Genomic DNA, 55,604 nt, shown 5'->3' with positions numbered 1-55,604 from the left:
CATTATTTCCCAACTTTCTAGTTATAGCATGTTTGAAGCGGAGAACGAATATCCCCAAAAGTTAATGATAGCAAAATTTCATATACTTCGTGCCAATGAGCGTCTAATTAATGCCCTGACCAGAAGCCATTATATTGACTTTCGAGAGGCTATTCGGGAGTACATAACCACTATCATTCTGAGTGACAAGCAAGAGACTGCTACCCAGCGTTTTTTAGAGGAGAACTTTCAGATTCCTCAGAAATACGCCTTGGAAATCTTCCTATCTAGTGTTGAGGGGATTATTTCTCTTTGGATAGCCGGCGGAGCTCAGGAAGAACCTGAAGAAATCACGGATATAATTTTGACTACTTATAACTATGATTATTTGAGATAAGGGCTCTAGCTTGAAGCATAACCTAGACAAAAGTCGTTTTTTCCACTAAGAAAGGCCGGACATATTGCTCGGCCTTCTTTTTATTTTAGATTAGTTTTTCTTTGTTTTCTTCAAAAGGAAGAAGACTCCTGCTAGGATAATCAAGCCTGCAAGGCCCATGATGGTGACTTGCTCACCTGTTGATGGCAGGTCTTTTTTCTTAGTCTTGACGGACTGCTCATTTCGATACTGTACTTGGTAAACAGAGAAATGATTGGTTGTGAAGCTGATGGTCTGGTTTTGATTAACCGTTACATCAAATTTCTCAACCTGCTTGCCATTTTCATCCAGAGCATAGACGACATCTACTGGCAGGTCTTTGCGGACTGGGATTGTCACAAGGGTTGGACTGACCTGATGTACCGGCTGACCATTTGGATTGGTCAAGCGAATGTCATAGGTATCTGTCGGCTGAGTCTTGCTTTCCAGTTTTTTCACTGACAACTGAAGACCTGCCTTGACCAAGTCAGCATTTTTCAAGCGAATGCCAGTTGCGACATCTACCAAGCTATCATCTTCTACATTGACTTCCGTCCGTGTATCAGAACTGCTAGAAGTTGCTGAAGAGGAAGAACTTGACGAACTTTGAGATGACGAAGAGCTGCTAAAATCTTTGCTGGAGCTGGAAGGAGTTGTTTTTGTTGCTTCCTTGATTTTAGCTTCCATTTCTGCTTCTAGCTCTTTCATTTCCTTAAAAACTTGCGCTGCTCGAGCCTGTGTTTCTTCTGTAACTTTGGCTGAAGAGTCTGGCAGAGCTGCATTGGCTGCATCCAGAGCATTTTGCTCCTCAATAAAGCGCGCTTCCAAAGCCTTCCACTTGTCTTGGACAGAAGTGCCGAAGAGGTCCTGATGCTTGGCCGCCATATCGTAGATATGAGATGCTACCCAGTACCAAGAGTCTGGACTGTAGCCAGTTGTGTTGACCTTATAAGCATCGTAAGTATCTGTAATATTACCATTATAAGGCAGGTAAGGTGAGAAGCGCGGACTGCCTACTGCTAGCCACATAGTGCCACCGCCCATATTGGCTGGAACACCGTCTTTGAGCTGGAAGATATGAGCTTCCATGACATTTGGATTGCCCAACGGATATTTGTAAACAGGGTCTGTCGTCCCGCGTTGTGGCAGCCCCTTACCATCTAGCTCCATTTGGTCCAGTGGCTTAAACTGAGTGCCCTCAAAGCGATTGCGCTGCATAGCCATGACATCTGCTACACTAATCTTTCTGTCTGTGGAGTGCATGAGATCAAAGTAAGAGTCATTATAAGACACGGTCGCATTTGGATCTAGACTGGTGATACCTGCCCAGGCACGTGAACGATCTGCCTCTGCCATCGGTGGATTATAGGACTGAGAAATATGGAATTTGCCGTCAATTTCTTTATAAGAATTAGCTTGCTTGGCTACATCCTGAACACCTTTTGAGGCAATGACATTTTCTGTATCATCAAAGTCAACACTACCCAAGAAGAAAGTATTAGGAAAGACAGCATACTTGTCATCTGGGAATTTAATAGCAACATATTGGTGGCCAGATAGGATTTCCATATACCAGACACCAGTCTTATCAGCAATGGTAATAATATTCCCCTCTGCTGCTCCCTGCTCTCTGACAATCTGCGCCATCAGCTCCACACCCTGACGGGCTGTCTGAACGTGGGGCAGAACGACAGTTGTCAGGATAGACTCAGCCAAGCCATTTTCTACATAAGGGTCCACCTTTTGAATGGCATCATTGGCCTTGGCAGAAACTGTCGCAGAAATCGAAACACCGTATTCATTGAAGCCAACCTCGTCAAAAATACCTTGGGATGGAGTCACATCTGAGACCGAAGTATACTTGTAACTTTCTGCCGGCAGGGTCCATTCAAAGTTGTTGGTTTCATCGACCAGCTTGGCACCACTGGCATTGGTCTTTCTCGGATGAACCAGAAAGACCTTATTGTGATTGGGCTCCAAGTCCTCTGTCCGACCGTAAAGCGTTGTGCCGTCTGCCGTCAGGTCTTTCCCGACAATAAATCCTGTGCATGCTTCGACCACTTGGAAAGGAAAGAGGAAAATGGTCGAAAGAGCTAACAAGGAACGAAACAATATTTTTTTCATAAAAATATCTCCTTTGTTTTTTGTAAAAAATTACAAAATTAAATACTATATTCAGTATAGCCTTTTACTCCAGGTTTTGCAAGCGATTTCAAGCTCTTGTTTGATATATTCCCTGAAAATTATTTAAATTTCTAAATCTGTCTTTTTCTCCTTCAGGACCAGTCGGTAAACTTCTATAAAGGTCGCAACGAGAAAGGCAAACAAGAAACCGACAACGATGTTAATCCGATGCTCTGTTTCAAAGAATGGAGAGTTCCAAATAAAGTGATTGGCAACTGTTGACACGACGCACCAGAGACCAAAGAGACGGTATTTTTTGTAAGCCGTGGAGAACAGAAGATAAACCCCAACGGTCACCACTGCTGTATAGAGAGTGTGCGAAGCCAATCCGCCAGCAATTCGGCCAACTGCTTCTAAGGAACCACTATATTGTTCTCCGAAAGTCACTCTGGATACATAGGCAATATCCTCTATGACTTGAAAGCCAAAGCCCGAACTCAGCCCAGCGATTAAGACTGACTGAATATCCTTGCGTCCCAAAATGTAGAGAGCGGCAAAGGCTGTCAGAGACTTGAAAAATTCCTCTGCAAAAGGAGCTGTCAGTGCATTGGTCCAATCATTGAAAACAGCAGGATCCTTTATAAAGTTAGAGTTAATAATATCAATCAAACTATTGCCTGCAAAACTGAGCCAGCCAGAGATAAAGGCACCTCCAAAGAGGGCTGTTCCTAGAACGATCGTCTCTACAGATAACTTCTTGGCGAGTTTTTTAATCAAGAAATAGAAAGGCAGGAAAAAGGCAGCTAAAACAGCTAAGTTCAGAATCAAGTCGCGGCCAGCTTCCAAGGTGACTTCCTTTTCCGCCATGGAGCCTAGCTCAAACTGCAAGCCGATACCAGCTAGGACTAAGTAGATATAGAGAGCAATTCTTCTTGTTTTATTCATGACTGTCTGCTCCTTTTCTATTTTTTCCTTTGACGAGATAAATCGCTATTCCAATGACAGTCAGCACAAAGATACCTCCTGCAATAGCAATATCGTAGTCAAAATCTTCCAGACGAATGGTCTCCTCTGTGTCAGAGTCCTCTAACTCCTCAATCTCTTCTAAAGCACTTGTACCATATTCAGCCACGACTTTATCTTCAGCAATCTTCTGAATTTCCTTGAGGCGCTTAAAGACTGAATCCGCTTGCTCCATAGAATCTTTTGTTGCTTTCAGACTGGCTTGTTCTGGCTGTTCAGACAGACTAATCTGCTCGTTGTCATGAGCTGGCTGTTCCTCCATCCATTGGCTTTCCATACGCTCAATTTCACTGCGAATAGAGCCATCTTCAAATAGTTCTGGGTATTTTGCAACCAAATCATTGATTCGGCTAACAGTCCAATACCATGAATTTTCATTGTAGGCTGTGCTCATTTCTTGATAAGGCTGAGAGGTATTGCTGATATTGCCATAGTAAGGAAGATAGGGCGCATTGCGCGGACTTCCCATGGCTAGCCAAAGAATTCCTCCTCCAGTAGAGGCAGGTAAATTGTCCTTAAGCTGGAAGATGTGAGCCTCCATGACATTTGGATTGGAGATAGGATATTTATAAACTGGATCTACCTTTGTTCTATCTGGAATCCCTTTTCCGTCTAGCTCCATCTGATCTTGCGGTTTGAAGTCTGTTCCTTCCAAGCGATTGCGCTGCAAGTTCATGGCATCACGCAGACTAAGCTTGTCGCTGGTTGAGTGCATGAGTTCAAAGTATTCATCATCATATTGTACATCTGCATTGGGATCCAACGCCTTGATGCCAGACCAAACCCGAGAGCGGTCAGCTTCTGCCAGTGGCGGATTATAGGATTGGGCTACATGGAAGCTGCCATTGATTTCCTTATAGGTGCCAGCATCCTGCGCTATTTTTTCAAGATCAGCTGATAAGATGGTGTTTTCAGTATCATTCTTGTCTACATTGCCTAGGAAAAATGTATTAGGAAAAACAGCGTATTTGTCATCCGGAAACTTGATGGCAGCGTATTGGTGGCCAGAAAGGATTTCCATATACCATACACCCGTCTTGTCAGCAATCGTCACGATATTGCCTTCGGCTGCACCTTTTTCTCTGACAATTTTGGCTAGTAGTTCTACTCCCTCTTTGGCTGTTTTCACATGAGGCAGGACTACAGAAGTTAAAGCTGATTCAGCGATACCGTCCTTGACATAAGGGTCTACTTTTTGAATATCATCATTAGCACTAGCCGAGACCGTCGCAGAGATAGAAACGCCTTCCTCATTAAAACCGGCCTCATCAAAAACGCCTTGCTCTGGTGTCACATCCGGTACCGCCGTATACTTGTAGCTAACAGCCGGCAAATCAAAGCTAAAGCCGTTGGTTTCATCTACAAATTTATCACCAGCCTTATTATACTTGCGCTCCCGTACCACAAAATTCTTGTTGTGGTTGGGTTCCAGGTCCTCTGTTCGACCATAGAGAGTCGAACCATCCGTCGTCAAATCCTTCCCGATAATAAATCCGGTACAGGCTGAGACAGCCTGAAAAGGGAAGAGTGTAAGAAGCATCAAGGCTGGAATAGCCCAACTGAAAAATTTCTTTTTCATCAGTTTCTCCTTTGTATATTAATTGGTAAAATATTTATCGCATATTTAGTATACTATTCTCTTACCATAGTTGCAAGCGTTTCCAAAATTTCTTCTACTGCTTAAAATGAATAAATTCCCCTAGGAAAAAATTACTCTAGCTCTATACCTAGTAGCCCCTCCAAACCTCTTGTATAAATTTCCATAGATGTATATCAAGCTGCATAAAAATTTTTTTGTAAAAGAAAAAAGCCAGATAAAATCTGACTTTAAAGACACGTGGCTGCGGAGGCACAACCCGCAGCCGCGCAAGTGTCGCAGGAAAGAATGGATAGGAGAAAAAGAATGAACTTCTCTCCTATTACCAAACTGGTTGTGCTTCATAGCTTAGATTATTTTACCGTCTTCTCTAGACAAGCAATCTCACCATACGCTGACCCGCTTATCTGGAGCCAGATACATGGCATCACCTTCTTTGATTTCTGGATAGGTTTCATAGAAGGCCTCTACATTTTTGAGTTGCTGGTTGACCCGCAGTTCGGACGGAGCATGGACATCGACTTTCAGGAGAAGCTGATTGAATTGCAGACTTGCCTTGCTTCTCCAGATATTGGCATAGTTTTCAAAGTAATTCTTCAAGTCTGCATCTGGATATTTCTTTTTCACAACTTCGAGAGTAGCTGAAAGTCCACCCGCATCGGCTACATTTTCTGTTACCGTAAGCTTGCCGTTGACCTTGCCGCCGTAGATTTCAATACCATCCCACTGCTTGATAACAGCTTCAATTTTCTTGTCAAAAGCTTTCTTATCTGCTTCTGTCCACCAATTGTTCAAATTCCCCTCTTCATCAAAGTTTGCACCGTTTGAGTCGAAGGCGTGAGTAATCTCATGACCAATAACCATACCGATACCGCCGTAGTTCTTTTCCATCTCTTGCTTAACATCAAAGAATGGATTCTGCAGGATTGCAGCTGGGAAGTTGATACTGTTATTTTCCTGTGAGTAATAAGCATTGATATCATAGGAAGGCATGACCCACTCGTCCTTGTCTACTGGCTCAGAGAAGTGCTCAACATCATATTGATGTTTTGCTTGACTCAAAGCAATTGCATTTTCAAAGAAGGATTTTTTATCATCTACTTTTAAGGCCTTAGTCACTTCGCGAACTTTTTCAGGATAGCCGATATAGAGTTTCATGGTATCCAGCTTCTTGACTGCTTTCTGCTTGGTTTCTTCTGACAGCCATTCGTTTTTCAACATTCGTTCCCGATAAACTTCCTTGATATCCTTGACCATTTGGGTCACTTCTTGCTTGGCTTCCTCACCGAAATATTTGCGTCCGTAGTAAAGACTAAAGACATCTGAAAAAGTTCCTGTTGTCAGATTGTATGCTGCATCTTCTTTTGAAGTTGCTTCCTTAGTACCTTGCAAGGATTTTTGGTACTCTGCAAAAATCAGCCGATAGTCATCGGTTAGAAAACTAGATGCTGATGCTGCCTGCTTCACAAGCATCCAAGATTTGAGCTTGCCAAAGTTCTTGTCATTGACTACTTTGGCAAAATTTTCATAATACTTAGGGTTAGGTACATTGACATCACCAGCTTTCTGGCCCAGATAGTCATTGATAATATCGTGAAACTTAAAGGTATCAGAGTAGGCATTGATGTCTTCTGCTGTCTTAGGATGGTGGAGATTTTTAATTTCCGAAGCTTCTTCATTGCTTTGGGCATACTTGGCCAATTCTCCATCAAATTCTAAGGCTTCTTTGACGATCTTTTCACTGTCTTTTTCACTATAGCCTAGCTTTTGAAAGGCTTCTTTGAACGCTTTTTCCAGCGGATCCATCATCCTTTTCTTAGCACCTTCATCTTCATAGTAGCTCTTATCCGGCAGCATAAGACTTGGACTGGACAGATTCACTTGTTTCTGATTGGTATTTTCTAGGTTAGAACTAATTTCAAAAGTAAACGGCAGAGCTAGACCACGCTTTTCCCAGTCAACAGCCTTGCTAGCTAGGTCCTTTAGATCGGACAAGTCTTCAATTTTCTTGAGATAGGACTTGAGAGGGGCTAGGCCATCCTTTTCCCGCTGCTTGAAGTCCGTCGCTTGCTGGTAGTATTTGATAAACTCAGGCATGCCTTCAATCGTTGACTCTTCTTTACCAGAGACTAGATTTTTGACATCCGCCTTCATCTTGTCCTTGACCTGCTCGTTCAGCTCATAAAACACACCGTTAGACGGCTGATCGCTAGGAATCTCTGCCTTTTCCAGCCATTTTTTATTGATGGCTTGATAGTAATTGGTCCTCACTGTGGCATTCTTATCGATCGGTGTCTCCTGAGGGACAAAGGTCTTATAAGCCCAGTAGCCACCGGCAGCTAAGATTAGGCCGGTCACAGTCAACGTAGAAGTTAGAATGATTTTTGTTCTTTTCTTCATGAGTTCCTCCTTGTATATTAAGTAAAATATAATTGACTTTTTTATTTTACTCATTTACTTTAACATATTCTTTTTTCCTCGTCAACAGAAAACTGAAGGTCTGGAAAAAATTGCCGCAAGAGGAGAAAATATGGTCTTTTAGTCTGCTTTTAAAAGTGATCTGGTCTAGAGTCACGCTTAAAGAAAAACTAAAGTTTCTATCAGCTGTCCTGTTGTTTCCAGCTCTTTTCTCTCCTCCTTGCACTTTCTAGTATAGCCTCCAAACTTCAGATATTTCTAAAGAAATTCTAAAATATTTCTAAAGTTTTTTACTAAAATAAAAAAAGACTGAGACAAAAATGCCTCAGTCTAGCTTTATTATGTTCAAAAAATATTGAATCTGAGACAATTTAAATTGTCTCCCAGACCTTTTAAACCAGAGCCTCAAAATAAGTGAGCCAAGCTAAATTTTAAAAAATCAAGTTCTGTCCTACTGTCTTCTACTGAACCTTTTTAGCCAGCATCGTCGCAAAGCGCAGCTGAATTCGATTGCCGTTTTCATCACGGCGATGGAGGTGACCAGGATTTTCATTGTACTTAACCAGCTCCCAGTCCTTGTAATACTCGGCAAGCTCGCCTTCCTTAAAAGTAAAAGGAAAGGGAACAGAGCATGGGAAGTCTTCTGTATCCATAGCACAGACGATGAGATTGTAGCCACCAAGCGCTGTATGCTCTTGCATATTACGGATAATATCCGGAATCCGCTCCGCCTGCAGGAACATAAGTACAACGGTGGAAACGATCAAATCATAAGTCTGGGTCAGACTAGCTGAGTTGATGTCGTAGCTGCCCACAGGCAGATCTAAATCCTCCTGCTCCACAATGCTACGTAATATCTCCAGTGCCAGCTCATTCTGATCTACAGCCGTCACTTCAAAACCTTGCTTGGCCAGAAAAAGAGCATTACGCCCTTGACCACAGCCTAGATCTAAAGCCCGCCCTGGCTGGACTGTCTGCATGGCTTCCAAAACCTCTGAGTGCACTGGATTGCTGCCGTATTTTTTAGGGAAATAATCCTCAGGCCGGCAGTAAAATTCCAAATACCACTCCACATCATCTGTCAAGGCTTCGACCCGATGCCAAGCTTGGGGATGGGCAAAAGGATTGTCCTGACCAGCCTCAAAGATATGCTCAGCTAGCTCCTTACCTTCCTCTGACATCTCGACAAACTTAAGACGTCCCTTGAGAACAGTAATTTTGCCCCAAGTGCCCTCTTTGGTATTATGCTTTCTCTTTACCGCTTCTGGCATGGTCTCAGCCGTCCACAGCGGCATGCGTTTATAGGCTAGCAGTTCTTCTGTCATAAAAAATCCTTTCTCTGAAAGCCAAGCTCCGAATAATCTAACTGTCTTTATCATACTCGAAAAGTACAGACTTGACAAGTGGCAAATCGAACGGACTTCCCTGCAAAAAGAAAGAACTGGTCAATCAGCCAGTTCTTTCTCACATAGGAAGTTTACTTTCTTTTACTTTTCAGCATCTATCTCTTTACGACTCATCAGTATACCCTTTCTTGTAAAATTGATTTATTCTGTTTTTGTTTCATTAATTCCTTATCCTTACTCTCATCATAAAACTGGTTGAATTCCTCTTTAGAGTTAAAAGGATGTTCCAATCCATCTTTACTGATACTTGCTGGAATCACACCTTCATATAAGTCTGTATTCGAAGGAACTAACAGACTATAAAACTCTAGATAGTCTTTAACGCTCTTATCAAGTATATAAAGTTGAGAGTTCGTTTTTTCCAATAATGCCGCTGCCTTTGGGTCTGTTTGCGCCATCAAGATATTTCGAATCCAACTTGTATCCACAGCTTCATCTAAAGGATATAAAATAGGAAATCTAAAATTCCCCAACTTTTCATCAAATTGTTGCCTATTTAGTTTAAAATTAAAGGTGGGACTTTGGTATTCTGCTTTCTTGTTATCTTCCCATTCAATTTTTCGTGTATCAAGATTGTACCAAAGAGTTTGAAACTTATCATGTTCCCCAGACTCAGAGGCAAGAATAGACAAATAATTATTTCCATCAATGACAGTTAATGTTTCCAGTATTCCTCTAGGTAAATATTTAGAATTATAGTCTGAAACTAATTTATACAAATCTTCTTTATAACCTTCTAACTGTTGATTCTTAATATGGTAAATGGATAAGGTATAATAGTTACCTTCATTTTTTTTATCAAGATAATTCGGTCCTGAAGGAAGCTTCATGTTCTCTCGAACAATATAGTTGGCATTACGCGCACCACGTGTCACTTGCACTGGTTCATCTGCGTTTTTCAGAGTAGCATACTTGCGAACTAAGGCATCTTCCTCTGGATTTTCTGATTTCCAATGAACCACTACCCCTGTACCATTTTCAAGAAAAGAATAATCATCAATTGTAAAAGTCCCTGTATAATAATTTAAGGATTCATAAGTTTCTCTTTCTTCCTTGGCTTTTTGAAGCTGATCTTGTTTTAAATGACACTGCCAAGCAAATATGGCAAGTCCCAAGACCGCTAAAGAAAGAAGACTTAACAATAGTTTTCTTATCATTTTTTTACCTTTCTTCTTGTTGTTTCTATTTTTCTTTTTGTGGATGGGTTTCAACCCACTGCTTGAAATCATTAAAAGATCGAATCTGTGTTTTTTCTCCACTTGTTTCATCTGTGGCATAAAGTTCCATTACATCCTGACCTTCGGGCGCAAACCAATGAATTAAATCATTAAACCATTCCTCCTCATTGTATTGGTCTGGACGGAAATAGATTTTATTCATGTCTCTCATTTTTTTCGCAATTTCAGGATAAATCTTAGCAAAATTAGTACCTGAAACTTCTACATAATCACCTATTTTATACGATGGTATTATGTAGCCAGAAACATACTCCATACCATACTTTAATAGTGCGTTATTAATCTGATCTCCTATTCCACCTCTTACAAGATCCATAGACTTATACATTGTTCCTCTCATATAAGTTCTAGTATCCTTCTGATCTAAAAGTAGATTAATCTCTTTTTCTGACATCTCTTTTTCAATTTTTCCTGACTCCAATGCTAGAATAAAATATTTGATTTTCTCCGGTTTCCCTTTTTCATACGAGTGCATACTAAAAGTTAGAAATTCTTTTCCGTTCCTTGTAAATTGTGCTCGAATTTGCTTAAGCCTATAAGTATTCTCTTGTCCTAACAAATCGTAGACATTGACTTCCTTACTAGTTATTTTAGATGGATCCTGCAAATTATAAATCTTGATTTTGAAATATTCCTCTTTACTAACTTTAGACGACGTTAAGCCATCCTCTTCAGTAAGAATATTATACTTGAAATCTGTTATATAATTCTGTCCATAATTGAAAAAACCATCATTTCTGCTAGTAACCAATACATATTTGTTTTGACTGAACAACTCTATTTGATCAACATTATAGTCTTCTTTATCATACTCTTTTTTTCGCCCACCTACTAAAAAGGCGAAAAGAACTACTAAAGTCAGAAGAAGTCCTCCAAGAAATATGAAAAATTTTTTATTGAGTTTCATTTGCTTACCACCAGTTTTTAATTCATCTAGCCATTTATTTTGATAGTCCTCGGAGTCATTCCACTTTTTTTCATCAATCATTCACCAAAAGTGGTCATCCTCAAACCTCATCCTTTCCATTATAGCATAAATCAAAAGTCAGAGTTGCATACTAAAAAAGACCGGTCACCCAGTCTTTTATCTTGTATGAAAGCTGCTATGTCCTTTTTTTAACCCTAGCATTTTGACTATTTTATGCTGCCAAAAACCTCAATAATTCCTTTGAGAATTCATCTGCATATTGGAAAATGGAACCATGTCCAGCATTTGGATAGATAAGAAGTTTGCTTCCTTCTACCTTTTCATGCATAGCATAAGAATTTTCTGTTGGGACCTGCATATCCTTATCACCATTCACAATTAAGGTTGGTTGAGTGATATATTTCAGATCGTCTTGTGGAGCTTGGCCCCAAGCCTTGATTGCCTTGAGCTGCGTTAAGAAACCAGAAATTTTCATGTCTTTATCCTTAAATTGCTCAGTCCGCGCGCCCATACGATCTAAAACCTTCAAAGCTTCTACTTTATCTTGCTCATCATGATTGTAAAAAATATAGCGTTTTGGGTCAATACGCTCAAGGGCAGCTTTAAACATATATTTGAATGTTTTTCCGGTAACCTTATCCATTTCAAATCCACCTCGAGGACCAGTTCCTGCCAAAATAAGACAATTAACCAAATCAGAATCCATACGAACTATTTCTTGAGCAATCATGCCGCCCATAGATAGTCCTAAAAGGTTGATACGATTGTAACCTAAATCACTTATAATGGCGATGGTTTGCTCTGCCATGCCTTGGATAGTCGTTGCAACTTTTCCCTGACTTGCCCCAACACCTGGTAGGTCTAAGACAAGGACATGATGCTCTTTCGAAATCAAATCTAAAAGTTTTGGATCCCAATTGTCCAAGGTCGCAGCCAAGTGAACTAACATAACAAGTGGAAAGTCAGACTTACCCTTGCTAAGTTCACGATAAGCAATTTGATTGCCGGCAACAGAGATGTATTGATTTTTTGTTGTAATGTAAGACATAAACTTCTTTCTAATTATTCAAAGCTGAGAACTGTTTTCCCACGTGAACGTCCATTCGCAACCTTGTCGAGAGCAGCATTCACCTCATCAAACGAGTAAACTGTATCGATAGATGGTTTGATTTCAAGTTTACTAAAAATATCTACTACTTCTTGTAATTGGGCACCATTACTTTCAACAAAGATAAAATGATAATGAACACCATACTTCTCAGCCATCTTATCAAACTTACGACCAGCAAGTCCTAGCAAGATTTGTTTCCATTTTGGCAAGTTCATGCGTTTAGCAAAAGCACCATTTGGCATCGCTCGAAGAGAAACCAAGTGTCCGCCTTTTTTCATGATAGACATTTGCTTCTCTGTTTCAGCACCACCAAGTGTATCCAAAACATAGTCCACATCGCTGACAGTTTTTGTATAATCCTCCGTCTTGTAATCAATAAAGCGATCTGCCCCCAGTTTCAAGACACGCTCAGCGTTAACGGCAGCACCATTCGTGATGACCTTCAAGCCTTTTGCTTTAGCAATAGGAATCGCCATGCCACCAACACCACCTGTACCTCCAGAGATGAAGATTGTTTTACCAGCTTGAGCTCCCATAAGCTCAAGAGCTTGCATAATAGTCAAAGCCGTCAAAGGCATCGCAGCTGCTTCTATGTCTGTCAAATATTCTGGGGCTTTTGCCAAGGCTTCACTATCTACGGCAACATATTCTGCAAAAGCTCCGATATGATCAAGTGGGAGTCGAGCAAAAACACGGTCGCCAAGCTTGAAGTTGCTGACACGGCTTCCAAGTTCTTCAATAACTCCAACAACTTCATTTCCAGCTGTTTGCGGCAATTTGTAAGGAACAATCATCTTAACTTCTCCTCGGGAAATCATATTGTCCAAAGGATTGACTCCCGCTGCAGTGACCTTAACCAAAACTTGATTATCTGTAATGATAGGCTTTGCTATTTCTGTTATCGTAAGGTTGATGTTCTTTTTGTCATATTTTATATGTAGTGCTGCTTTCATTATAATCTCTTTTCTATCCTTTATCTTCTTTGCATCAAGTGCAAGACTGTATTTTTGTTTTTAAAACTAAGATTTTACAAGTCAGTTTCGAACTTGATTAGCTGTTTTATATAAATTATTGATGACATCATCTAATGTTTGATGGCGCAATGCCTTTTCTAGTTGAGCTTCTGCACTAGCAAAAATCGGCGATACTGCCTCTTGAATATTTTGTCCGACAGGACATTCTTGATTAGCGTTCTGATGCATTTGAAACAAACTAATGTGCTTAACTTCTTGGGTCGCATAATAAATCTCAAGTAAACTCATCTTCTTAGGAATTTTGCCGAGTTGGTAGCCCGATTTACCTTGATGAGAAATAATCAAACCTGCATTTTTCAACAAGGTAATGACTTTTCGGATATAGCTAGAATTAGTTCCTACACTCGTCGCTAAGTTTTGCGAACTCAAAGTCTCCCTACTCTCACTAATCATTGTCAAGATATGCAAAGCCACTGAGAATTTTGTATCCATAGAAACTCCTTTTTTATAAACTTGTATCTGATACAAGAACAAGTATATCATCTGGATGGTTACTTATCAACTATTATGCTCGCTTCTTTTTTTAAAATTAGAAAAGTCATCGAAGACAATCGAATAACTGGAAAACTTGCTCCCTAAAATAAAAAAAGACCAGTCACCCAGTCTTTCATCTTGTATTAAAGTTCTTCATCTGTCTAGCGATGTCGCGGTTTTGCTCGCGGCGTTTGATGGACTCGCGCTTGTCGTAATCGTGCTTCCCTTTGGCTAGCCCCAGGAGGAGCTTGGCATAGCCGTCCTTGAGATAGACCTTGAGCGGCACCAGCGTCATACCAGTTCCCTTGGTCTCCTGCTCCAGCTTTTGGATCTGCTTCTTATGCAGCAGCAGCTTTCTGCGACGTTCAGGCTCTTGGTTCCAGATATTGCCCTCTTCATAAGGCGCGATATGGACATTGCTGAGCCAGGCCTCACCGTTCTTGATCTGAGCAAAGCCGTCTTTGAGATTGATGCGGGCTGCGCGGATGCTCTTGATCTCCGTCCCAGTCAGCACCATGCCGGCCTCGATGGTATCCACGATGGTGTAGTCGTGTCTGGCCTTTTTATTTTGCGCGACGACCTTTCCTTCTCCCTTTGCCATGCTTGGCTCCTTTCTTAACTAGTTCCTTGTAAAATGCCTTCTGGCTCTTACCTTTCTTGGACTTCTTATCTTTCTTATCTCTGTAGCCTTTTTCTTTAGAAGAATGGCTGCGCTTGTCATCCTCACGGCGTCTCTTTCTGCCTGACTTGCCTCTACTACTCTTGCTAGTCTTTTCTACCAGGTCAAATTCACTTGGCAGGTATTCGAAGTCAATCTCTCCCGTAGCCTTATCCGCTCGAACCAGCTTGATGCGAATCTGCTGACCGACCTTGAAGATCACGCCGGACTTTTCTCCTTGTAGGGTCATCGTCCGCTCATTGTAGCTGTAAAACTCTGGCAGGTTGGTGACATGAATCAAGCCTTCGACCGTATTGGGCAGCTCAACAAAGAGTCCAAACTTCACGACGCTTGAAACTACGCCGTCAAATTCTTCCCCAACAAATTCTTCCATGTACTCAGCCTTCTTCATGGCTTCAACTTCACGCTCGGCCTCGATAGCCCGACGCTCTCGGCTGGAAGACTGACTGGCAATCTCTGGAATCACTTGCTCAAAATGCTCTGCTATTTCCTTAGATTTGCCATAATCCCGCACCATCCGGTGAACCAGAAGGTCAGGATAGCGGCGAATGGGACTGGTGAAATGCGTATAAAACTCCGCTGCCAGACCATAGTGACCGTGATTGTGCTCAGAATAGCGAGCCTGCTGCATGGAGCGCAAAAGCATCATGGACAGCACTTCCTCATAAGGCTGGTCTTTGACCGATTCCATAATATCCTGCAGAGCCTGCTGACTCATAGAGCTAGCCGTCCCGTATATCCGAATCCCAAAGCTAGAGGCGTAGTCGATAAACTTCTGCACCTTCTCCGCCTTAGGCTCCTCGTGAATTCGATAGATGAAGGGCAGATTTAGCTTAGCAAAATGCTCAGCCACCGTCTCATTCGCCACCAACATAAAGGACTCAATCATGCGCTCGGCAATTCCCCGCTGACGCAGGACAATGTCCACCGGTCGACCTTCTTTATTGACCCTGATTTTGGCTTCATTGGTGTCAAAGTTGAGCGCTCCGCGCTTGAAGCGCATGCTTTCCAGGATCTCATGCAGACGTACCATACTGTCAATACTAGGTACAATGGCCTTGAACTGCTCAGCCTTTTCCTGGTTCCCTGCGATGATGTCGTTGACATCACTATAGGTCATGCGAAAGGTCGTCTTGATGACTGTCTGGGTAATGCTATGCTTGACCACGCGCCCCTTGGCATCAATCTCCATGATAGCCGACTGGGTAAGCCGATCCACATTGGGATTGAGAGAGCAGATTCCGTTGGACAGGCGCTCTGGCAGCATGGGCACTACGCGGTCGGTCACATAGACAGAGGTTGCCCGATTGAGGGCTTCCTTGTCCAGCTCAGAGCCTTCTTTGACATAGTAGGACACATCTGCGATATGGACACCAAGCTCAAAGTTGCCATTTTTCAAGCGCTTGATATGGACAGCATCATCCAAGTCCTTGGCATCTGCTCCATCGATGGTGAAGGTAATCTCTTCACGCAGGTCCAAACGTCCTTTTAAATCACGCTCAGTCGGTGCATCTGGAACTCGCTCGGCCTCTTCCAAGACCTTTTCTGGAAATTCGGAGACGATGTCCATGGACTCCAGCACTTCCAGTACATCAATACCTGGATCGTTGACATGGCCGACGACATCAACCAGACTAGCCACAAAAAAATCGTGTTTCTTGGTTGGATATTTGTCAATAGCGACCTTGAGTACCTCTGTACCATCCAGAACTAAGGCTGGTTTTTTGACATAAATAGGCTGGCTGATTTTCTGATTTTTCGAGCGGATATAGCCCGCGTACTTGGGCTTTTCCTCATCCAGAACCAGCTGGCCAACTGCTGAAGTCAGGCTGTGCTCCAAAATATCGATAATCTTAGCCTCAGCTGATGTTCCCTTAATCCGGTCTGCCACCTTGGTGATGACTACTTCCACTGTATCGCCATCAATGGCATGATTGACATCATTACGGCCGACAAAGAGGTCATCCTCTTCCTCATTCAAGGTGACAAAGCCAAAGCCATTCTTGTGAGCATGAAAAACACCCTTGAGCGTCAGACGCTCCTGCTTTTTCTTCTCATAAAGCTCAATCCATCCCTCGTTATCAAAGCGAATCTGATGCTTTCTTTCCATCTGGGAGATGGTCCTGACCAAGCTACTAAAGTCCTTGGAAGACTCTTTCCCCAAAGCAGCCGCCAGCTCATCTACGCTGATTGACTCCTTATCATTTAAAATTTCTAATATATCTGTTTTCATTGTTTCTTTCTTATCTGTTTAATTAATAGAATTCCACTAATCAATCACTTTTTTCTGCACTGCATTAAGCCATTCTCGAAATTCCCATCGTAAAGGACTGATGCCAGATAGCTTCTCTCTAATAGCCTCTTGATAACACAAATACCAATCATAATCATCCAAGCGACTCCAAGCTTGCTTGGGCCTTGGAATACCAAGGAGATTTTCTACACTGTCAAATATATAATTATCTATCGGAATATGTAAATACTCAAATACCCCATCAAATGATTGTACTTCCAGTATATATAAATACTTTATTGTCATATTGATCCATTTTTGTGCCTGTCCGTAAGAAAACTCAATTCCATAATTTTGATAAATCATTTTTATTTCATCACTAAGTTTCCGATGCCAACTATCAAAAACACTTTGACTCCTGATATGACTCGAATCTAGCCAATCTATTTCTTCTTTTAATACCTTATTGACTTTCTCTCTCATATCCCATCTATCAGACTGAGGTAAATCATAAAATCTAATTGTTCTCATCATATCGTGATAGGCACTTCTACTGGCAGCTTCTAAAGGATTAGACGTATTCCCAAAATAAGCAAATTTCAAAAAAAGGAGAATGTCTTGATCAACGCTACTCTTTATTATTTTATCAAATTTTTTAGACACTCTTTACTCCCTTTCTTACTGTTCTTTTACACTTATATTCTGAAGCCAATAGGTGTTCAAAATGAACTTAATAAAAAACTAAGTTATCCTGGTATTTAGCTCTCCTAATGCATTAATTTCTGGAGTTCCAAAAAAATAGGCCAAGACGAAGTCAGAGCCCATTTTATTTACTAGATAATACTGCTAATACCAATGCAATCAGTAGCCAGAAGAAAATCATAATTCCCGTCATCCGCTGCATCACAGCTTCAAAACCGCGTGCCTTAGGACGTTCAAACAAGTCGTTGGCACTGGCATCAAAGACGTTGCTGGACTGATTTTTAGTTGGCTGCATGAAAATTGCAATGACAATAATAGCTGATAAAATGACTAAAATGGTTAATAATAGGTTGTACATAAATAAAAACTCCTTAAAATCCTATCTATTTTATCATAAAATCTACTTGGATTCAAGATGTAAAGTAACTTTTCTTTCCTTAGGGCAATACTTTAAGACCTCAATTTTTTCCGGATGCGTTTTAGTATTTTTGCTGGTCAGATAGTTCTGACTGCCGCAGCTGGAACATTTTAAATTTATTTTAACGCGCACTAGATATCCTTCTTTTTAAATAAATTTCGAAAACTAAAGAGATTGGCCAACATACTGATGGCGACTAGCCCTGCTGTTGCATAAAAGACTGAATGATAGCCATAGGCTGCCGCAATGACCGATCCAGACATAGGACCGACCACCCCGCCCAGATAAAAGAATATCTGATTATAGCTGAAAATCCTAGAGATTCCAAATTTGGGTGTTATCTTACTTATCAGAGCATTGACTCCTGGTATCAGCGCACCTGTTCCTAGGCCAAATAAAAAGCGATAAAAGCCCAGCTGCATAGGGGAGCCAGCATTGGCACAGAGCAGATAAATCAGGATTGAATAGAACTGAGCCAGCACTAGAAGCCGGTGATTGCCGATACGGTCTCCTAACCGCCCCAGAATACTGGAGCTCATCATGCTGGAAAGTCCCATGCTAGATACGATGAGACCCGAAACAAAAATCAGATTGTCCTTTTGTCCCAGCTCTCTGACATAGAGGGCAAGGATAGGGCTGATAGATTGAGCTGCAAACTGTATGACAAAGCTGGTCAGAAAGAGATTCATCAGCATCTTAGGATACCTGAGTTGGCGCAGCAATTCCCTAAAGCCTACCTCTTCTTGTCGGGTCACCGGCACAAAATCCTCCCGAATCAAATAAAAGGTCATCAAGGCTGCCACTAGAAAGAAGCCGCCAATCAGGAGAAAGACATTGCGAATACCGAACATCTCCGCAATCAGACCGCCAATAAATGGTCCCATAAGATTACCCGCAACGACACCGGTCGAGAGAGTTCCCAGAGCATAACCCGTTTTTTCCTTGGGAGCCTGACTGGCAATCAGAGCTGTGCTGTTGGGAATATAACCAGCAAAAACCCCATTTAGAAAGCGTAGGAGCAAGAGCCAGAAAATATTGGGTACAAAGGCAATACCGCCCATAGTGAAAACCATGGCAGTAGCTGCACGTACCATCATAGGCTTACGGCCATATCGGTCGGCCAGACTTCCCCATACAGGAGAGAGCAGTGCCGCTGAGATTGCCGAGAGAGAAATCCCTAGCCCAGCGTAATACTCCACCTCATGACCGCTAGCACCTAGCTGCTCCACGAAAAGTGGCATAAAAGGCGTCACCAGAGAAATGCTGGCACCTGTCAGGAAATTCCCAAACCAAGCGATTTTCAGGTTATGTTTCCAGTTTACTTGTGTCGTGATAAATCAACTTCTTTCTAATTTCTGCAAGGCATCGCGAATCTGCTGTCGAGTAGCCTCTAGCGAGCCATTATTATCAATCAACACGTCCGCCCTCTTTCGTTTTTCTTGTAAAGATAACTGAGCTGCTATGCGTTTTTCTGCCTCTTCCTGACTGAGAGCATTTCGAGTCATAAGACGACTGAGCTGAGTTTCCACCGTCACATCCACCAGCCAGATTTGGTTAAACCATTCTTCATATTGTAACTCGAACAGCAAGGGAAGATCCATAAAAAAGACAGCCTCAGTTTCTGCCAGCAAATCTCGCCTGTGAGCCAGTTCCTCGCGGATAATCTGATTTTGTATTTGACTGGATTGGTCCAAGAGTTCGGGATTCCCAAAAATCATAGCTCCCAGCTTAGGCCGGTCCAAGCGCCCATCTTCCTGTAAAATAGCTGGGCCAAAAGTAGATAAAAGAGCTTGATAAAGCCGTTCCCCTGGCTCCTGCAGCTCATGCACTACTTGATCCGCATCAATGACTTTGTAGCCCTGCTGCCGCAAAAACTCTGTCACTGTTGACTTACCCGAAGCAATGCCGCCGGTGATACCAATAATTCTTGCCACTACAGCTACCTCGCTTTCTGGCAATGAGGACAGAGATGTGTACCGCGTCCGCCCAGCTTAATTTTTTCAATCGGGCTGCCGCATCTAGCACAAGGTTGACCAGTCTTTCCATAGACCTGCAGAAAATCCTGCATCGTGCCATCTTCACCCAAAGCATTGCGGTAGGTCCGAATGGTCGATCCTCTCTTTTCAATCCCCAGCTGCAAAACTTCTATAATCTGCTCACGCAACCGCTTCACTTCAGCAGGCTTTAGACTAGCTGCTGGCCTTGCCGGATGAATCCGCGCCCGCCAAAGGGCCTCATCTACATAGATATTGCCCAGCCCAACGACCAAGGTCTGCTCTAGCAAATAGGGTTTGATGGGCTTCTTGGAACGGCTCAAAGCTGCTGCAAAAGGCGACAAAAGAAAGTCCGCCTCTGTCGGCTCAGGACCAAGCTTTCTGGCAGCAAAATAAGCCTCCAGCTGATCCTTTCTCAACAGCTCCATGGTCCCAAACTTGCGGACATCCTCATAAACAAGCGTCCCACCATCTGTCATCTGAAAAAAGACATGAGCATGCTTGCGCTCAGGCACCGCATCAGGATAAAAAAGATACTTGCCTTCCATTCGCAGATGGGAAACCAGCACTCCGCCTGTCAGGTAAAAGAGCAAATACTTGCCCCGACGGCCAATCTTTTCAATGGTCTGACCTGGCAAGTCGTGGACAAAGCTGTCCACTCCCGTACCAATCATCTTAGTATAGCGGACCTGCACCTGATCAATTGTCTTACCAACCACCAGACGCTCCAAACCGCGCCGAACCGTTTCCACTTCAGGTAATTCAGGCATAAAGCTCCTTTCTTATTTTTCCTAATATCAAAGCCCCATAGCAAAGCTGTCCGAAAAATACTCATCCAGCATCAGGCGGTGTTTATCCGATACATTTTCCAGCTCTGCTATTTCTTCTTTAGAAAAAAAGCCTAACCGCAGTGTTTCTTCGTTGTGAAAATTGGAAATATTAACATTCTCCAGTGCCTGCAATTCATACAGAAAGACAACCGTCTGCACTTTATCACCATTAGGATAGGCTTCATCAAAATTAGTGTAAACATTCAGCAAGCGCTTGGCTTCAACAGCAATGCCTGTCTCTTCGTAAAACTCACGCACGGCTGCTTGCAAAGAAGTCTCCCCGAGCTCCATAGCTCCACCAGGAATCGCCCATGTTTTCTTATCACCTCGCAACTGCAGAAGTACACGACCGTCCTCGTCTGCTACAATTCCACCAGCAAAATTCAGAATAACCTTATCATGCCCCACCTTGGAGCGAATATAGGAAATATAGTCCATATCAAAATCCTTTCAATTTCTCTGGGAAGGCAGCATTTTGAAAGAAATAGCGCAGTAGCTGAATATGCGTATCCACATCACTAAAAAGCCAAGCATGGCCTTTGCCAGGATAGTAGGCGCATTCAGACCTAGCATTTTTCTGCGCCAACCTGCAATACCAGTCATGAATGATTTCGGCTTCTTTTCCACCTGAGACAAAGAAAGCAGGATTGGAAAGATTTATATCAACTATAAATCTAATCTCCTTATCCTTCATCAGCAAGAGATAGAATCTCCAAATACATATCCAATCTTTCATTGATATATTTGGCAAATAAAGCCTCCATTGACGATAAACTTCCTTTTGAATGGAAGTCATCAAATGCTTGGTAATAGGACAATCTATCCGTAAATTTTATATCAATCGGTGGATAGCCCGCCTTCATCAACTCCAAATTCACCAAGAGCCTACCTGTTCGGCCATTGCCGTCAATAAACGGATGGATACTCTCAAAGGCAATATGAAACTGAGCTAGCTTGGTCACCATATTTTCCTGACTTACAGCATAGTCCACTAGGAGCTTTTCCATCAATGGAGCAATCATATACGGCTGAGCCGGTTCATTGGCTGCCCCCATGATGCGCACCGGGACTCTCCGATAAATGCCTCGGTCATTTTTTTTATCTGCTAATACTAGATAATGAATATCCTTTATCATCTGTTCTGACAAAGGCTGGTTCTCCTCAACAAGCCTTTGAACATACTGAAAAGCCTCCTGATGACCGATTGCCTCCATATGATCTTTTAAAGGCTTTTGGTCAATAGTCAATCCACGCAGGACCAAATCTGTCTCACGCAAGGTCAGAGTATTGCCCTCAATGGCATTTGAGTTATAAGTATATTCGACTGTGAACTCTTCATTCAGCCGCTCCAACTCTCCATCCGTCAAAGGGCGAAGTTTTGATAACTGCATCATCTTTTCATCAATCAAAGGCAAGAGACTCTCTGCTTTTTTATAACGACCATCCGCTGGTTTTCTGGCATCTGAGGGAATTCTCCACAAACGCCCTTCTTGAACAGCACCCGGAATCTTTCCCTGACTGCACAGAGACCGAACTCGACGATCAGAAATCCCCCAGAGATCAGCTACCTGCCTCACTGTCATATACATGAGCACTCCTCACTTTCTCCCTCTATTATACCATAGTTCGGAACAATACGAGGAATAACGGAACAATATTTACAGATTAACGGAATGATAGCAACTATTAAATAACGCAATATCAACAATTTTCTATCTTGCTGCTAGTTTGTAGTAAAAAGAGATAACAAAATGTTATGCTCTCTTTCACCGCTATTTCAAACATAATTTTTCCAAGCTTGCTTAGAAAACCTCAATACTCCTTCTTATTATAGCCAAAGTCCGCCAAGTCCAGCTTCTTGTCCCGCCAGTTTTTCTTGACTTTGACCCAGGTTTCTAGGAAGACCTTGTCCCCCAGCATGAGCTCAATATCACGCCGAGCCATGGATCCAATTTTCTTCAGCATAGAGCCGCCTTTGCCGATGATAATACCTTTTTGACTATCACGCTCTACCATGATGGTCGCTTGGATATGGACCTTGTCCGTCTCCTCGTCTCGCTTCATACTGTCAACAACCACTGCGACTGAGTGGGGAATTTCCTCCCGTGTCAGCATCAGGACTTTCTCCCGAATCATTTCTGACACCAGAAAGCGCTCTGGATGGTCGGTAATCTGGTCTTCTGGGAAATATTGGAAGCCTTCCTCCAGATTCTCACTGAGGATGTCAATCAGATGGGACACATTGTTGCCCTGCAGGGCTGAAATCGGTACGATTTCTTTGAAGTCCATCTGCTGACGGAAATCATCAATTTGCGCTAAAAGCTGATCCGGATGGACTTTATCAATCTTATTAACTACCAAAATAACTGGAACCTTAGCCGCTTTCAGGCGCTCGATAATCATATCATCACCCTTACCACGCAGCTCATCAGCCGGTACCATGAAGAGGACAGTATCCACCTCACGCAAGGTGCTGTAAGCTGCTTCGACCATGAAATCGCCTAGAGCCGTCTTAGGCTTATGGATTCCCGGTGTGTCAATAAAGACAATCTGCTCCTTATCCGTCGTGTAAATTCCCATAATTTTATTGCGTGTAGTCTGAGCCTTATCGCTCATGATGGCAATCTTTTGCCCCATAACATGATTTAAAAAGGTTGATTTCCCAACATTAGGACGTCCTAAAATAGCTACAAAACCTGATTTAAAAGTCATTATTTTACCTCTATTATTTCCATTAAAACAGCAGAAAATCGGCAGTCTCCCCCGATTTTCAAATCTTTAAAAAATCCAATCCCAAATCTTGGGAACAAAAATAATCAGCCCCGTCACCACAGCAAAGCCAGACACGACCAGAACAGCTCCCGCTGCCATATCCTTGGCATTCTTTGCCCGCATAGAAAAGTGGTAATCGCTGGCCAAATCCACGACATTTTCAATAGCAGAATTGACAATCTCAAAGGCAATGACCAGAAAAATGCTCAAAAAGAGAAAGAGCCATTCTATCGCGGACAAGTCAAAAATCAGTCCCGCAACTATCACTGCCAAAGCCGAAAGGACATGCTTGCGCAGATTGCGCTCCTCTTTAAAGGCTGTAAAAATACCGGTTAAAGCAAATTCCAGACTCGAGACCACATCTCGGTTTTTCCATTTGCGTTTGTTATTTCCTTGTGAGTCCATAAGCAGTTAAAATTTCTTCCTGTAAACCAAACATTTCTGCTTCTTCTTCCGGCGTATAGTGATCATAGCCGTTGATATGCAGAAAACCATGCACTGCCAAAAAGCCCATCTCCCGCTCAAAGCTGTGGCCGTATTCTTCAGCCTGCTCACGCGCCTTATCCACTGAAATGAACAGCTCGCCAATATAGGCGTCAAAATCTTCCAGCATCTCAGCTAGCTCAGGATGGTCCAGCAAATCCTCCTCGTCAACAGCGATGTCCAGCTCAGGCTTATACTCCAAGCTAATCACATCCGTCGGCCGATCCGTATCTCTATATTCCAAGTTGAGTTCATGACTGCGCTCATTACTGACAAAAGTCACAGCCATTTCCTTATTTTCCTTGCCCGTTTTCTGGGCCGCAAACTCCAAAATTTCCTGGGTCTGTTTAAGAATCTCTTCCGAAACCTGACCCGTTTCGTCTACCATTTCGATATACATACCTTACCCGCTTTGCTAGTATTACCTTATTATATCATATTTTGACTCACTTTAGGGAGCCGAGGGCAGGGTTTTGGAAAATAGCAGAGCAGATTTATCAATCTCTCACCGCAAAGACAAAAGCAGCTATTTTTATTTTGTCCCTTCCCGAAACTTTTCCTTTCACTACTTACTATCAGTGACAAAAAGAAAAGGCTGGGAAAACCCAACCTTGTCCTACAAGATGCTAATTGCTGACAAAAACATCACGTTTAAATCAATGAAAGTAAATAAATTGTTTTATTTTATAGTTTTAATATTCTTCTATAAACTTTTTGGGCGAAATTTTTGGGCGAAATTTGGTCGGATATAACGAAATCCCTTGTAAATCAAGGGTTTTTAATCTTATATAATGCTAATTGCCGGGATCGAACCGGCGACCTCATCCTTACCATGGATGCGCTCTGCCAACTGAGCTAAATCAGCGTACCTATCTAATATATCATGTAGATAGGTGCTTGTCAATATCCTTTCTCATTTTTTTGCAAAATAATCTTCCCTAGTCAGATAGTAATGGACCCGCGTCACAATGCGACCTTTCTCATGCTTGTCTAGTGACGCATAAGGCTCTTCGTGGGAATATTTCATGCCAGACTTGACCATAACACGGCCAGAAGCTGGATTGTCCACATCATGCAGCGCCACAAGTTTGTTCATCCCGATTTGCTCAAAAGCAAGCTTGATGACTGCGCGATTGGCCTCTGTCGTATAACCCAGATTCCAGTATTTTTTATTGATTACATAGCCGATAGCCGCTGTTTTCAAGTCCAGCCTGATCTTATGCAAATCAATAGTCCCGATGAATTTGCCACTCTCCTTCACTTCTATCCCCCAGCGCCCCAAAGGATTGGCCAGATAAAAGAGAGCGATATTATTGCGTGTTTCTTCCAGGCTTTTATTTGTCTCAAAGGTATAGCGAGTATTTTCCTCATCTGAAGCGTACTCAAACATCGCAGGGGCATCCTCCAAGATCACCGGGCGCAGAATCAACCGCTCAGTTTCCAGTCTGGCATGATGAGCCAGTTTGACATAGATATTTTCCATCAGGACCTCCTAGATTTTCTTAACAGAATAGCACAATTCACTGATGAAAGCAAACCGCTCCGATTTTTTCTTGATTTTTAAAGCGTTTTCATATACAATAAAAACATCTTAAAAAAGGAGCATATTTTTTATGTTAATCGGTATTCCAAAAGAAATCAAAAACAATGAAAATCGTGTCGCTCTGACACCAGCTGGTGTTCATAGTCTCGTTGGTAAAGGCCATGAAGTTCTGATTGAGACAAATGCAGGACTTGGTTCTGGCTTTGCCGATGCAGACTATGAAAAGCAAGGTGCAAAAATCGTCCCTACTGCTGCAGAAGCGTGGGCAGCTGAGCTAGTGGTCAAGGTCAAAGAACCTCTGGCTGCTGAATATGGATTCCTCCGCGACGACCTCTTGCTCTTTACCTACCTGCACATGGCTGCCGCTCCTGAGCTAGCAGATGCTATGACAAGTGCCAAGACGACTGGTCTGGCCTACGAAACTGTCCGCGATCAAGATGGACAACTGCCACTCTTGGTACCTATGAGTGAGGTAGCTGGTCGGATGGCGGTCCAAATCGGTGCCCACTTCTTGACTAAGCGCGAAGGTGGATCTGGCGTACTCCTCGGTGGTGTACCGGGCGTCCCTAAAGGAAAAGTCACCATTATCGGTGGTGGTGTTGTAGGAACTCATGCCGCTCGTATCGCTCTAGGATTGGGTGCTCAAGTGACTATTCTGGATATCAGCGCTAAGCGTCTGTCTGTCCTAGAAGATGTCTTCGGTCATCAAATCCAGACCCTCATGTCTAATCCTTTCAATATCGAAGCTAGCGTTCGAGAGGCAGATGTCGTGATCGGTGCTGTTCTTATCCCTGGTGCCAAGGCTCCGAAACTGGTAACAGACGACATGGTTAAGCAAATGCGTCCAGGCTCTGTCATTGTAGACGTAGCCGTTGACCAAGGTGGTGTTATTGAAACAGCCGACCGAGTGACGACCCACACCGAGCCTGTCTATGAAAAACACGGTGTCCTCCATTATGCAGTAGCCAATATCCCAGGTGCCGTAGCCCGCACTTCTACCATCGCCCTGACCAATGTCACTCTTCCTTATGTGGAGGCTTTGGCAGGGAAAGGCTTCAAGCAAGCCATTGCAGATGACAAAGGACTGCGCAAAGGTGTCACAACCTACCAAGGTTACATCACCAGCCAACCAGTTGCTGAAGGCCTCAACAAGGACTACACATCTATTGACGAACTCGTTTAGTTAAACATTTCGACTTTAAAATCAATCCCCAAAAAAGAGCAGAAATAAATCTGCTCTTTTCGTATGCTATTCCATTTCTTCTGGCTCAGTTGCTGTCTCTTTAACAGGAGCTGGTTCGTAAGCTCGGATAATCTCCGCCACCACTGGATGACGAACGACATCCTTAGCTGAGAAATGCACAAAGTCAATCTGGGAGATGTTCTTCAATTTCTCCTGAGCGTCAATGAGTCCTGATTTGACATTGCGAGGCAGGTCAACCTGACTGATGTCTCCGTTGACAATCATCTTGGACTGGAAGCCCAGCCGCGTCAGAAACATCTTCATCTGCATAATGGTGGTATTCTGTGCCTCGTCCAGAATTACAAAAGCATCATCCAGCGTCCGCCCCCGCATATAGGCTAAAGGTGCAATCTCAATGATTTCTCGCTCCATAAGGCGCGTTGTCTGGTCCTTGCCCAAAATCTGATACAAGGCATCATAGACCGGACGCAGATAAGGATCCACCTTTTCCTTAAGGTCACCAGGCAGAAAGCCCAAACTCTCACCAGCTTCTACCGCTGGACGTGTCAGAATGATTCGTTTGACCTGTCCACGCTTGAGAGCTGTCACAGCCAAGGTCACCGCCAGAAAAGTCTTCCCTGTTCCAGCTGGCCCGATACCAAAGACAATATCATGATTTTTAACACTGTCCACATAGATTTTCTGACCCAGTGTCTTGACCCGAATCGGCTTGCCATAGCTGTCCTTGATAATCTCTTCTTCGTAAAGAGCTACAAACTTATCAATTTCATCATTTTTGACCATGGTAATGGCTGTCACAACATCGGGTGTCCCGATGGTCATGCCACGATTGACCAAGACCAACAGAGCCTGAATGACCTGTCGAGTCTCCTCGCAGGCAGCCTCCGTACCTAAAATCTGCACAATCTCGGTTCGGGCATGGATGGTTACCTTCAATTCCTGCTCCATTAGGCGCAGATGGCGTTCATTAGAGCCAAAGAGATGAAAGGCATCATCTGGATGGCCCAGTTTCAATTCTACTGAATGTTCCTGCAAACAAAGAACCTCTCTATTTTATTTTTTTGAATGAATTATCTTTATTATATCAAAGCAAGCAGAAAATGACTATCCCTAGCCACTATCCACTTAATGGGCCTGATACTCTTCCCAAATAGCATCAAACTCGCCCAAGTTAAAGGAAAAATTTGCATGCTCCTCCAGAAAACGACTGACCTCATCAAAATCATCCGTATGCTTGGGAAAGGCCGTATCCTGAAAAGCTAAGTCCGCCAAAATAGCCTTGGGCTCCTTGCTCTTAGGATTGCGCTCTGTCATCAGCCAGCTGTAAAAAGATTTTCTCATAGGTTCCTTTCATTTCTTTAAGATTGTATTCTTCCAAGCATCAGCTCTAGATACGTGATTCTTTATCCTCACACCAACTCTGTTCCAGTCGGGTCCTGCTTGATTTTACCAGCTTTCATCAGCCCACCCAGAGCTTTTTTAAACTGGCCTTTGGAAATACCAAAGGTGGCCTTGATGTCGTCTGGTAAAGACTTGTCGTTCAAAGTCATAAAACCACCATTGCTCTCCAGATAGGTCAGAATCATCTGGGCATCGTTTTCCAGCATTTCAAAGGAACGAGGCTTGAGGGAGAGGTTAAGGGTGCGGTCTACTTCACGGAAGCCAATCACCCGTGCATCTAAGACCTGACCGAGACGAGGCTCTGCATAACGCTCACTCGGATGAATGAAACCCAGCATATTATTCTCCGGCAGGTAGACAAAAGTGCCAGAAAGCCTGAGCCGATAAACGATGGCTGGCCAGTTTTGGTTCTGCATGTTATTGTAGGCAGGACGAGCCAGACGCTGGAAATCCTCCTGATAAGCCAACTGGCCCCAGATGCGCCCTTTTTTGTCCACATCCAAACGGATATAAAGGCGGTCGCCCTTTTTTGGCCAGAGTTCCTTGATTTCTGGCAAGATGTCCAGCGATACCACGATTTGCTTATCTGGAAGACCGGTATCGACAAAGACGCCTAGATCCTTACGAACCTCCGTTACTGTTCCCCAGCCAAACTGCTCTTGAGTAGCTGTAACTTCAAGGGTTGTCAGGCGAAGCTTCTGCTTCATATCGCTGTAGGCAAAGCCTTTGACAGACTGACCTAGCTCATGCGCTCCCTCTTCCTTAGAAAGAGCGTAAACCTGACCGTCCTTTTGAACAAAGTAAAAGCGATCATTTTCATCCGTGATGATACCCACGATGAAGCTGGCAAGATTTGTATTCATATAGACCTATTTTCTACCTTGCTTCTTCAAACCGGGCAAGGATTTTTGATGTTAAAACAACTCAGTCAGCCAAAGCCAACTGAGTTTTGATTCTGATAAAAATGTTAAACTTCTAAAAGTTCTTTTTCTTTGTTTGCTGTCATCTCATCAATATGTTTGACAGCATCGTCCGTTACTTTTTGAATATCCTTTTCCAAGGTCTTCAATTCGTCTTCAGTGATTTCTTTAGCTTTTTCCTGCTTCTTAGCTTCGTCCATAGCATCGCGGCGGATGTTACGGATGGCAACTTTAGCATTTTCACCGACCTTTTTCACTTCCTTGGCCAAGTCCCGACGAGTTTCCTCTGTCAGAGCTGGGATTACCAGGCGAATCACAGATCCATCGCTAGCTGGCGTAATCCCAAGATCAGAAGCATTAAGCGCACGCTCAATGTCCTTGATAGAAGACTTGTCAAAAGGTGTCACCAAAAGAACACGCGCTTCCGGAATCGTAATCGAAGCGATTTGGTTGAGCGGAGTTTCTACTCCATAGTACTCAACATAGATGCGGTCCAAAAGGCTGGCATTGGCGCGGCCTGCACGGATGCTGCCAAATTCACGAGCCAGACTTTGGTGCGAGTGGGTCATTCTTTCTTTTGCTTTTTCTACAATTGCATTTGCCATGAGTTTCTAATCTCCGTTCTTATAAATTATTTGATACGGTTGTTCCGATTTGCTCACCGATAACAACGCGTTTGATATTGCCCGGCTCATTCATGTTAAAGACAACCAAGTCAATGTCATTGTCCATAGACAAGGTCGAAGCCGTTGAGTCCATAATCCGCAGTCCCTTGCTGATGACATCTCGGTGAGTCAGCTCATCAAACTTAACGGCGGTCTTGTCTTTCTTAGGATCGGCATTATATACACCGTCCACGCCATTTTTAGCCATGAGAATCGCATCTGCTTCAATCTCTGCTGAACGTAAGGCAGCGGTTGTATCGGTTGAAAAATAAGGAGAACCAATACCTGCACCGAAAATGACGATACGGCCTTTTTCCAGATGACGAAGGGCCCGACCACGGATGTAAGGCTCAGCTACCTGCTGCATAGCAATCGCTGTCTGCACGCGCGTATCTACACCTACCTGCTGGAGCGAATCGGCCATTACCAGCGCATTCATGACAGTGCCCAACATACCAGTATAGTCGGCCTGCACACGGTCCATGCCCGCTTCTGCTGCCGGCTCACCCCGCCAAAGGTTTCCGCCTCCGATAACCAGAGCAATCTGAACTCCCAAATCGTGAACTTCTTTAATTTCTTCCGCCATCTTCTGAACGGTTTGAATATCAATACCAACACCTTTTTCACCGGCAAGAGCTTCACCTGACAACTTAATCAAAATACGCTTATACTTAGGTTCTACCATTTTTTTACTCCTTATTTTATCTGTACTATTTTACCACATTTTGTGATTTTTATATAGTTAAATCACTGAAATTTTTCTTTTTTCCTTTTTGTAAAATAGCAGAGCAGACTAGCTCATTTCACAAAAAACCAGCCCCATCATCAGATAGGACTGGGAATAAATACTTCAATTATCTTTTGCAAAACCTACTCACTACTTGAGCGACTGTTTCTTTTCCCACTTAGCTAAAATTGGCAGAATAACACCCAGACTGATTAAGACGATTGGGGTCAAAATATTAGTCAAGAGAGAGAATTGCCAGCCAGCTGGATCTGTTGCATAGTCTACTTTGGGAACCATCCCTAAGATGCAGGCAAAGGCTGTAAAGAGGAAGCACCAAGCTCCGATGGCAAAGCCAACTTTTGGATTTTTGGTAAATTTGTACTCGGCATCCTTGTACTTCTTCCAGGCCTTGTTCAACATCATGTAGGCAAGGAAAACCCAAAGATACCGCATGGGCATAACGATGGAGTTTAGATTGGTCATCCATTTGACCAGACCGTCAATTTCTTTGATTCCAAAGATAGGCAGAATAATCAAGAAGCTAACCAAAATCCCCGTCAGGATGTAACCGTTAATGAGGACTCCTTTTGATGTCCGCTTGCGCAGCCAGCTTGGGACAAACTCTTCATCAGCATTATTGAGCATGATTTGCAGAGGTGCGTCAATAGAGAAAGCCAGTGCAGCAATCTGTCCAACCATGTTGGTCAGGGCATAAATGACTACTAGTACATTGCCCACTCCCCAGTAGTTGCCCAGCTTTTGGAAGGCTTGGTAAGCGCCGTTTCGCATCAGATCCTCAGGAATATTGCTGCCATCAAAAAGCATACCCATAGCCAGAGAGCCTAGGATAGCAGATGCACCAACCATGACAGCCATGACAATCATTCCCTTTGGAAATTCCTTGGCTGGATTGCGTGTTTGATTAACGTAAGGAGAGATTTTCTCTGCTCCGCCGACCGCAAAGACTAAGAGGGAGATAGTCGTGAAATAAGAAAAATCAAAGTTGGGAATATAAGTGCTGAGCTTATCCATATTGGCCGTCGCAAACTGCATATCAGGTTTGATAAAAGGCGCCCCGACCGCTAAGAGGACAAAGAGGAAGGACATAATCAGCATAGCGCTACCAGCCAGCCCCCCAATCACCTTGAGCGTGGACAGGCCTTTGGTGGACAAGTAGAGAAAGGCGCCGAAAATCAGCAAGCTAAGAATAACAATCCAGTGAATATCAAGACTGCTTAAAAAATCTCCATTCCCCTGAATAACCCAGCCCAGCGGAATCAAAACTCCCTGCGGCTTCTGAGCCAGATAAGGAATATGCACCACCCAGTAAGTCCAGGCCGCAAAATAAGCCAGACGCTTGGTAGAGGTCTTCTCCACCCAGTCGCTGACACCGCCTCCGCTCTCCTTGAAAGTCGAGCCTAGCTGCCCCACGATGAGGGCATAGGGAATAAAGTAAATAGCTAGGATAAGAATCCAAGAAACAATTACCGAAATGCCCTGCTGGGAGTAGTTATTAACCACATTGCCCAGACCCCAGACCATATTAAAAGCAATCAGAGATACCATCAGCCAGGTTAGCTGGTTCTGATCTTTTTTCATGACACCGTCTCCTTTTGTTATAAAATAAATTGATTCCATAATATTATAACATGTTTCTTTGCAATTGTAACCGCTATCATCATTTTTATTTCAAAAAAAGAACTACCCGAAGGCAGTTCAATTAATTCTTAAAGTGAGTTTACGTCAACCTTGATACCAACACCTTGTGTAGTAGTGATAGTCAGGTTGGTTACGTAAGTACCTTTAGCAGTAGCTGGTTTTGCTTTTTGGATTGTGTCGTTGAAAGCTTTGAAGTTTTCAACCAACTTGTCAGCTTCAAATGAAACTTTACCAATGATAGCTTGTACGTTACCTGCACGGTCTGCACGGTAAGTAATCTTACCACCTTTAGACTCTTCAACTGCTTTTGCAACGTCCATTGTTACAGTACCAGTCTTAGGGTTTGGCATCAAGTTACGAGGTCCAAGGACACGTCCAAGGCGACCTACAAGTGCCATCATGTCAGGTGTAGCGATTACTACGTCAAAGTCCAACCAACCGTCGTTGATTTTTGCAACCAGGTCATCTTCACCAACGAAGTCTGCACCAGCAGCTTTCGCTTCTTCTGCTTTAGCACCACGTGCGAAAACAAGAACGCGTGAAGTTTTACCAGTTCCGTTTGGCAATACCATTGCGCCACGGATTTGTTGGTCAGCTTTTTTAACGTCGATGTTCAAGTTGTAAGCAACTTCTACAGTTGCGTCGAATTTTGCAAAGTTAGTTTCTTTTGCAAGTGCTACAGCTTCTTCTACGCTGTATGCTTTTGTGCTGTCGATTTTTTCAAGAGCAGCACGAAGTTGTTTGCTTTTTTTAGCCATTTTATCTTTCTCCTTGTAAGTGGTTCAATCGATTTTCATCTCCCACGTCACTCGTCAATCTGATCAAGTGTAGTGCGGGCAAATGGGATGAGCGTTATTGATTAGTCAACAACAGTGAATCCCATAGAACGAGCAGTACCTTCAATCATACGCATTGCAGACTCGATGTTTGCAGCGTTCAAATCTGGCATCTTAGTTTCAGCAATTTCTTGTACTTGCGCACGAGTAACTGTTGCAACTTTCGTTTTGTTTGGCTCACCAGAACCTTTTTCAACACCTGCAGCTTTCTTCAGAAGAACAGCAGCTGGCGGAGTCTTAGTCACGAAAGTGAATGATTTGTCTTCGTATACTGAGATAACAACTGGAATAATCATACCAGCTTGATCAGCTGTACGAGCGTTGAACTCCTTAGTGAATCCCATGATGTTGATACCGGCTTGACCAAGCGCAGGACCAACTGGTGGAGCTGGAGTAGCTTTACCAGCAGGGATTTGCAATTTTACAAGTTTTTCGACTTTTTTAGCCATTTTTAAATCCTCCTTTGTGGTTTTGGCGGTAAATGAATATTTTTACCTCCCACAAGTATGCTTTTTGCATACCTTTCTATTATACACTAAACTTTCTTAAATGCAAGGAATTTTATCTTCTTTTTTGAATTTTTTGTGGTAAAATAATCTTATGACACTATTAAAGATTGCTTCGATTTTATTTATCTTTTTAACTTTGATTTTAACCACTATTACTGTGCGAGTTTTTCAATTAAGAAAATACGGTTTAAACTTTGCGGACTTGGCTTTTCCGCTTTTTGTTGTGGAATTTTATATCATTTCAGACAAGGCCTACTATCATAGCTTACTACCCCAGCTTACCCTAGCTCTCTCAGTTCTCGCTATCGCCATCACCATCTATTTTCTCAAGAAAAAACGAAGCTTCTACTATCCTAAGTTCTTTAAGTTCTTCTGGCGGGCTGGATTTCTTTTGACCTTCTTCATGTACCTAGCCATGGTCATCGGACTCTTTTTGTAACATTGTAAAACAAAACCCATCGGTCACGAGTTAGCCGATGGGTTTTTCATATATGAGATTTACAAGTCCTTCTTTTTCCGAGAAAGAAGGACCTCCTGATTTTCCTAGTTTTATTCGTGAATCTCCAGAGGCTGACCATCCGGATCAAAGAAGAAAGCCATCTTACGACCGTCGAAGTCGTCATAGCGTAGCTCGGTATGAGGAATCTCCAAACGGTCAAACTCCTCTAGCGTTTCTTCGACATTTGTCACTCGGAAGGCCAGATGCCGCAAACCAGTATGTTCTGGAGAAGGAAAGGCTGGCCGCTTGGGAGCTTCTTCCTTGATAAAAATTTCCAGAGTCAGATTTCCCTTGCGGACATTAAAGAGAATATCCTGTTTGTCTGGTCGGTGGTGCTCATCCAGCATATCAAAGTCCAGCTTGTCCACATAAAACTCCCTGGTCTTAGCATAATCATGACCAATGATGGCTATATGGTGAATAGTCTCTAGTTTCATACCTTCTTTTCCTTTCCTTGGCAATGTGTAAGTAGAGAAAATCTGCCGGCTGACTGCTGGCAGATTTGTTTCTATCAAATGATTATCTTGCTAGCAAACTAGTGAAAATAAAGATTAATTAGTCTGCAAAACCTTTCTCGGCTTGGTTCCCTCGGCTGGTCCGATAACGCCTGCTGCCTCAAGTTCTTCCATAAGACGAGTGGCCCGATTAAAGCCGACCGAGAGTCGCCGCTGAAGCATAGAAGCGCTGGCTTTCTGAGTCTCGATAACCAAAGCCTTGGCTTCTTCAAAGAGAGGATCGCCTTCATCGTCGCCACCGCCAGACTCCATATCACTTTCAGATACTTCACCAGGATCAAAGCTATCGTCATAGTCAGCTTCAGCTTGATTCTTGACAAAGGCTACGATTCGCTCCACATCTTCATCCGAGATAAAGGAGCCCTGCAAACGAACCGGATGGTTTTCATCAATAGGCTTAAAGAGCATATCCCCACGCCCCAAGAGCTTTTCTGCTCCATTTTCATCCAGAATGGTCCGACTGTCTGTCCCACTGGATACAGCAAAGGCAATCCGAGAGGGTACATTGGCCTTAATCAGACCGGAGATAACATCTACTGATGGACGCTGGGTAGCCAGAATCATGTGAATCCCAGCTGCACGCGCTTTTTGTCCCAGACGAATAATGGCATCTTCCACTTCCTTGCTGGCCACCATCATAAGGTCAGCCAGCTCGTCCACGATGACGACAATTAAAGGCAGGGGCACCTGCTTGTATTCTGACTGAGCATTGTACTCGGCTACTTTAGCATTGTAGCCAGCAATATTACGAGCACCGACCTTAGAGAAGAGTTCATAGCGATTTTCCATCTCATCCACAACCTTCTGCAGGGCGCGGCTGGCCTTGCGAGGATTGGTTACGACTGGAATAAGCAAGTGAGGAATGTCATTATAAACGGACAGCTCCACCATCTTAGGATCCACCATCATAAACTTGACTTCATCCGGTCTGGCCTTCATAAGAATGCTGGCGATAATACCGTTGACGGCCACAGATTTACCAGATCCAGTAGAGCCCGCTACCAAGAGATGGGGCATCTTAGCCAAGTCAAAGGAGCGGACAGAGCCGTTTACAGCCTTCCCAAGTGGGATTTCTAGGAGCTTGCTGGCATCCGTCTTTGACTGCTCCCAGAGTTCTCGGAAAGTCACGGTCGCAACTTCAGAATTGGGCACTTCAATTCCGACAAGAGATTTCCCAGGAATCGGCGCTTCAATCCGCACATCCTTGGCAGCCAAGGCTAGAGCCAAATCATCTGCCAGATTGGAAATCCGATTGACCCGAACACCAACAGCTGGTTTGACCTCGTACTTAGTGACGGAAGGTCCGATTTCAGCCCGCTCAACAGCAGCCTTGATCCCAAAACTAGCAAAGGTCTCTTCCAAAATTTTGATATTATCTCGGACGATGCGTTTTTCCTTGGACTGGTTTTTAGGCTTGTCGGGCGCAAAAAGGTTGATGGTCGGCAGCTTATAGTCCAGACTTTCCTTGGCTGTAAAGTCCACCTCGACATCTGCGTCTAAGTCTGCCTCTGCTTCCTCCATATCCTCATCGTGGCCAAAGTCCAGAGGCTCATGAGGGTCATACTCTCCTAGTTCCTCATAGTCTGCCTCGTCAAAGTCCACAGCTGTATCTGACAAGTCCTCGTCATCTAAAATTTCTCCTGTTTCAGAATCGACATCTGCTTCTTCTTGCTCTACTTCAATGGCTTGCATAGCTGCCTGTGCAGCTTTTTCTTCCTGCTCCAGGAAACGGAGCTGACGCTTTTCTTCTTGCTTTTCTCTCCAATTTTGAAAGGCTGCCATAGCTTTTTCAGAAATGTCATAGATAGACCAAGGGCTCATAAGCAGGCCGCCTAAAAGAATGAGCAGCAGGCCGAAGAAATAAGAACCGATATTTGAAAAAAGGAAAGAGATAGGTGCGTATAAGAGAGAGCCCAGCAGGCCGCCACCCGCGAAGGAGCTGACCTTAAAGGCTGTCAGATCAGTCAAGACCCTGCCTAGAGTTGTGGATAATACAGCAGCCCCTTCTAGCTTCAACACACTGACGAAATAAGCTTGGAAAATTAACTCCAGTCCCAAAAAGAGGCTGATAAATCCTGAAACCGTCCCCTCGTGCTTGTGCAACCACTTGAAAAAAAAGAGATAGCCAAAGCTGGCCAGAATAGCCAGATAGGCCAAGCTTCCCACCAAGAGGCGAATCATATTATAAATTGTGACCCCAAAGGCTCCCAGCTTAATTGCTGCAAACAAAAGAATAAGAGCCAATACAAAGGTGGCAATCATTCTCTTTATTGCTTTTTGTCTTTCTAATTCTGCTTTTGTCGGCCGACGAGTTGTCCGGCCTTTTTTCGTGTTTTTCTTAGTTGCCATAACCCTTATTATACCATATTTGAGCCATAGATGAGAAATCTTTTATCTAAATCAAAAGCAAAAAAAAACTTATTTATCCACGCAAAAAGAACTGGACTAACCAGTTCTCATTTCACTATCACGTAATTTCTTATTATGCCTCTGGCATAACCGCCCAAGCAATTAAATAAGCCAAGACACCTGTACCTGCTGCACAGCAAAAAACAATACAAAGAATACGAACCAAGGTTGGATCTAAATCAAAGTAGTTTGCGATACCAGCACATACACCAGCGATTTTCTTGTTTTTGACATCTCTTGTCAGTCTTTTCTCCATGGAAAACACTCCTTATTATTTGTACACTGTTTATTTTATCATAACATTTCTCTATGCACAAGTTCGCCTGCTATTAAACTCTCTCTTCAGATAAAAATTAATTAGATCAAGATGAATTTGTTCACTCTACCATACTTTTAACAAGTCCAAGCAAAACTCTTGTTCTTGTGTTAGAATAGAGAGAAATTCTAATTAACAGTAAAAATATTTCAGGAGGAAAATAATGCGAGCCGGAGTCATTCTTTTCAATCCCCAAACCAAGCAAATACTGCTCATCCACCGCTGGAAAAATGGAGAAGAGTATTTTGTGATACCGGGCGGCGGGGCTGAGTCAGGTGAGACTACAGTCCAAGCAGCTCAGCGAGAAATTCAGGAAGAGCTGGGTTGGAGCTTGTCTGAAAAGCAGCTGCAGCCAGCCTTTACTTTCAGAAATGGCCAACGCCTAGAAATCTATTTTCATGCCACTATCAGCCATACATCAGCTCCAATGATTCAGGGCGAGAAAGCCCTTCGCAGTCACACCCAGAATCTCTATCAACCTGAATGGCTAGACATAGAAGCAATTCGCGACCTGAATTTACGGCCAGCAGGACTTAAAAATCTGCTTCTGGATTGGCTGACACAGGAGGGTTTGAAAAACTAGCCTAATTGTAGTAAAATATCAGTAGTTTACAATCTAATGTGAGAAAGGTTTTATATGAAAAAAATTCTTCTTATCAGCCTCTTATCAGGACTTGTCTTAGCTGGCTGCTCTGGTAAATACAAGAAAGAGGAGACAACTAGCTCCTCCGACTCATCCAACAGTTCCTCTCTAGTGAGCTCTAGCTCTGACCCAGAGGAAACCAGCAAACTCCGTGAGCAATTCAAGGATGCCATGACCAACGAAAATGCCAATTTTCCGCAGCTATCTACAGAAGTTGCTGAAGATGAAGCGGAAGTCAAGTTGATAACGACTGAAGGCGATATCCGCATCAAGCTCTTTCCAAAACAAGCCCCACTAGCCGTTGAAAACTTCCTGACCCATGCTAAGGAAGGCTACTATGACGGCGTTTTATTTCACCGCGTTATCAATGAATTTATGATTCAGACCGGAGACCCTAAAGGTGACGGCACTGGAGGCGAGTCTATCTGGAAGGGCAAAGACAAGTCTAAAGACTCTGGAAACGGCTTTAAAAATGAGTATTCTCCATATCTCTATAATATTCGTGGTGCCCTATCCATGGCCAATGCAGGCCCTGGTACCAATGGCAGTCAGTTCTTCATCAACCAAAGCAAGAAAGACCTGTCTAGCCAAATGTCTACGGATTCTTTCCCAGCTAAAATCATAGAAGCCTATAAAAACGGTGGAAATCCTACTTTAGATGGCGGAGCTTATACCGTATTCGGCCAAGTGCTGGAAGGGATGGATGTGGTGGACAAAATCGCTGCTGCAGAAACAGACGACAATGACAAGCCTAAAAAAGATATCAAGATTGAAAAAATCGAGATTATCAAGGACTATGACTTCAGCAAATAAGCTTGCTGCCCAACCAATAAAGGAGGGAAATCAATATGATTATCTGGGGATATAAAGGTTATCAGAAAAACGTAGGACAGACCCAAAGCAGTATCGAGTGTGCCAACTGTCACAATGTAGCACCTTGGGAAATTATTGAAACCGGCCGAAAGTTTACACTCTATTGGATTCCAACCTTTCCTTACGGTAGAAAACATTACCTCACCTGCCCTGTCTGCCAGCATGGTAAACAGATTGAAAAGCAGGAAATCGAGCATTTTTTGAATTATTAGTAACAAAAAGCGACTGAGACAAATCTTGTACCAGTCGTTTTTTGTAAGAGTAAAATATCAAGATTAAGTGTCTTATCCTGTGAGCATTTTTAAGAAAAAGGTCCTGTTATTTTGATAAAAAAGGAACATCCTTCTTCATTAGTTCTCAGATAACTACTCTTATTTCCGTAAGTCGTTTTTAATGGCGTCCCTTTTTGTTTCGTTTGCGATAAACGGCTGAGCGCAAACCTGTTTTACGTCGTAGCTCAGCTCTTTTTTTCTTACTCCTGCCGTAAAGAACAATCAAAATAAAGATCAGCAAAAGAAGGATGATAGCTACATAAATCCAAGGAATTTCGCCCCTCCTCTTCTTGCTTGATTTGGAAATCTTCTCCTCATTCGGAACTCGGTGACCTCTAACCAACAAGCGGTGGCTATTTATCCCGTAAGGGGTACAGGTAACCAGTGTACAATAATCCTGCTCTGGGTCAATGGCTAAAGAAGAAACATCATCAGGCTCAACCGTCAAGGTCTGGTCCACTTGATAGGTGATAGTCTTTCCCAAGACATGGATCATAAATCGATCGCCATTTTTTAATTTGTCAATGTCAGTAAACAGCTTAGCTGAAGGCAAACCTCGGTGACCTGATATGACTGAGTGGGTCCCTTGGCCACCAACCGGCAGTGAACTTCCTGGAATATGTCCAATTGCTACTTGCAAAATAGCATCATCCGTCCCATGGTAAATGGGAAGGTTGGTTCCTAGCGTGGGAATTTCCACATAAGCCATAATGCCAGTCCCTGTAACATCTAATAGGCTATTGTAAGTCTTTTTTTCTTCCTCTGAAAGACGATAGTTAGGGACAACTCCTTTTTCAAGGGTTTGGTTATAGAATTCTGCAGCCGCTCTCATCTCATCTGCTTTACTCGTGTCAAGCTTTTCTACTTTATTCTCATAGTTTGAAATAGCTTGCGACTGATGATAAGAGTTCCAAAGTTCACTTACAGTAGGGTAGAGCAACAATCCTATCCCACTGACTAAAAATAAAATTAGTAAAAAATTAATAAGGTGTTTTTTCATAACATTTATTCAGTCGCACAAGAAAGGAAAAGAGATAGTATACTTCATCTACCTCTTCCTTTCTCCCTAAGATTACTTGGAGTTTGCACGTTTCCTAATAATCATTAGCACTCCTGCTCCGAGAACCAGACTTGTGCCGACTAGATAAAGGATAGTCGTTCCGATGCCACCTGTGTTTGGCAGAAGAGAACCTCGCTTATTGACCACTTTCAGGGTGATTACACCAGTATTGACATTAGAATCAAATGTCGCGGTTGCTGAAGTTGCTGTCAGATTTGTCAAAGCTCCTGTGGAGTCGATTGTACCTGAAATGGTAAACTCGACATCTTTCATAGCATTGTAGCCCACTGGAACTGTACTTTCCACAAGCTTGTAGTCACCCGAATCCAGCCCCATAAAATCAAATCTGCTGTTTGATCCAGCTTCAAACTTTTTAATCTCAGTGTATTGGTTATTGATCTTCTTATAGAGAGTAAAACCTGCACCAGCAAGAGCTGCTTGGTTTTCTTTGACCTTATTCACTTCTAGCTGGTAGGTATAGACATTAGCCTTGGTTTCAGGAGTTTCAGCAGTTGAAGAATTATTTCCATTTGGATCATTTGAATAGGTCAGGCTAGCTATATTAGGATTTCCTACCCCACCCATTATAGGATAATTGTTTAAACTTGCAGTGTAGCGAACTACGATCTTACTAGATGCTGTTACTTCTTGATTACCTTTAAGATCACCAGCAGTTATCGTAATGACATTGCCTGTATAGGAAATTGGGAAAAATGTTGAAATGTCTTTTTCAGTTCCCCCTTCTTTTAGATAAACTCGAGCATCATTATTATAGGTCATTCCAGCAGGAATCGTATCCTTGATTGTAAATTCATATCGAGGAAAATCATCATAGTTACTTGGAAGAGTTGCGGTAATTTGGAAAGGAATGTTTTGTCCGATTCTATATTCCGTCGCTGCAGTATAATTTTGAGAGCCATTAGCTTGAACTTGTTTTGTAAGAGTTGGAACATCTGCTTTCACGGCTACAGTTGTATCCTTTGCCACTTGCAACATAAATCTAGTATAGGCTTGACCACTTCTATTATTCAATGTTCCCCGACTATCCTTAATAAGATAGTAACCAGGTTTTAATCCTGAAATGGTTGTCGTACCTTGCTGGGATTTAACGTTTGTTACACCTGCACCTGATAAATATTGATTCAATTCTTGGGCAAAGGCTTTAGCCTCCGCAGAGTCATTTTGCTTACCACTCAAAGAAGCTGCTTTATCAGAAGCATCTCCAAAATGAGTTCTACCTGCTCCAGTAACCCCAGGACCCCACTCGATATTGGTCAAGGTGTTGCTAGCATCTAAAGTCCCTGAAAAAATATGATAGACTTCGTAAGTGTGACCAGTTGTCGTTCCGGTCAGTTGGATGGTGTAGGTCGTTGTATCAGCCGATACGGCCGGTAGCCCTGCAAAAGTCAGGATAAAGACCAAGATGGTCGTAAGTATTTGTTTTATTTTTTTCATTTTAATCTCCTATTCGAGGAAGGAGATGAATGAAACATTCATCACTTCCTCTAGTTTTCCTTTTATTTTGTTGAAACACGTTTTTTAATTACAAAGAGCAGGCCTGCTCCGAGAACCAGACTTGTGCCGACTAGGTAAAGAATAGTCGTTCCGATTCCACCTGTGTTTGGCAGAAGAGCACCTTTCTTGTTGACCACTTTCAGGGTAATAATACCCGTATTGACATCGGTCTCAAATGTCGCGTTTGCTGAAGTTGCTGTCAGGTTTGTCAAGGCTCCTATGGAGTCGATTGTTCCTGAAATAGTAAACTCGATATCTTTCATAGCATTGTATCCTGCAGGAACTGTACTTTCAACCAGCTTGTAGTCACCAGAATCAAGCCCCTTAAAATCAAAAGTGGTCTCAGAGCCAGCTTCAAACTTCTTGATTTCAGTGTATTGGTTATTGACCTTCTTATAAAGAGTAAATCCTGCGCCAGCTAAAGCTTGTTGATTTTCTTTTACCTTATTTACTTTCAGCTGGTAGGTGTAGACTTTTGTGACAGCCCACGGTGTTTGGCTTCTAAGGCCCTCTGTACTATACGGATGATTGGAATACACCACTGTTGCTCTGTTGGTATTTCCATTAGAGCCAAAAATAGCTTCTTCACCTAAAGTAACACTATAGCGTAAAATAAACTTACTTGAGGCGGAAATGTTCGGAATGCTTTTTATATCATATTTTCCAACTTCCAGATTGTTTTCCTGTGCATTTGGATAAAACATACTCTTATAGAATTCGTTTGTAATATCAGTCACTTCCGAACCATTTTGAAGCAAAACTTGAGCGTCATGATTATAGGTCATTGCTCTTGACATAAAGTCACTAAATATAAGCGTGTAATCTGAGTAATCAGCATAGTTACTTGGAAGAGTTGCTACAAGTTCAAAATATACCTTGTCACCAATGGTATATTCCGCTGCAGAAGAATAGGTGTTGGACTTACTTGACTTGACTTTTTTTGTAAGAGTAGGGACGCTTGATTTGATAGTGATATTTATGTTTTTGGCAACTTGTAAAATTAAGCTTGTATAACTTTCTCCGTGTTTATTACTCAAAGAATTTTCTCTATCTTTGATCAAGTAGTAGCCAGGTTCTAGACCTGAGATTATTGTTGTTCCCGCTTCACTGGTGACGGTCTTAGTTGGTTCAGATTTTAAACGTGGGATAAGTTCTTTAGCAAAAGCCTTTGCTTCTTCAGAATCATTACTTTTACCACTGAGACTAGCTGCCTTCTCACTCGCCTGTCCCATGTAAAATTCAATGCTACCTTTTTCAATTCCTGAGCCCCACTCGATATTGGTTAAGGTGTTACTAGCATCTAAAGTCCCTGAAAAAATCTGATAGATATCATAAGTGTGACCTGCAGTCGTTCCATTTAGTTGGATGGTGTAAGTCGTTGTATCAGCCGATACGACAGGAAGCCCGGCGAAGGCCAGGATAAAAACCAAGATGGTCATCAATAGTTGTTTTATTTTTTTTATCATAATCTCCTAATTGAGGAAGGAACTGGAATCCTACCTCCAGCCCTTCTTATTTTGTTGAAACACGTTTTTTGACTACATAAAGCAGGCCTGCTCCGAGTACAAGACTTGTGCCGACTAGGTAAAGAATGGTCGTTCCGATTCCACCTGTGTTTGGCAGAAGGGCACCTTGCTTATTGACCACTTTCAGGGTGATAACACCAGTATTGACGTTAGACTCAAAGTTGGCGGATGTCGAAGTGGCTGTCAGATTTGTCAAAGCTCCTGTGGAGTCAATCGTTGAAGTAACCGTAAATTCAATATCCTTCATGGTATTGTAGCCTGCTGGTGTCGAACTTTCAACTAACTTGTAGTCCCCAGCATCAATTCCCTTGAATTCAAAGGTGCTGTCTGATCCAGCTTCAAACTTCTTAATCTCAGTGTATTGGTTATTAACCTTCTTATAAAGAGTAAATCCTGCACCAGCTAGAGCTTCTTGGTTTTCTTTGACCTTATTTACTGTCAGCTGGTAGGTGTAGACTTTAGCTTGATCCCCAGGTGTAATACTTCTATTACTACCATCGGTTACATTCGGATTGGCTGTATAAATAACATGTCCGGTATTGATATTTCCCGTCGAACCTGTTTCTGCACTATCATTCACTGTCGCACTATAACGCAGAATAATCTTACTTGAATCAAAAACATCATTCATGCTCTTTAAATTCCGGTTACTAAAGCTAAGCTCATCTGAAGTTATACTCTTGAAAAAACTACCCGTAATATCAACGATTTCCCAATCATTTACCAAGGTAATCTCAGCATCATTATTATAGGTCAACCCTTTTGGAAGTAAATCAAAAAAAAGAAATTCATATACCGAGAAGTCTTCATAGTTTCTTGGAAGAGTTGCAGTTAATTCAAAGTAGACTGTATCTCCAATCGCGTAGTCAGTCGCTACGGAGTAATTATCAGAATCTCTCACTTTGACTTTTTTTGTCAAAGTTGGTGCACCTGATTTAATGGCTATGTTTGTATCCTTTGAAACTTGTAAAATAAAGCGAGTATAGCCTTGACTATATATATATTCTAAGGACGAATCCTGATCTTTAATTAAGTAGTATCCAGGTGCCAAGTCAGAAATGGTTGTTGTACCTTCCTCACTTGCCACTGTTTTTGTTGGACTAGAACTCAAATAAGGATATAACTCTTGAGCAAAGGCTTTTGCTTCTGCAGAGTCATTGCTCTTGCCACTGATGGTTTGCGCTTTTGCACCGGCATCACCAAGTTCACTCTGAGCTTTATCAACCTGAATCCCAGTCCCCCATCCAATATTACTAAGGGTATTGTCGTTACTTATGTCGCCGGAAAATATCTGATAGACTTCATAAGTATGCCCTAGAACTGTCCCAGTCAGACCAATAGTATAAGTCGTGTCTGCTGATACGACCGGTAGGGCGGAAAAAGTCAGGACAAAGACCAAGACAGCCATGACTAGTTGTTTTATCTTTTTCATTAAATCTCCTTTTGAGGAAGAAACTGATTTCCCGTTCAGTTCTTCCGATTTTATCCTATTTTTTATTTACTCTTTTCTTTAACATCCATAAGATTACTGCACCTAGCACAAGCCCTGTACCACTCAGGTAAAGAATAGTCGTTCCGATTCCACCTGTATTTGGTAAGAGGGCACCTTTTTTATTGACAATTTTCGTAGTAAAAATCCATTTGTCAATTCATAAGTAAAAGTTGCTCTGTCTGAGGTTGCTTGAATAGCAGTCCGAGTAGTTGGCAATGTTGGATCATAAGTCGCTCGTAGGCTAAACTCAATATCCTTCATAGTGTTGTAGCCTTTTGGAGTAATCGTTTCTACTAGCTTATAATCTCCAGACCCCAGTCCTTTAAAGCCTGAAAAATTACTTCTTTTGTATTCTTGTGTAGTTCCAACCTTTATATACTGGTCGTTTACTTTTTTATAAAGAGTAAATTCTGCTCCTACAAGAGCTCCCCTGCTTTCATTCACCTTATAGACATTGAGTTGATAGGTATGGATCTGAACTTTACTTTGGGGGGTTGTTCCGATTGATTTTGCCAAAGCCGTATTGGGGTTGTTCGAAAAGCTCAGACTAGCCACATTCATGTTAGTATTGGCACTGGCATGTGTTGTTGCGTATTGATTCAGTTGAGCAGTGTAACGAACCACAATCTTACTAAAAGCATCTACATTTGGCACCTGCCTCAAATTACTAGTGGCTATGGTTAGATTACGGGACGATTCTATGGAAATATTAAAATGGTCAGTTATCAAGCTTTCTTCATCACCGCGTTTTAGATAAACTTGCACATCATTATTATAAGTCAAACCAGGCATTAAACTATCATTAAAAGATAGCTCATACTCAGAATAATCATCCAAGTTCCTTGGAAGTGTCGCTGTCAGTTGAAATGGAACCATGTCACCGATGGAATAATCCGTTATAGTCGTTTCCTCTCCCGTCGTACTTGACTTGGTGACCTTAGTAAGACTAGGAACATCAGACTTAATTGCTACTGTCGTATCTCTTGCCACCTGCAGCATAAAACGAGTGTATGTCTCATTTTTTTTGTATAAGGTATTATTTACTTCCTTAATCAAATAGTAGCCTGGAGCCAAGCCAGAAATAGTCGTTGTCCCATTTTGGCCTGATACTGTTTTTCGTCCACCGCCGGATAAGTATTTTGAAATTTCCTGAGCAAATTCTCTTGCTTCTTGCGAATCATCCCCTTTAGCACTTAAAGAGGCTGCTTTATCGGCCGCGTCTCCAAATCTTCTTTTACCTGAATCCCAAATTCCCGGAGCCCATCTAATATTGGTAAGAGTATTCGTTGCTGGATCGAGGTCTCCAAGAAAAATCGGATGAGCTTCGTAAGTATGGCCTGTTGATGTCCCAGTCAGCTGAATGGTATAGGTCGTGTCTGCTGATACGACCGGAAGGCTGGAAAAAGCCAAGACAAAGACCAAGACCGCCATGACCAGCTGTTTTATCTTTTTCATTATAATCTCCTAATTTTTTCTTCACTCAAGCTTGATCTTCGAGATATCCCATTCCTCTTCAAAACTTTCGCGATTTCCTATCTTTTTCTTTATTGAAATTTCCTATATAGTTTATTTCGGACAATCAGCCAAATCGCTGAACCCAATGTGATGACAGAGCCACCCCAGAGGTATAAAAGGGTTCCATTCCCACCTGTTTCTGGAAGGACATATTTTTTTATAGCTGTCGGATTGCTCGTTCTATTTGTTTCTAATGTAAACAGATCTGTCGATACTTGAGCTGAGCTTTGAAGAATGTGCCCATCTACATCCTGATCCACTCGGACTTTAAAGGACACTTCTACTGTCTCCTCTGGTGCCACCCTTCTTCTCCAAGTTAATCTTCTATTAGAAAAGTCATCATATACGGTTGAACCATTGACATAGTCCGTATGTTCAGGTAGTTCATCGGTAATGGTGACATCCAACTCCCTATCACTGGTATTTTTGTAGGTGATTTTATAAGTTAGAACATCATTGGCCTTGACTTCTTGATTATCAATATTTTCATTATTTTTATTGAAGACTTCTTTTTTTGGCTTTTCGTATTCTTGAAAATTCCATATTCCAGTGAAAAGTACATCTTGATTTTGAATCGTGTCAGATTCTTTATCATAGTTTTGGAAAACCCAATTTCCTTCTGAAATACTGACTAGTCTTTTATTCCCTTTGGGGGAATCCGGTGTAACCGCCGAACCATTTTCTAGGTCATGTTGATCTTGCGGTAGCACATTCAAAACTTCTTGAGGAAGAGATTTATCTTGCGTTCCACTTTCAAATTGGTAACTTTTCTTGTAGAGAACATTAGTTGTAACGATTTCTGATGAAACAGGGATATTATCAATTTCTTGTGTGACCCTATTTTCAATAGGCGCTCTATTTTGTAAAATATTATCGTTTGTTTTTGTCTTGTATATAAGAGTAAATTCTTTTCCAGCATTGCTACTGGTCAGGTGCTTGGCATTGATTGCCACCGTTACCTTTTGTCCATCTCTGGCCAGTGTATAGTCAGCACCTTGGGTCAACGTTCGACCGTCCAATTGAAGGGTCAAGCTCTGAAAATCCAAACGATTGTCCAAAGTTTCAATCATCTGCATTGAAGATAGAGATCCAATGACGTCCTTACCAGGGGTTGGCATAGTAAATTTGGCTGTATAATTGAGAGATTCTCCGGCAAGGACAGGAAGCTTATCCTTTGAAGCCTGCTTCACTGGTGCCTTTGGAGCCTCTGTATAAAAGCCAAACAAACCGCCACTACCTGCCGTCGTTGTAAATTCAAATCGAACGGCGTTAGTTTCAGAACGAACCGCAAATCCTGAAACATTGTGTTCATCACTATCTCCCTGCGTACTCCTTGTAGGGTGCCATGTCGTTTTATTGTCTACTAGAGTTTCATTAAGGGCATAGGAAGTGTTTTTTACGATTTTATTTAATGCTATATCTTTATCATATATTGAAAAATTTTCTTCTCGACCGAGTGCATTATAGACCACATCAATATCAGACGGCAACATGACCATCTTTAGATCTGTGGGCGTTCCGTCCTGATATCTCAATTCTGCAGTGACATCCGTATCCAGAGTAAAGCTTCCATGCATATCATGAGTAAGAGTTGGATGCGGTGGCCAAATATAGTCCATAATCTGGATGGATTTGCTTCCCCAGTTTTCATCCACTGTCAGAAAGGGGACAAGCGTCTTATTTGGATCCTGGTAGTCTGCATTTCTCTGAACCAGATGAGTATCTATACTATGGAAGGTCACATAAACATCAACAGCCTTGCCATTAACAATACCTGCATTGTTAAACCGCAATTGAATGGGGCTATTAAAGGTTTGCTGAGTTTGGTTTTTATCTACTCTTAGCGAGAAGACCGTACTTTCTTTCCAGTTTCCATTAGCTGGGATAAAATCCCTTTCGACCGAGGCGCCTTGACTTAGGACCTCCATATTATCCTGAGTCAAGGTAAACTGATAAATATCAAGCGTTGATAGATTCGTGCTTTCAGTAAGCTCAGTAACAGCATAGACTGCTGAAGAAAAGAGCACAAAAATAAAAGTCAACCCAAAAAGAAATGACTTAACATATTTTTTCATAAGGTATTTCATAATAATTTCCATTTAGTCTTCAAAAAAAGAACTGCTTATGGATATACTAGCAGTTCTTTACATATTTGTCAAGGTGTCTAAATAAAATTGAGCACCTTTTAGACTTGAAATTTCTCTTGATTGTCAACTTTCAATTTGATTAAAAACAATGCTCTTAAGTCAACTGGTTAAAATCCCAGATCTGGTCCATCCAGCCTTCATAGAAATCAGGCTCGTGGCAGACCATGAGGATACTGCCCTTGTATTCTTTCAGAGCTCGTTTGAGCTCTTCCTTGGCATCGACATCCAGGTGGTTGGTCGGCTCGTCCAGCACTAGAACATTATTTTCTCGGTTCATGAGGAGGCAAAGTCGGACCTTGGCCTGCTCTCCACCTGAAAGAACCTGGATCTGGCTCTCGATGTGCTTGGAAGTCAAGCCGCATCTAGCTAAAGCAGCTCGGACTTCTGCCTGATTAAGGGCCGGAAAGGCGTTCCAGACTGCTTCCAGCGGTGTCTGACGATTGCCGCCCTCTACTTCCTGCTCGAAATAGCCCAGCTCTAGATAGTCCCCACGCTCAACCTGACCTGCAATAGGCGGGATGATCCCCAGCAAACTCTTGAGCAGGGTTGTTTTTCCAATCCCATTTGCCCCGATGATAGCCACCTTCTGATTGCGCTCAAAGGTCAGGTTAAGGGGCTGGGTCAGCGGTCGGTCGTAACCAATCTGCAAATTCTCAGCCTGAAAGATAAAGCGACCAGGTGTGCGGGCAGGCTTGAAGTCAAAGGTAGGCTTTGGCTTCTCACTTTGTAGCTCAATAATATCCATCTTATCCAGCTTTTTCTGGCGGGACATGGCCATATTACGAGTCGCCACACGGGCTTTATTGCGAGCCACAAAGTCCTTAAGGTCCGCAATTTCTTTCTGCTGGCGCTCATAAGCTGCTTCCAGCTGAGATTTTTTCATCTCATAGACTTCCTGGAACTGATAGTAGTCGCCAGAATAACGAGTCAAGTGCTGATTTTCCACATGGTAGACGATATTAATCACGTCATTTAAGAAAGGAATATCATGCGAGATTAGAACAAAGGCATTTTCATAGTTCTGTAGGTAACGCTTGAGCCAGTCAATGTGCTCAGCATCCAGATAGTTGGTTGGCTCGTCCAAGAGCAGGATATCTGGTTTTTCCAGAAGCAGCTTAGCCAAGAGAACCTTGGTCCGCTGCCCACCAGATAGCTCCGTCACATCGCTTTCCATACCGTAGTCCATGACACCTAGTGCCCGTGCAACTTCGTCAATCTTGGCATCCAGAGTATAGAAATCTCGGCTCTCCAAGCGGTCCTGCAGCTCGCCCACTTCTTCCATCAGGGCATTAACGTCCGCTCCATCCTCAGCCATGCTCATATAGATTTCATTGATACGAGCCTCTGTCTTGAAAAGCTCGTCAAAGGCTGTGCGCAAAACATCACGGACAGATTGGCCTTGCTCCAAAACAGCATGCTGGTCCAGATAGCCAGCTGTCACATACTTGGACCACTCGACCTTGCCTTCATCCGGCAGCATTTTACCCGTCACAATACTCATAAAGGTTGACTTTCCCTCGCCATTGGCACCGACTAGGCCGATATGCTCACCCTTGAGCAGTCGGAAGGATACATCCTCAAAAATAGCCCGGTCTCCGAAACCGTGGCTGAGATTTTTTACTTCTAAGATACTCATTTTTTCTCCTCTATCATTGATTGCAGTTCCTTGATTATACCATCAAAAGGGATTTTTTGGCAAGACAGAAGAAAAGGAAAAGCGAGCCACTTAAGTCTCGCTTCCTTGTTCTCAATTCGCATGATGCGTATGCTTGGTAATCCACTGAGTCAGTTTGATTTTCAGCCAAAAGCCATAAATACCAAAGGTAACAATGGTCAGGAGCCACCACTTGATCCAATTCCCAAAAAGCTGCATGGCAGTACCGTCAAAGTAAAGACGGTGCCCGTCAATAACTGTATGTTTTATCTTCCAATTATACAGAATACACATGCCCCAAGGTGCACAAATTCCCAGTGTAAAAACGGTAATCAGGGTAGCTAAAACCACATGACCGATGTAAGAAAAGAGACCACCATCAAAATAAGACTCTTTGTACATACTATCTCCCCCTTTAAACCAACTCTTTCAGAAATTGAATCAGGGTTTCTGCCGAGCGTTTACCGGCTTCAAGAATAAATTCATCAAAAGTGACATTAGCATCATGACTTGCCGTATCGCTCATGGCGCGAATAACCATAAAAGGCAGGCCGATCGAATGTGTGGCTTGAGCAATAGCTGCGCCCTCCATCTCCACAGCAAGGACATCTGGGAAATGCTCCTTAATGCGATCAATCTTGTCTTGACCAGCAACAAAGCTGTCACCTGTCGCAATCAACCCTACTCTAGCTTTTTGATGGGTTTTTTCCAAAATTTTCTTCATCTCAGCAACCAGATAGCGACTAGCTTCAAAATAGAGCGGCTGCCTTGCCATCTGACCGTAGTCGTAACCAAAGGCTGTTACATCCACATCATGGTAGACCAGACGATCTGCGACCACCACATCGCCGATAGCCAGACCTTCTGCCACTGCTCCAGCTGAGCCTGTGTTAATCACGGCTGTGACCTTGAAGTCATTGACCAAAACAGCCACACTCATAGCGGACATAACCTTGCCAATCCCGCTTTCGACCAACACTACTTCATGGTAGCCGATGGAGCCCGTATGATAGACATGCCCCAAACGCAGGTGCTTCTTTGGATTTTCTAAATGCTCCAGCAGAATCTTCAACTCCTCGGGCATGGCTGCGATAATTCCAATTTTCATATAATACCTCAAATCATCTGATGAAAAAGAAGCTTAGACAGGCTAGGCTTCCTTTTAAGTGCAATAGAGCTGGTTTTTAAGGCCACCAAATAATAGCAGCAATCAAACCAATCAAGAGGATGACCACCCAAAGGAGAATTTTATTGAGTTTGGCTTGAAAGAGGCTCCGCTTTTGGTTTTCAATCCGACGGCTCTTAGTCACGGTCGAATCTACCTCAATGTGCAGGGTCTCATCCGTAAACTCCTCTTGGTTTTGAGCAGTCTGATAGCCAAATTGATTCTGATTCTGCTGAGACCGATTTTCCTCATACCCAAAGCGGTTTTGAGGGCTTTGATAACCAAACTGAGTATCCTGTCGGCTAGACTGCTGCGAGCTAAAGGAGCTTCTGCCAGTTGAAAGAATCTTGGTTTCCTCGTCATCCATGAGAGGCGGCCCCGAAATATCCTCACCGCGGTTGGCCCGCTCAATGATTTCATCTGTTAATAAAGCTTTTCCCATTGATCTACGTTCCTATTTATTCAGATTTTTTTGTTCCCAGTACTGAAGGGCCATGATGGTCTTGGCATCGCAGATGTCACCGTTTTGCAGCAACTGATGTGCCTCCTCCAGACTGACTTCAAAAAGTTCCAATGTTTCATCCTCGTCTTGGGGACGAGGGTTTTCGACCTTTTTCAAATGGCTGGCGCTGTAGAGCTTGATTTTCTCATTGCAAAAACCGATGGCAGAGTAGAAATCATAGACCAATTCCAGCTGTCCTGTGTAGCCTGTTTCTTCTTCTAATTCTCGGAGGGCAGCCGCTTGGGGATTTGCATTCTCTCCTAACTCAAGCTTGCCAGCTGGAATCTCGTAAGAAGTCGCTTCAATCGCCTTGCGGTACTGCTTGACTAAAATCATCTTGTTTTCCGGAGTGATAGCAATGACAGCCACCGCACCATTATGAAAAATCAAATCCCTTTGGGCTTGACCTTTGCCATCCGGTAGCTCCACCTGGTCGCGAACCACTTTAAAAATTGGTCCCTGATAAATCTCCGTACGTTGGACGGTTTTTTCTTCAAATTCCATGACTGAACCTACTTATTTTGAGGGTGATGAGGAAGACGCTTAGCATAATCTTCCTTGTTAATCTGACGGCCACGTCCCAGAGCGATAGCATCTGCTGGCACGTCCTTCGTGATGGTAGAACCCGCACCGACCAGTGAGTTGTCACCTAGCTCAACTGGGGCAATAATGGTCGAGTTGGAACCGACAAAGACATTGTCGCCAATGATAGTCTTGTATTTCTTCTGACCATCATAATTAACCGTAATCGTACCTGCACCAAAGTTGACATTAGCACCAACTTCGGAGTTTCCAATGTAGGTCAAATGACCAGCCTTGGTATTTTCTCCAATTGACGATCCTTTAACTTCTACAAAGTTTCCGACATGGACATCCTTAGCCAGACTAGAGCCTGGACGAATGTGAGCGTAAGGCCCAACTGTTACTCCATCTGCAACACTTGACTCCTCAATCATGGAGTTGGTGATAACGGTCCGCTCTCCAATGACAGAGTCCACGATGTAGGTACCATTGGTCAGGATAGTCTCTGCCCCAATCTTGGTCTGACCTTTCAGGGTCACATTTGCTTCAACTTGAACTTCAGGCGCAATTTCTACATCCACATCGATATAGGTCGCATCTGGATTGACAAAGCTGACCCCATTGACCATATGCTGCTGGTTAATCCGGCGACGCATGACACCCTCAGCTGTTGCCAAAGCCACGCGGTCATTAACCCCCAGACTTTCATCAAAGTCTTTCAGCGTATAAGCTCCAACTTTTTCACCATTTTCGCGGAAAATACCAATCACATCTGTGATATAGTATTCGCCTTGAGCATTATTGGTATTGATTTTTTTGAGGGCCTCAAATAGACGGGCATTGTCAAAGACATAAGTCCCTGTATTGATTTCCTTGATTTGCTGCTCAAAATCAGAAGCATCCTTCTGCTCAACAATTTTCAAGACTTCGTCATGTTGATTGCGAACGATACGGCCGTAGCCGAAAGGATTATCTGCTTCTGCTGTCAGGATAGTCGCAACGTTCTTGTGGTTGACATGAAAGTCAATCAGATTTTTCAGGCTTTCTCCTGTAATCAGGGGAGTATCGCCAGCAATGACCAGCGTCTGACCTGTCAGATTTTCCAAAACAGGCTCCGCCATCATAACGGCATGACCCGTTCCCAGCTGCTCGGTCTGACGGACAAAGTCTGTCTGACCTGCCAAGACTTGCTCGACTAGCTCTGCCTTATGGCCAACAACTGTCACGGTCTTCTCTGGTTCAATGGCACTAACACTGCGAAAAACATGTTCCAGCATGGAAATTCCTGCAACCTTGTGCAGTACCTTTGGTAAATCTGACTTCATGCGAGTACCCTTACCCGCAGCCAAAATAATCGCGTAATTTGTCATCAATTATCTCTTTTCTGTAGGATATCACCTTTATTATATCACTAAAAGGTAATTTTTAAAAATTTAAAATCAAGCCAACCCCATAAAAATCTGCAACAAAAAAACTTTTGCACAAAAAAATCAGCCTTTAAACAGCTGATTTTGCTTCTTTTTCTTTGATTTTCTTTGGAAGATGGACTTTTGCCTTGCCATAGTCCTTGAAGACAGCCCGCTGCTTGAAGTAAATCAATTCTCCATCTAAAGCTGTATCTTCGTCTAAATCCATAGTCATATCAATAGAGCGGATGGTCCGAGTCTTAGGATCAACCACAAAGGCAACCTTACACTTCTCAATATCAATGGTCGTATCATAATGCTCATCATTATAAGCATAGTAGAAGGCATCGATAAGGTCATAGGCCAAATCACCTTCTGCTGTCACCGAAAACTCATAGCCGCCGTCCACTTTTTTCTTGGTTAGTTCTGACTCATTATCTACCATGACCTGCAGCAAAGCCTTAAAGGAAGACATGCCCGAATAACCATTGATATGTTTCCGGGAGTCGGTGTCATCAATGGTCTCAAAGCCGTCTTTTTCTTCCAAGTACATCCGATCTTCACTGAAATAATGGGTCAGTTCTTGATCATCATAGGTTTCATAAAGCTTAGCTAAATAAGGTGATTCTGAAACGGTCAGCTGTTTAACGGTCTCAGCTTTTCTTTTTTTGTAGCCTTCTAGATAGGTTGACTCAGACAGCCGATCCATGTAGAAACTATCGTGATCAAATTTTTTCAAGGAAGCATCCACTACAGCAGACAGCTTAAATCGGGATTCGATTGCTTCTGCTATGCCTCCATGTTTAAAGTAGGTATAAAGAAAGGTTCCGCCAATCAGTACAAAGCAGACACAGCCGTAAATGATAAAAAAATGAACCTTCTTCAAAATCAATCCTCCTAGAAGCCTTCTGTCATTTTATAGCTTTTATTATAAGCTTTTTTAGGCCTATTTTCAATCTTTTTTCAGAAACGGTCTCTAAAAGACTGTAGCGGAAGAAATGCTAATTGGTTTTTCAAACTCTCAATGTCATTGCCAAATGTATCCTCAAGGCAAGTAGCCGCTGCTTTTGGAATACTTAGTATTTCAGCCCTCTTTCTCATTTTCAGCCAACTGCTGGCGAAGCTTGGTAAACCAGTCTAACTGAAAGCGGGCAGAATCCAGCCCAAATTCGAGCGTTTTCATTTCAAAATAGCCAATCTGGGAAATACTTTCAGCTAAATCAGCCGCCTGACTGGTCTCTATCAGCTCTGTAGCCAGATGGCTGTTCTGCTCTAGATAGGCCTTTACTTTTTCCTGCTCCTCCGTAAAACGAATCGCGTCTTTGACAGCTTCAAACTCTTGGACTTCAACTTCCAGTCCCTCAATAGTCAAATCCAGCATCTGGAGCTGCTCTTTCTTAGGTAGATAACCCATAAAGAGGAATTTCCCCAAGTCCATGTTCTTGTTCTTGCTCATGTCGATAGGCGTTTTAAGCCACTCCAAAAACAAGATTCGTCCCGAAGCAGTAATGGCATATTCCTTCTTCATTTTTCCTTTTTCTACATACTCCGAATAAGTCACTGCTCCTTGCTGGGACAGTTTTTTTAAGGCTGCTTGGATACTACCTAGACTGTCACTGCACATAGAGCTGAAATTTTGCCGCATCACCTGACGAATTTCATAAACTGTAAAATGTTTTATCATGAGTAAGCCTAAAATTAATTTGTCCATTTCTCCTCCAAATTACGATTTCTTTATATACCTAATAGTAACATTTTTGTTTCGATTTATCAAGGACAAACAAAAAGCCTATTCAAAAATAGACTTAAGCTTAATCCAGCGGATAGACCTTGCGAAATTCTTCTAGGACGACACCCGTTTCTTGGGAAAATTCCAAATCGGCTTCCACCAGACACTCCGTAAAAAATTCCTCATGGACTTGCTGCCAGTAGGCCAAGGTTTTGTCTCCTTCTCCTTCCTTAAAAGCGTGTTCGGCTGAAATCTCATTAAAAGGCAGCACAGAGACTTTGGTGATTTCGATAATACAGACGGCTCTATTCCGGCTGTCTAGTATGATATCGAAAGTTCCTACTTGAGGTAGAGGCTCATTTTCAAACTTATAGAGCTCATAGACCGAAGCCGTCGCTGTCTTTTCACCACGAAGCACCAAATCAGCCAGTTGGTCTGCTTGGACACCGAAGGCCCAGGCATCAATCTCGTCACCAATCGCCGGATTGATTTTCTTGTATGCCTGCCACATTTCTTTTGGGG

55 protein-coding genes, 1 tRNA gene and 2 pseudogenes are annotated in these 55,604 nt (G+C 42.8%); 6 read left to right on the top strand and 52 right to left on the bottom strand.

All coding sequences use genetic code 11. The features are described 5' to 3' along the window. The coding region (locus QZ169_RS04995; RefSeq protein WP_295505165.1) for a TetR-like C-terminal domain-containing protein at positions 1-376 on the top strand (376 nt) is incomplete at its 5' end. Positions 377-466: 90 nt separating this feature from the next. Here the strand turns inward: QZ169_RS04995 and QZ169_RS04990 are convergent. From QZ169_RS04990 to QZ169_RS04865, 26 genes and pseudogenes are all read right to left on the bottom strand, one after another. Continuing rightward, positions 467-2,518 (bottom strand): C69 family dipeptidase, encoded by a 2,052-nt coding sequence (locus QZ169_RS04990; RefSeq protein WP_295505164.1) that lies wholly within the window; start codon positions 2,516-2,518, stop codon positions 467-469. Positions 2,519-2,641: 123 nt separating this feature from the next. Beyond that, a complete protein-coding gene (locus QZ169_RS04985; protein WP_295505163.1) occupies positions 2,642-3,463 on the bottom strand; it encodes a PrsW family glutamic-type intramembrane protease in 822 nt (273 codons plus the stop codon). Further along, positions 3,456-5,120: a C69 family dipeptidase gene (locus QZ169_RS04980; protein ID WP_295505162.1), complete on the bottom strand. Its 1,665-nt coding sequence runs from the start codon at positions 5,118-5,120 to the stop codon at positions 3,456-3,458. The genes QZ169_RS04985 and QZ169_RS04980 overlap by 8 nt, the downstream gene beginning before the upstream one ends. 402 nt (positions 5,121-5,522) lie before the next feature. Beyond that, positions 5,523-7,592, bottom strand: a complete 2,070-nt coding sequence (locus QZ169_RS04975) for a M13-type metalloendopeptidase (protein ID WP_295505161.1) — start codon at positions 7,590-7,592, stop codon at positions 5,523-5,525. A 425-nt stretch (positions 7,593-8,017) separates the two neighbouring features. Continuing rightward, positions 8,018-8,881, bottom strand: a complete 864-nt coding sequence (tehB, locus tag QZ169_RS04970; protein ID WP_295505160.1) for an SAM-dependent methyltransferase TehB — start codon at positions 8,879-8,881, stop codon at positions 8,018-8,020. A 194-nt stretch (positions 8,882-9,075) separates the two neighbouring features. After that, positions 9,076-10,239, bottom strand: a complete 1,164-nt coding sequence (locus tag QZ169_RS04965; protein WP_295505159.1) for a hypothetical protein — start codon at positions 10,237-10,239, stop codon at positions 9,076-9,078. After that, positions 10,145-11,107: a hypothetical protein gene (locus tag QZ169_RS04960; RefSeq protein ID WP_295505169.1), complete on the bottom strand. Its 963-nt coding sequence runs from the start codon at positions 11,105-11,107 to the stop codon at positions 10,145-10,147. Before QZ169_RS04960 ends, QZ169_RS04965 begins: the two co-directional genes overlap by 95 nt. 232 nt (positions 11,108-11,339) lie before the next feature. Beyond that, complete coding sequence (locus QZ169_RS04955) at positions 11,340-12,176, bottom strand: alpha/beta fold hydrolase (protein ID WP_295505158.1); 837 nt, start codon at positions 12,174-12,176, stop codon at positions 11,340-11,342. A gap of 14 nt (positions 12,177-12,190) precedes the next feature. Then, the gene (locus tag QZ169_RS04950; RefSeq protein ID WP_295505157.1) at positions 12,191-13,192 is read right to left on the bottom strand and encodes an NADP-dependent oxidoreductase; all 1,002 of its coding nucleotides are present in this window, start codon (positions 13,190-13,192) and stop codon (positions 12,191-12,193) included. Between the two features lie 81 nt (positions 13,193-13,273). Next, positions 13,274-13,705 carry an Rrf2 family transcriptional regulator gene (locus QZ169_RS04945; protein WP_032911889.1) on the bottom strand — a complete coding sequence of 144 codons (432 nt, stop codon included), beginning with the start codon at positions 13,703-13,705 and terminating at the stop codon, positions 13,274-13,276. 175 nt (positions 13,706-13,880) lie between these two features. Then, entirely contained in the window at positions 13,881-14,348 is a 468-nt protein-coding gene (gene smpB, locus QZ169_RS04940; RefSeq protein WP_125336742.1) for an SsrA-binding protein SmpB, read from the bottom strand. Continuing rightward, positions 14,311-16,659: a ribonuclease R gene (rnr, locus tag QZ169_RS04935; protein ID WP_295505156.1), complete on the bottom strand. Its 2,349-nt coding sequence runs from the start codon at positions 16,657-16,659 to the stop codon at positions 14,311-14,313. Before rnr ends, smpB begins: the two co-directional genes overlap by 38 nt. Before the next feature lie 36 nt (positions 16,660-16,695). Next, positions 16,696-17,322, bottom strand: coding sequence for a hypothetical protein (locus QZ169_RS04930; RefSeq protein ID WP_295505155.1), 627 nt, complete (start codon positions 17,320-17,322; stop codon positions 16,696-16,698). Between the two features lie 163 nt (positions 17,323-17,485). Further along, positions 17,486-17,719 (bottom strand): preprotein translocase subunit SecG, encoded by a 234-nt coding sequence (gene secG / locus QZ169_RS04925; protein ID WP_002894878.1) that lies wholly within the window; start codon positions 17,717-17,719, stop codon positions 17,486-17,488. A gap of 42 nt (positions 17,720-17,761) precedes the next feature. After that, entirely contained in the window at positions 17,762-17,911 is a 150-nt protein-coding gene (rpmG, locus tag QZ169_RS04920; RefSeq protein ID WP_072074309.1) for a 50S ribosomal protein L33, read from the bottom strand. Beyond that, positions 17,911-19,113 (bottom strand): multidrug efflux MFS transporter, encoded by a 1,203-nt coding sequence (locus QZ169_RS04915; protein WP_295505168.1) that lies wholly within the window; start codon positions 19,111-19,113, stop codon positions 17,911-17,913. Before QZ169_RS04915 ends, rpmG begins: the two co-directional genes overlap by 1 nt. 3 nt (positions 19,114-19,116) lie before the next feature. Next, positions 19,117-19,713, bottom strand: coding sequence for a dephospho-CoA kinase (coaE, locus tag QZ169_RS04910; RefSeq protein WP_295505154.1), 597 nt, complete (start codon positions 19,711-19,713; stop codon positions 19,117-19,119). A gap of 5 nt (positions 19,714-19,718) precedes the next feature. Further along, the gene (gene mutM, locus QZ169_RS04905) at positions 19,719-20,543 is read right to left on the bottom strand and encodes a DNA-formamidopyrimidine glycosylase (protein WP_295505153.1); all 825 of its coding nucleotides are present in this window, start codon (positions 20,541-20,543) and stop codon (positions 19,719-19,721) included. Positions 20,544-20,570: 27 nt separating this feature from the next. After that, positions 20,571-21,041, bottom strand: a complete 471-nt coding sequence (locus tag QZ169_RS04900; RefSeq protein WP_295505152.1) for an NUDIX hydrolase — start codon at positions 21,039-21,041, stop codon at positions 20,571-20,573. A 1-nt stretch (position 21,042) separates the two neighbouring features. After that, positions 21,043-21,252, bottom strand: a pseudogene (locus QZ169_RS04895) (hypothetical protein); the annotation flags it as partial. Positions 21,253-21,286: 34 nt separating this feature from the next. Next, the gene (locus QZ169_RS04890) at positions 21,287-22,192 is read right to left on the bottom strand and encodes a DNA-binding protein (protein ID WP_295505151.1); all 906 of its coding nucleotides are present in this window, start codon (positions 22,190-22,192) and stop codon (positions 21,287-21,289) included. A 223-nt stretch (positions 22,193-22,415) separates the two neighbouring features. After that, positions 22,416-23,315 carry a GTPase Era gene (era, locus tag QZ169_RS04885; protein WP_295505150.1) on the bottom strand — a complete coding sequence of 300 codons (900 nt, stop codon included), beginning with the start codon at positions 23,313-23,315 and terminating at the stop codon, positions 22,416-22,418. Between the two features lie 66 nt (positions 23,316-23,381). After that, positions 23,382-23,780, bottom strand: a complete 399-nt coding sequence (locus QZ169_RS04880) for a diacylglycerol kinase family protein (protein ID WP_002894866.1) — start codon at positions 23,778-23,780, stop codon at positions 23,382-23,384. Then, entirely contained in the window at positions 23,761-24,258 is a 498-nt protein-coding gene (gene ybeY, locus QZ169_RS04875; protein ID WP_011837247.1) for an rRNA maturation RNase YbeY, read from the bottom strand. Before ybeY ends, QZ169_RS04880 begins: the two co-directional genes overlap by 20 nt. Before the next feature lie 392 nt (positions 24,259-24,650). After that, positions 24,651-24,723: transfer RNA gene (locus QZ169_RS04870), tRNA-Thr, on the bottom strand. Between the two features lie 48 nt (positions 24,724-24,771). Further along, positions 24,772-25,341 carry a GNAT family N-acetyltransferase gene (locus QZ169_RS04865; protein ID WP_295505149.1) on the bottom strand — a complete coding sequence of 190 codons (570 nt, stop codon included), beginning with the start codon at positions 25,339-25,341 and terminating at the stop codon, positions 24,772-24,774. A gap of 130 nt (positions 25,342-25,471) precedes the next feature. Between QZ169_RS04865 and ald the strand changes: the two genes are divergently transcribed. Continuing rightward, the gene (gene ald, locus QZ169_RS04860) at positions 25,472-26,584 is read left to right on the top strand and encodes an alanine dehydrogenase (RefSeq protein WP_295505148.1); all 1,113 of its coding nucleotides are present in this window, start codon (positions 25,472-25,474) and stop codon (positions 26,582-26,584) included. Positions 26,585-26,650: 66 nt separating this feature from the next. Here ald and QZ169_RS04855 read toward each other — a convergent pair whose 3' ends face one another. The 8 genes from QZ169_RS04855 to rplK form a co-directional block, all read right to left on the bottom strand. Then, on the bottom strand, positions 26,651-27,640 hold the full coding sequence (locus QZ169_RS04855) for a PhoH family protein (protein ID WP_049541525.1): 990 nt from the start codon (positions 27,638-27,640) through the stop codon (positions 26,651-26,653). A 90-nt stretch (positions 27,641-27,730) separates the two neighbouring features. Continuing rightward, complete coding sequence (locus QZ169_RS04850; RefSeq protein WP_002894860.1) at positions 27,731-27,946, bottom strand: YozE family protein; 216 nt, start codon at positions 27,944-27,946, stop codon at positions 27,731-27,733. Positions 27,947-28,014: 68 nt separating this feature from the next. Continuing rightward, positions 28,015-28,869, bottom strand: a complete 855-nt coding sequence (gene cvfB, locus QZ169_RS04845; RefSeq protein WP_295505146.1) for an RNA-binding virulence regulatory protein CvfB — start codon at positions 28,867-28,869, stop codon at positions 28,015-28,017. 104 nt (positions 28,870-28,973) lie between these two features. Beyond that, positions 28,974-29,531: a ribosome recycling factor gene (gene frr, locus QZ169_RS04840; RefSeq protein WP_295505145.1), complete on the bottom strand. Its 558-nt coding sequence runs from the start codon at positions 29,529-29,531 to the stop codon at positions 28,974-28,976. 19 nt (positions 29,532-29,550) lie between these two features. Next, positions 29,551-30,276 (bottom strand): UMP kinase, encoded by a 726-nt coding sequence (pyrH, locus tag QZ169_RS04835; protein WP_002894857.1) that lies wholly within the window; start codon positions 30,274-30,276, stop codon positions 29,551-29,553. A gap of 192 nt (positions 30,277-30,468) precedes the next feature. Further along, positions 30,469-31,917, bottom strand: coding sequence for an APC family permease (locus QZ169_RS04830; RefSeq protein WP_295505144.1), 1,449 nt, complete (start codon positions 31,915-31,917; stop codon positions 30,469-30,471). Between the two features lie 128 nt (positions 31,918-32,045). Beyond that, on the bottom strand, positions 32,046-32,735 hold the full coding sequence (rplA, locus tag QZ169_RS04825; protein WP_002894855.1) for a 50S ribosomal protein L1: 690 nt from the start codon (positions 32,733-32,735) through the stop codon (positions 32,046-32,048). Between the two features lie 101 nt (positions 32,736-32,836). Continuing rightward, positions 32,837-33,262 carry a 50S ribosomal protein L11 gene (gene rplK / locus QZ169_RS04820; protein WP_002894851.1) on the bottom strand — a complete coding sequence of 142 codons (426 nt, stop codon included), beginning with the start codon at positions 33,260-33,262 and terminating at the stop codon, positions 32,837-32,839. A gap of 151 nt (positions 33,263-33,413) precedes the next feature. Here rplK and QZ169_RS04815 point away from each other — a divergent pair, with 151 nt between their 5' ends. Next, positions 33,414-33,761 carry a DUF3397 domain-containing protein gene (locus QZ169_RS04815; protein ID WP_002897148.1) on the top strand — a complete coding sequence of 116 codons (348 nt, stop codon included), beginning with the start codon at positions 33,414-33,416 and terminating at the stop codon, positions 33,759-33,761. Positions 33,762-33,871: 110 nt separating this feature from the next. On the opposite strand, the gene QZ169_RS04810 is transcribed toward QZ169_RS04815, so the two are convergent. The 3 genes from QZ169_RS04810 to QZ169_RS04800 form a co-directional block, all read right to left on the bottom strand. Continuing rightward, positions 33,872-34,258: a VOC family protein gene (locus tag QZ169_RS04810; RefSeq protein ID WP_295505143.1), complete on the bottom strand. Its 387-nt coding sequence runs from the start codon at positions 34,256-34,258 to the stop codon at positions 33,872-33,874. A 114-nt stretch (positions 34,259-34,372) separates the two neighbouring features. Further along, complete coding sequence (locus tag QZ169_RS04805; protein WP_295505142.1) at positions 34,373-36,685, bottom strand: DNA translocase FtsK; 2,313 nt, start codon at positions 36,683-36,685, stop codon at positions 34,373-34,375. Between the two features lie 133 nt (positions 36,686-36,818). Beyond that, positions 36,819-37,001: a PspC domain-containing protein gene (locus QZ169_RS04800; protein WP_111675528.1), complete on the bottom strand. Its 183-nt coding sequence runs from the start codon at positions 36,999-37,001 to the stop codon at positions 36,819-36,821. A gap of 223 nt (positions 37,002-37,224) precedes the next feature. On the opposite strand from QZ169_RS04800, the gene QZ169_RS04795 reads away from it, so the two are divergent. Genes QZ169_RS04795 through QZ169_RS04785 form a run of 3 tightly spaced genes read left to right on the top strand, consistent with a single transcriptional unit; the run spans position 37,225 to position 38,789 of the window. Then, the gene (locus QZ169_RS04795) at positions 37,225-37,644 is read left to right on the top strand and encodes an NUDIX domain-containing protein (protein WP_295505141.1); all 420 of its coding nucleotides are present in this window, start codon (positions 37,225-37,227) and stop codon (positions 37,642-37,644) included. 54 nt (positions 37,645-37,698) lie between these two features. Beyond that, positions 37,699-38,517, top strand: coding sequence for a peptidylprolyl isomerase (locus tag QZ169_RS04790; protein ID WP_295505140.1), 819 nt, complete (start codon positions 37,699-37,701; stop codon positions 38,515-38,517). 35 nt (positions 38,518-38,552) lie between these two features. After that, positions 38,553-38,789, top strand: coding sequence for a zinc-ribbon domain-containing protein (locus tag QZ169_RS04785; RefSeq protein ID WP_295505139.1), 237 nt, complete (start codon positions 38,553-38,555; stop codon positions 38,787-38,789). Between the two features lie 178 nt (positions 38,790-38,967). Here the strand turns inward: QZ169_RS04785 and QZ169_RS04780 are convergent, their stop codons facing one another. The 15 genes and pseudogenes from QZ169_RS04780 to QZ169_RS04710 all read right to left on the bottom strand — a co-directional run. Continuing rightward, the gene (locus QZ169_RS04780; protein WP_295505138.1) at positions 38,968-39,849 is read right to left on the bottom strand and encodes a class C sortase; all 882 of its coding nucleotides are present in this window, start codon (positions 39,847-39,849) and stop codon (positions 38,968-38,970) included. A 72-nt stretch (positions 39,850-39,921) separates the two neighbouring features. Further along, on the bottom strand, positions 39,922-41,364 hold the full coding sequence (locus QZ169_RS04775) for an isopeptide-forming domain-containing fimbrial protein (RefSeq protein WP_295505137.1): 1,443 nt from the start codon (positions 41,362-41,364) through the stop codon (positions 39,922-39,924). Positions 41,365-41,426: 62 nt separating this feature from the next. Next, positions 41,427-42,887 carry a SpaA isopeptide-forming pilin-related protein gene (locus tag QZ169_RS04770; protein WP_295505166.1) on the bottom strand — a complete coding sequence of 487 codons (1,461 nt, stop codon included), beginning with the start codon at positions 42,885-42,887 and terminating at the stop codon, positions 41,427-41,429. Between the two features lie 49 nt (positions 42,888-42,936). After that, positions 42,937-44,382 carry a SpaA isopeptide-forming pilin-related protein gene (locus tag QZ169_RS04765; protein ID WP_295505136.1) on the bottom strand — a complete coding sequence of 482 codons (1,446 nt, stop codon included), beginning with the start codon at positions 44,380-44,382 and terminating at the stop codon, positions 42,937-42,939. A gap of 55 nt (positions 44,383-44,437) precedes the next feature. Next, a pseudogene (locus tag QZ169_RS04760) lies at positions 44,438-45,897 on the bottom strand (isopeptide-forming domain-containing fimbrial protein). An 89-nt stretch (positions 45,898-45,986) separates the two neighbouring features. Then, on the bottom strand, positions 45,987-48,056 hold the full coding sequence (locus tag QZ169_RS04755) for an Sgo0707 family adhesin (RefSeq protein ID WP_295505135.1): 2,070 nt from the start codon (positions 48,054-48,056) through the stop codon (positions 45,987-45,989). 142 nt (positions 48,057-48,198) lie between these two features. Beyond that, complete coding sequence (locus QZ169_RS04750) at positions 48,199-49,740, bottom strand: ABC-F family ATP-binding cassette domain-containing protein (RefSeq protein WP_295505134.1); 1,542 nt, start codon at positions 49,738-49,740, stop codon at positions 48,199-48,201. A gap of 111 nt (positions 49,741-49,851) precedes the next feature. Beyond that, positions 49,852-50,160 (bottom strand): DUF898 family protein, encoded by a 309-nt coding sequence (locus QZ169_RS04745; RefSeq protein WP_295505133.1) that lies wholly within the window; start codon positions 50,158-50,160, stop codon positions 49,852-49,854. 13 nt (positions 50,161-50,173) lie between these two features. After that, positions 50,174-50,866, bottom strand: coding sequence for a 5'-methylthioadenosine/adenosylhomocysteine nucleosidase (locus QZ169_RS04740; protein ID WP_295505132.1), 693 nt, complete (start codon positions 50,864-50,866; stop codon positions 50,174-50,176). 76 nt (positions 50,867-50,942) lie between these two features. Continuing rightward, entirely contained in the window at positions 50,943-51,365 is a 423-nt protein-coding gene (gene macP / locus QZ169_RS04735) for a cell wall synthase accessory phosphoprotein MacP (protein WP_295505131.1), read from the bottom strand. A gap of 12 nt (positions 51,366-51,377) precedes the next feature. Further along, the gene (locus QZ169_RS04730; protein WP_295505130.1) at positions 51,378-51,929 is read right to left on the bottom strand and encodes an NUDIX hydrolase; all 552 of its coding nucleotides are present in this window, start codon (positions 51,927-51,929) and stop codon (positions 51,378-51,380) included. A gap of 8 nt (positions 51,930-51,937) precedes the next feature. Then, positions 51,938-53,317, bottom strand: coding sequence for a bifunctional UDP-N-acetylglucosamine diphosphorylase/glucosamine-1-phosphate N-acetyltransferase GlmU (gene glmU / locus QZ169_RS04725; RefSeq protein WP_295505129.1), 1,380 nt, complete (start codon positions 53,315-53,317; stop codon positions 51,938-51,940). A gap of 127 nt (positions 53,318-53,444) precedes the next feature. Continuing rightward, entirely contained in the window at positions 53,445-54,239 is a 795-nt protein-coding gene (locus QZ169_RS04720; protein ID WP_295505128.1) for a hypothetical protein, read from the bottom strand. A gap of 198 nt (positions 54,240-54,437) precedes the next feature. Continuing rightward, positions 54,438-55,064, bottom strand: a complete 627-nt coding sequence (locus QZ169_RS04715; protein ID WP_175859807.1) for a PadR family transcriptional regulator — start codon at positions 55,062-55,064, stop codon at positions 54,438-54,440. Between the two features lie 100 nt (positions 55,065-55,164). Next, the coding region (locus QZ169_RS04710; RefSeq protein WP_295505127.1) for an ASCH domain-containing protein at positions 55,165-55,604 on the bottom strand (440 nt) is incomplete at its 5' end.

The sequence above is a fragment of the uncultured Streptococcus sp. genome, from assembly GCF_905372115.1.
GTDB lineage: Bacteria > Bacillota > Bacilli > Lactobacillales > Streptococcaceae > Streptococcus.
Note: the sequence above shows the minus strand (reverse complement) of the source record. Positions and strands in the feature narration are given on the sequence as shown.

What these genes read in the sequence shown, in the direction of transcription:
- QZ169_RS04990 (WP_295505164.1), bottom strand. Translation starts at nt 2,518, where the DNA reads ATGAAAAAAATATTGTTTCGTTCCTTGTTAGCTCTTTCGACCATTTTC.
- QZ169_RS04985 (WP_295505163.1), bottom strand. Translation starts at nt 3,463, where the DNA reads ATGAATAAAACAAGAAGAATTGCTCTCTATATCTACTTAGTCCTAGCT.
- QZ169_RS04980 (WP_295505162.1), bottom strand. Translation starts at nt 5,120, where the DNA reads ATGAAAAAGAAATTTTTCAGTTGGGCTATTCCAGCCTTGATGCTTCTT.
- QZ169_RS04975 (WP_295505161.1), bottom strand. Translation starts at nt 7,592, where the DNA reads ATGAGTAAAATAAAAAAGTCAATTATATTTTACTTAATATACAAGGAG.
- tehB (WP_295505160.1), bottom strand. Translation starts at nt 8,881, where the DNA reads ATGACAGAAGAACTGCTAGCCTATAAACGCATGCCGCTGTGGACGGCT.
- QZ169_RS04965 (WP_295505159.1), bottom strand. Translation starts at nt 10,239, where the DNA reads ATGCCACAGATGAAACAAGTGGAGAAAAAACACAGATTCGATCTTTTA.
- QZ169_RS04960 (WP_295505169.1), bottom strand. Translation starts at nt 11,107, where the DNA reads ATGAAACTCAATAAAAAATTTTTCATATTTCTTGGAGGACTTCTTCTG.
- QZ169_RS04955 (WP_295505158.1), bottom strand. Translation starts at nt 12,176, where the DNA reads ATGTCTTACATTACAACAAAAAATCAATACATCTCTGTTGCCGGCAAT.
- QZ169_RS04950 (WP_295505157.1), bottom strand. Translation starts at nt 13,192, where the DNA reads ATGAAAGCAGCACTACATATAAAATATGACAAAAAGAACATCAACCTT.
- QZ169_RS04945 (WP_032911889.1), bottom strand. Translation starts at nt 13,705, where the DNA reads ATGGATACAAAATTCTCAGTGGCTTTGCATATCTTGACAATGATTAGT.
- smpB (WP_125336742.1), bottom strand. Translation starts at nt 14,348, where the DNA reads ATGGCAAAGGGAGAAGGAAAGGTCGTCGCGCAAAATAAAAAGGCCAGA.
- rnr (WP_295505156.1), bottom strand. Translation starts at nt 16,659, where the DNA reads ATGAAAACAGATATATTAGAAATTTTAAATGATAAGGAGTCAATCAGC.
- secG (WP_002894878.1), bottom strand. Translation starts at nt 17,719, where the DNA reads ATGTACAACCTATTATTAACCATTTTAGTCATTTTATCAGCTATTATT.
- mutM (WP_295505153.1), bottom strand. Translation starts at nt 20,543, where the DNA reads ATGCCTGAATTACCTGAAGTGGAAACGGTTCGGCGCGGTTTGGAGCGT.
- QZ169_RS04900 (WP_295505152.1), bottom strand. Translation starts at nt 21,041, where the DNA reads ATGGACTATATTTCCTATATTCGCTCCAAGGTGGGGCATGATAAGGTT.
- QZ169_RS04890 (WP_295505151.1), bottom strand. Translation starts at nt 22,192, where the DNA reads ATGTATATGACAGTGAGGCAGGTAGCTGATCTCTGGGGGATTTCTGAT.
- era (WP_295505150.1), bottom strand. Translation starts at nt 23,315, where the DNA reads ATGACTTTTAAATCAGGTTTTGTAGCTATTTTAGGACGTCCTAATGTT.
- QZ169_RS04880 (WP_002894866.1), bottom strand. Translation starts at nt 23,780, where the DNA reads ATGGACTCACAAGGAAATAACAAACGCAAATGGAAAAACCGAGATGTG.
- ybeY (WP_011837247.1), bottom strand. Translation starts at nt 24,258, where the DNA reads ATGTATATCGAAATGGTAGACGAAACGGGTCAGGTTTCGGAAGAGATT.
- QZ169_RS04865 (WP_295505149.1), bottom strand. Translation starts at nt 25,341, where the DNA reads ATGGAAAATATCTATGTCAAACTGGCTCATCATGCCAGACTGGAAACT.
- ald (WP_295505148.1), top strand. Translation starts at nt 25,472, where the DNA reads ATGTTAATCGGTATTCCAAAAGAAATCAAAAACAATGAAAATCGTGTC.
- QZ169_RS04850 (WP_002894860.1), bottom strand. Translation starts at nt 27,946, where the DNA reads ATGAGAAAATCTTTTTACAGCTGGCTGATGACAGAGCGCAATCCTAAG.
- cvfB (WP_295505146.1), bottom strand. Translation starts at nt 28,869, where the DNA reads ATGAATACAAATCTTGCCAGCTTCATCGTGGGTATCATCACGGATGAA.
- frr (WP_295505145.1), bottom strand. Translation starts at nt 29,531, where the DNA reads ATGGCAAATGCAATTGTAGAAAAAGCAAAAGAAAGAATGACCCACTCG.
- pyrH (WP_002894857.1), bottom strand. Translation starts at nt 30,276, where the DNA reads ATGGTAGAACCTAAGTATAAGCGTATTTTGATTAAGTTGTCAGGTGAA.
- QZ169_RS04830 (WP_295505144.1), bottom strand. Translation starts at nt 31,917, where the DNA reads ATGAAAAAAGATCAGAACCAGCTAACCTGGCTGATGGTATCTCTGATT.
- rplA (WP_002894855.1), bottom strand. Translation starts at nt 32,735, where the DNA reads ATGGCTAAAAAAAGCAAACAACTTCGTGCTGCTCTTGAAAAAATCGAC.
- rplK (WP_002894851.1), bottom strand. Translation starts at nt 33,262, where the DNA reads ATGGCTAAAAAAGTCGAAAAACTTGTAAAATTGCAAATCCCTGCTGGT.
- QZ169_RS04815 (WP_002897148.1), top strand. Translation starts at nt 33,414, where the DNA reads ATGACACTATTAAAGATTGCTTCGATTTTATTTATCTTTTTAACTTTG.
- QZ169_RS04810 (WP_295505143.1), bottom strand. Translation starts at nt 34,258, where the DNA reads ATGAAACTAGAGACTATTCACCATATAGCCATCATTGGTCATGATTAT.
- QZ169_RS04805 (WP_295505142.1), bottom strand. Translation starts at nt 36,685, where the DNA reads ATGGCAACTAAGAAAAACACGAAAAAAGGCCGGACAACTCGTCGGCCG.
- QZ169_RS04800 (WP_111675528.1), bottom strand. Translation starts at nt 37,001, where the DNA reads ATGGAGAAAAGACTGACAAGAGATGTCAAAAACAAGAAAATCGCTGGT.
- QZ169_RS04795 (WP_295505141.1), top strand. Translation starts at nt 37,225, where the DNA reads ATGCGAGCCGGAGTCATTCTTTTCAATCCCCAAACCAAGCAAATACTG.
- QZ169_RS04790 (WP_295505140.1), top strand. Translation starts at nt 37,699, where the DNA reads ATGAAAAAAATTCTTCTTATCAGCCTCTTATCAGGACTTGTCTTAGCT.
- QZ169_RS04785 (WP_295505139.1), top strand. Translation starts at nt 38,553, where the DNA reads ATGATTATCTGGGGATATAAAGGTTATCAGAAAAACGTAGGACAGACC.
- QZ169_RS04780 (WP_295505138.1), bottom strand. Translation starts at nt 39,849, where the DNA reads ATGAAAAAACACCTTATTAATTTTTTACTAATTTTATTTTTAGTCAGT.
- QZ169_RS04775 (WP_295505137.1), bottom strand. Translation starts at nt 41,364, where the DNA reads ATGAAAAAAATAAAACAAATACTTACGACCATCTTGGTCTTTATCCTG.
- QZ169_RS04765 (WP_295505136.1), bottom strand. Translation starts at nt 44,382, where the DNA reads ATGAAAAAGATAAAACAACTAGTCATGGCTGTCTTGGTCTTTGTCCTG.
- QZ169_RS04755 (WP_295505135.1), bottom strand. Translation starts at nt 48,056, where the DNA reads ATGGAAATTATTATGAAATACCTTATGAAAAAATATGTTAAGTCATTT.
- QZ169_RS04750 (WP_295505134.1), bottom strand. Translation starts at nt 49,740, where the DNA reads ATGAGTATCTTAGAAGTAAAAAATCTCAGCCACGGTTTCGGAGACCGG.
- QZ169_RS04745 (WP_295505133.1), bottom strand. Translation starts at nt 50,160, where the DNA reads ATGTACAAAGAGTCTTATTTTGATGGTGGTCTCTTTTCTTACATCGGT.
- QZ169_RS04740 (WP_295505132.1), bottom strand. Translation starts at nt 50,866, where the DNA reads ATGAAAATTGGAATTATCGCAGCCATGCCCGAGGAGTTGAAGATTCTG.
- macP (WP_295505131.1), bottom strand. Translation starts at nt 51,365, where the DNA reads ATGGGAAAAGCTTTATTAACAGATGAAATCATTGAGCGGGCCAACCGC.
- QZ169_RS04730 (WP_295505130.1), bottom strand. Translation starts at nt 51,929, where the DNA reads ATGGAATTTGAAGAAAAAACCGTCCAACGTACGGAGATTTATCAGGGA.
- glmU (WP_295505129.1), bottom strand. Translation starts at nt 53,317, where the DNA reads ATGACAAATTACGCGATTATTTTGGCTGCGGGTAAGGGTACTCGCATG.
- QZ169_RS04715 (WP_175859807.1), bottom strand. Translation starts at nt 55,064, where the DNA reads ATGGACAAATTAATTTTAGGCTTACTCATGATAAAACATTTTACAGTT.